Below are 57,671 nucleotides of genomic sequence, written 5' to 3'. Positions count from 1 at the left end.
CACCGACGCGGCCGCCATCGACCGCACCGCACAGCGAGTCGCCGACGCGCTCGCGGCCCGGGGCCGTCCCGCCACCGGCATCGACATCCCGCCCCCGGGGCGCCATCCGCATCAGGGGCAGATGGTGACCGTCGCCTCCGTGCTGCTGGCGTTCGGGATCGTGGCCCTGCTGCTGTCGTCGATCCTGGTGGCCACGATGCTTGGCGGCATGCTGACCGCGCAGACCGGGCAGATCGGAGCGATGAAGGCCATCGGTGCCCGCACGGGCCAGGTCCTGCGGATGTACCTGATCCAGGCCGCCGCGATCTCCGTGGCCGCCACCGCCATCGCGGTTCCGCCCGGACTCGCCCTCGGCCCGCTGCTCGCCGGGCAAGGCGCCGAGCTCCTCAATCTCGATGTCGCCGGCACGCCGGCACCGGGCGGGGTGTACGCCGCCGCCCTGACCGCCGGTATCGGCGTGCCCCTGCTGGTGGCGCTCGTGCCCCTGGTGCGGAGCAGCCGTATCACCGTCCGTCAGGCCATCGACGCCCAGGGCACCGGCACCGCTGTTCCCGGCGGGCGGGTCGAGCGCGTCGTGGCCCGGCTGCGCGGCCCCGGCCGCACGCAACTCATGGCCCTGCGCAACGTCTTCCGGCGACGCGGACGCCTGGTGCTCACCGCCGGGCTGCTCGCCGTGGCCGGGTCCATGTTCCTCACCGGCCTGAACACCGCGGGCGGCTGGAGCGCCCTGGTCTCCCGGAGCATCGAACAGCGCAGCTACGACGCCGAGATCCAGCTCGACCAGGGCTACGACGCCGTCCGGCTCACCGAGCTCGCCCTGGACACCCCCGGCGTCCGGGATGCCGAGGCCTGGGGGCGCACCGCCACGTCGGTGCACGACCCCGGACGTACCGACGTGGCTCACGTCTACCCCGACGAGGCCCACGCGAGCTTCACCGTCCTGGCCCCGCCCGCCGGCACCCGGCTGATGCGCCTGCCCCTGACCGCCGGGCGGTGGCTGCGGCCCGACGACACCGACGCCGTCGTGCTGAACCACCTCGTCCCGGCCCAGCAGGTCCCGGGCATCACGGTCGGCGACGACATCACCCTGACCGTCGCCGGCAGGCCCGTCACCCGCCGCGTCGTGGGCATCGTGTCCGACTTCGGCACGCTCGGCACCGCCTACCTCACCGACCGGGACTACGCCGCCCTCACCGACGTCCCCGGCCACACCGAGCTGCTCCGGGTGGTGACCGACCGCCACGACCCCGCGGGCCACCAGGCCGTCCTGGACCGGCTGGAACACACCCTGGCCGCGGCGGGCATCGGCATCCGGCAGTCCACCACGATCGACACGTTGCGCGTCGCTCTGGACGGGCACGTCCTCGTGCTGGCCGACGCCCTGATCGCGCTGGCCGTCGTCCTCGGCTTCGTCGGGCTGCTCTCGCTCGCGTCCGCCATGAGCACCAGCGTGCTCGAACGGACCAGGGAGTTCGGCGTCCTGCGCGCTCTCGGCGCCACCACGACCAGGATCCGCGGCCTGGTCATCACCGAGGGCGTGGCCATCGCCATCCTCGGGCTGCTGCTCGCGGCGGCCGCGGCGGTGCCCCTGACCCGGATGTTCGGCGACTTCCTCGGCACCCAGGCGTTCCGGCACACCCTGCCGTACGTCTACTCCCTGCCGGCGCTCGTGCTGTGGACGCTGCTCACGCTTGCCGGCGCCGCGGCGGCCAGCGCGGTCGCCGCCCGGCGGGCTTCCCGGATCACGGTTCGCGAAGCCCTCACCACCCTGTGAACCGCCACCCCTGAACCACCATCCCCTGAACCGCCGCCGATCACCACCGCCGAGAATCCACGGAAGAGGCCGAACATGAACCGAACCCGCACCGTCCTGCTGATCGTCCTGGGCGCAGCCGTCCTGATGGCGAGCATCCACTTCGCCGTCAACGGGCTGCCTGCCCTCGACGCCCTCAACCCGCACGCCGGCTGACCGCTGCCGCGGAGTCGGGGCGGCCCGGGTCGCGCGACCGCGCCCAGCCAGGGTCCGGTCGCACGACCCGGGCGTGCGACCGGCCGCGCGGCCCGCCGCCGGCGGTTCCTCCAGTTCTCGGGTAAGCGATTTCCGGAAATGCTGGACTTCGCCTCGCGATCCCGTGCATGATGTTCGCGACGGCGGTGAAACCTTTCAATCAGGAAGCCACGCCGCCCGGTCCAGGCACCACCCCAGAGCTCGACGACGAGACCCCGAGGTGAACCGAGAATGACCCGACCGACCCTCCGCAGATCGCCAGGACTCCGTGCCGCAGCACTGGCCGCGGCTCTGGCGCTTCCCGCCTCCGCCGTCACGGCGGCCCCGGCCGCGGCCGTGACCGCCCCGCCCGACTCGGTCCGTGTGGCGTACGCGGACCAGGACTCCCTGACCCTCCGCTGGAACGAGGTGGAGGGCGCGACCGGCTACGCACTGAGTCGCGCCGAGCAGCTCGACGGGCCGTGGACCGAGGTGGCGCGCACCGACGAGCGCACCGTGTTCGCCACCGACCCCGGGATCGACACCACCGCCGTCCACTACTACCGGGCCACGGCACTCGGCGCCGACGGCGAGAGCGCCCCCAGCGCCCCCGCCGTCGGCTCCCTGGTCGGCGTGCCCGACGTCGAGCTGCCGGGCGACGGCCTCGTCCTCGACCTCGGGCCCGGCGCCGTCGCCGACGGTGCTCGGGGCCTGGACGCCGCCACCGCCTACACCGCCGGGAACCGCCTCGGCTGGGTCGACCCGTCCGCGGTGGGCGGGACCGACCGCGGCACGCCGGACGCACTGCACACCGACTTCGTCACCGTCGGCGACACCGAACTCGTGGCCGACCTGCCGGGCGGCGACTACACGATCGACGTGGTCGCCGGCGACCCGGACGGCGCCACCGACATCGCGATCACCGCGGAACAGATCGAGAAGGTCGCACCCACGCAGGCGGACGCCGGCGAGTTCGTCACGACGTCGTTCGAGATCGCCCTGGTGGACGGTCAGCTCAACCTCGAGTTCGCGGGCAGCGCGGCGAACCTGGCGGGTCTGACCATCACCCGCAACGCCGAACGCGCCCCGGGCGCCCGGCCCACCGTGTGGGTCACGGGCGACTCCACGGTCCAGACCTACGACCCGTACTGGGTGCCGCAGGCCGGCTGGGGCCAGATGATCGACCGGTTCCTGTCGGACGAGGTCGTGGTCACGAACAAGGCGATCGGCGGGCGCTCGTCGAAGAACTTCATCAGCCAGGGCCGCCTGGACGAGGTGCTGACCCGGATCCGTCCCGGCGACACGCTCTACGTCCAGTTCGGGCACAACGACAACAGCTACGGCGTCGACGACCGCTATGCGGCTCCCGCCGACTACCGCAACTACCTGCGCACCTACGTCGACGGCGCACGGCAGCGCGGCGCGACGCCGATTCTCGTCACCCCGGTCTCCCGGCGCTCCTTCGACCCGGACACGGGCGAGTTCAACGTCTCCTTCCCCGACTACGTCCGCGAGGCGAGCGAACTGGCCGCCGAGCTCGACGTCCCTCTGGTCGACCTGTCGGCCGGCAGCCGGGCCTACCTGAACGAGATCGGGCCCGAGGCCGCCACCTCGGTGTTCCTGCACGTGCCCGCCGGCGTCTACCCGAACCGGCCCGACGGCACCACCGACGACACCCACTTCCAGGAGTACGGCGCCATCCAGATGGCACGCCTCGTGGCGCGGGACACCGCCGGGCTCGGCATCCCGCTGTCCGGCGAGGTGGTCGACGTCGAACCGCCCGCCGAGGTCCCGGCCACCCCGAGGGGGCTGGCCACGGAATCGGTGTCGAACTCCAGCGTCCGCCTGACCTGGGACGAGACGGAGAACACCGACATCTACCGGGTGTTCCGGCGCGAGGCCGGCGGCGCGTGGACGCTCGCCACGACGTCCACCATCCCGCTCGCCGACCTCACGGGGCTGACCGAGGGCACCAGCTACGACCTGCGCGTGGTGGCGACCAACGGCCGGGGCGACTCGGCGGCCTCCGACGCCGTCACGGTCACCACGAAGGCAGCGCTGTACAAGTTCGACCTCCAGCTCGCCGGGAACGAGACGCTCGACGGCTGGACGGCCGTCGACCCGACCACCCTCTACGACGAGGGCCTGGGGTACGGCTTCACCGGCGGCACCGGACCCGCCGGCCGCGACCGCGGCACCGACTGGGACTACGCCCCCGACGCCATGGAACGCGACTTCCTCCTGCCGTCCGCCGACACCCCGTTCGCCGTCGACCTGGTGCCCGGAAGCTACGCCGTCACCGCCTACTGGGGTGACATGCTCGGCACCGCGCGGCTCGGCCTCACCGTCGAGGGGCGGGACGTCGGCTCGTCGAACGCGGGCCGCGGGTCCGTGTCGAGCCGGGTGATCCAGCCGGTCGAGGTCACGGACGGGACCCTCGACATCGTCGCCCGCGGCTGGCTGAACGGCCTGACGGTCACGCCGCTCGAGACGGCCGTGTCGAACCTCGCCGCCGGCGAGGTGACGTTCGACGGCGTGACCAGCACCGTCCCCCTCACCTGGGACGAGACCGACGACGCCGCGGGCTACCGCGTGTACCGGACGGCCGAGGGCTCGCCGGGGCGTGAGGCCGTTGCCGACGTCACCGCGGGCGCGTACACCGACACGACCGCACTGCCCGGGCTCCGCTACACCTACACGGTGGTGACCCTGGACGAGTCCGGGACGGAGCGCCTCGCCGGCGCACCCCTGGAGGTCTCCACGATCGACCCGGACGTGGAGGTTCCGGCCACGCCGGCCGGCCTCGCCGTCGGCGAGGTGGGCAAGCACCTGGTGTCGCTGAGCTGGACCGCGACGGACGGGGCGCTCTACTACCGGGTGTTCCGTGCCGGGTCCGACGGCGAGGAACCGGTGGCCGTCGGCACGTCCGGCGGGACCACCTTCGCGGACACGGACGTGCTGACCACGGTGCCGTACCACTACACAGTGGTCGCGATGAACGCGGGCGGCGGGTCGGCACCGTCGGACGGTGTGACGTCACCGGACGACACCCTGCTGGCTCGCCAGGCCGAGCGGATCGACCGGTCGCCCGTCGCCGCCACGCTCCCGGACGGAGGCGTCTACCTGGGCTGGCGCATGCTCGGCAGCGACCCCGAGGCGATCGGGTTCCACGTCTACCGCGACGGCGAGCGGATCACGGACGCGCCGGTCACCGGCTCGACGAACCTGACCGACCCGCACGGTACGGCGGACTCGGTGTACCGCGTCAGCGAGGTGCGGGGCAGGGGCCACGGGCCCGAACGCTGGGCCACCGGCGAGTTCACGCCGTGGGACGGCCAGACCCGGGACATCCCGCTGGAGAAGCCGTCCGGCGGCGTGACGCCCGACGGTGAGGCCTACACCTACGGCGCGAACGACGCCTCGGTGGGCGACGTCGACGGCGACGGGCAGTACGAGATCGTCGTCAAGTGGTACCCGTCCAACGCCCACGACAACTCCCAGTCCGGCTACACCGGCAACGTCTACCTCGACGCGTACGAGTTCGACGGGACGCGGCTGTGGCGGATCGACCTGGGCGTGAACATCCGGGCCGGAGCGCACTACACGCAGTTCCAGGTGTTCGACTACGACGGCGACGGCCGGGCCGAGATGCTGACCAAGACGGCTGACGGCACCACCGACGCGGCCGGAACCGTCATCGGCAACCCGCACGCCGACCACCGCAACACCTCCGGGCGCGTCCTCGCGGGCCCGGAGTACCTGACGGTGTTCGACGGCGCCACGGGCGTCGCCCTCGACACGGTCGACTACGTCCCGCCGCGGGGCAGGGTCGCCGACTGGGGCGACGGGTACGGCAACCGCGTGGACCGTTTCCTCGCGGCGACGGCCTACCTCGACGGCGAGCACCCGTCCGCGGTCTTCTCCCGCGGCTACTACACGCGGACGGTCATCGCCGCCTTCGACTGGGACGGTGAACACCTGCGCGAGCGCTGGGTCTTCGACTCCGACGAGGCCGGTGCCGAGTGGGCGGGCCAGGGCAACCACTCCCTGCACGTGGCCGACGTCGACGGCGACCAGGTCGACGAGCTCGTCTTCGGCTCGATGACCGTGGACGACGACGGCACGGGGCTGTACAGCACCCGGCTGGGCCACGGCGACGCCATGCACGTGAGCGACCTGGACCCGTCGCGCGACGGCCTGGAGGTGTTCGCCGCGCACGAGGACATGGGCGCCTCGGGCGACGTGGGCGCCACGTTCCGTGACGCGGCCACGGGCGAGGTGCTGTGGTCGATCCCGGCCGACCAGGACACCGGACGCGCCGCGGCGGGCGACATCGACCCGCGGCACGACGGCGCCGAGGCGTGGGCCGTGGGCGGCGACTACGCCTGGAACTCGCGGGTCGGTGAGCTGCGCGCGGCGTCGGGCGAGCTGCTGTCCACCACCATCCCGGCGGCCAACTTCCTCACCTGGTGGGATGGTGACCTCCTGCGGGAGATCGGCGACCACGACTTCTCCCTCGACGCCGGGGCCGGGGTCCCCACCATCGCCAAGTGGGACTGGGAGAACGACCAGGAGGTGGAGCTCTACCGCGCGACCGGGACGCTCTCGGACAACTACACGAAGGGCAACGTGTCGCTCCAGGCGGACCTGTTCGGCGACTGGCGCGAGGAGATCCTCACCCGCACCGAGGACTCCACGGCGCTGCGGATCGCCACCACGGTGGACCCGACGGGATACCGGCTGCGCACCCTGATGTCGGACCCGATGTACCGCACGGCGGTGGCCTGGCAGAACACGGCGTACAACCAGCCGCCGCACGTGTCGTACTACCTGGGCGAGGGGATGGAGGAACCGCCCGCCCCACGGCTCGACTACACGAGGCGGGCCACCCGGGGCGACCGGGTGTCCTGACCGGGCGGGGCCCCGGCAGGGACCGCGCCGGGCCGGCCGCCGGGCAGGAGACGCGGCGGCCGCCCCGGTGCGGGTGACGTCACGGCGACGTGGTCAGGTAGACCTGAACGCTCAGGGCATCGAGCGTCGTCGTGGCCTCGCACCGTCGCTCTTCCTCGTCCGGCGGCTCCGGACGGTCCCAGGCCGAGTCCCAGACGCGGTCCCAGCGCTTCGCCGGGGCCCCGCGCTCCGCGGAGCCCGGCGGGGCAGGGAGGGTGACGACGACGTCGGACAGGCCGCCGTTGATCACGAGCAGGACGTCCGCGTCGTCGTCGCCCGGTCCCGTGCGCAGCATCTGCAGGACGTGACGGCCGGGTGCGTCCCACCCCGCGACGCTCATCGGCTCACCCGTCTCGGAGAACCACAGCAGGTCGGGGTGCGGCTCGTACGGCCGGGGTGTGCCGAGGAAGAACGAGTCGGCCCGCAGCGCCGGGTGGTCGTGCCGCAGCTTCGCCAGGAACCGGGTGGTGGCCAGCAGGTCCTCCCCCGCCGTGTCGAGCTTCCACGGCATCCAGGACACCTCGTTGTCCTGCACGTACGCGTTGTTGTTGCCGCCCTGCGAACGCCCTGACTCGTCCCCGGCCGTGATCATCGGGGTGCCCGCCGAGAGCAGGAGCATCGCGAGCAGGTTCCGCTGCGAGCGCCGCCGCAGGGGCACGATGGCCTCCCAGGGTTCCGTGGTGGCGTCGTCGCCTCCCGGGGTGTGTCCCTCCAGCCCGTGGTTCCAGGACAGGTTGTTGTCGGTGCCGTCGTGGTTGCCCTCGCCGTTGGCGTGGTTGCGCTTGTGCTCGTAGGCGACGAGGTCGGCGAGGGTGAATCCGTCGTGGGCGGTCACGTAGTTGACGGAGGCGACCGGCCCGCGCACGAGCGGCGGGTCGCCGGGTCCGAACAGGTCGGCCGAGCCGGCCAGCCGGGTCGCGAGCTCGGGCAGTCCGCGCATCGGTTCGCCGTGGGAGCCTCGTCGGGGCGATTCCAGCCAGAACCCGCGCATGGCGTCGCGGAACCTGTCGTTCCACTCGGCCAGCGGGGGTGGGAACCTGCCGGTCTGCCAGCCGCCGGGTCCGACGTCCCACGGTTCGGCCACGAGTTTCAGTCCGGACAGGACGGGGTCGGTCTGCAGCGCGACGAGGAAGGCGTGGTCCGGGTCGAACCCGAAGGATCCGCGGGCGAGGGTGACGGCGAGGTCGAACCGGAAGCCGTCGACGCCGACGTTCTGCGCCCAGTAGCGCAGCGAGTCCAGCGCCATCTGGATGACGCGCGGGCGGCGGTGGTCCAGCGAGTTCCCGGTGCCGGTGACGTCCGCGAGCGCGGCGGGTGAGGCGCCGTCGTGCAGGTAGTAGACGGGGTTGTCGAGGCCGCGCCAGGAGATGTGGAGGCCGTCCTGGCCGCCTTCGCAGGTGTGGTTGTGCACGACGTCGAGCAGGACCTCGATGCCCGCCTCGTGCAGGAGGTGGACCATGCCACGGACCTCGTCGAGGACCGCCCCGGCGCCTTTCTCCCGGGCGGCCCGGGTGGCGTAGGCGCTGTTGGGGGCGAAGAAGCCGAGGGTGTTGTAGCCCCAGTAGTTCGTCAGCCCCTGGGTGGCGAGCCGCGTCTCGGTGGCGGAGGCGTGGATCGGGAGGAGTTCGAGGGTGGTGACCCCGAGCGAGGTGAGGTGCTCGATCGTGGCGGGGTGGGCGACGCCGGCGTAGGTGCCGCGCAGCTCCTCGGGGATGTTCTCGTTCAGGAGGGTCAGTCCGCGCACGTGCGCCTCGTAGATGACGGTGTCCGCCCAGGGCACGCGCGGCCGGTTCACCCGCGGCAGGGGCGGCAGGCCGACGACGACCCCGTGGGGCACGTGCGCGATCGAGTCGCGGTTGTCGCGGGGGCCGTAGGGGTCGGCCAACAGGGTTCCGTCGTCGTCGACGGGTGGTGAGCCGAGCACCTCGGGTCCGTACCGCAGTTCACCGACCAGTCCGCGGGCGTAGGGGTCTACCAGCAGCTTGGCGGGGTTGTGGCGGAGTCCGGCCTTCGGGTCCCACGGGCCGTAGGCGCGGAACCCGTAGCGCTGGCCGGGTGCGATGTCGGGCACGTAGATGTGCCAGACGCCGTAGACCGGGCCCTCGAGCGCGATGCGGCGCTCCTGGAAGCCCCCGGACTCGTCGACGTCGATGAGGCACAGGTCCATGGCCGTGGCATGGGAGGCGAGGACGGCGACGTCGATGCCGCCGTCCGAGGACGGGTGGACGCCGAGCGCCGGTACGTGGCTGCGGTGCCGGGCGGGTCGCTTCAGGGGCCGCACGACGGGCCGCGGTGCGGGGGCTCCGGGCGCGCGCTGCGGGGTCGCCCTGACGCCGCGCCTGGTCTCGCTCGGCGCGGTGTCCGTGGCGCTCCACGATGTCTCGTTGTCGCTCCGCGACGTGTCCGTGGTGCTCTGCGGTGTGTCCTGCCGTTCCGACGACGCTGACATGCCACCCATCGTGGCATGCGCGGCCCGCGGCGCGTCGTGCCGGTCCTCCTGTTGTGCGGATCCTCCGGCCGTGCCGCCCCTCCCGCCGTGCCGGCCCTCCCGCCGTGCCGCCCTTCCCGCTACGCTGCGGTCATGCCTGACGCTGACTCCAACAACGGTCCCGCGGTCGGCGAGGATGCCGTCACCGCCGACGTCATCGTCGTGGGGGCCGGCCTGTCCGGCCTGGTCACAGCCACCCAGCTGACCGCGGCGGGCAAGCGGGTGATCGTCGTCGACCAGGAGCCGGCCCGCTCGCTGGGCGGGCAGGCGTGGTGGTCGTTCGGCGGGCTGTTCCTCGTCGGGTCTCCGGAGCAGCGCCGCGTCGGCGTGCACGACGACGCCGACCTCGCCCTCTCGGACTGGCTCGGCTCGGCGAGGTTCGCCGCCGGCGCGGACCGTGGCGAGGGCCCCGACAGGCACGGCTACGCGTGGGCCGAGGGCTTCGTCGACTTCGCCGCGGGCGAGCTGCGCCCGTGGCTGCACGCCATGGGCGTGCGCTGGTTCCCGCTGGTGCAGTGGGCCGAACGCGGCGGCTACCCGGTGACGGGCCTCCCGTCGGCCAGCCCGGACACGGAGCACGGCAACTCTGTGCCCCGCTTCCACGTCACCTGGGGCACCGGCCCGGGCCTCCTGGAGCCGTTCGTCCGCGCGGCCCGTGAGGCCGCGCGAGCCGGCCTGCTCCACCTCCGGTTCCGCCACCGCGTGGTCGAGGTGCTCCGGTCCGGGGACGCCGTCACGGGTGTGCGCGCCGAGATCCTGACCGACGACGACGCTCCCGCCGCGGCGCCCTTCTCCGGACGCGGCACGCCGTCGTCCCGCGAGGTCACGGGCGAGGTCGAGCTGCGCGCGCAGGCGGTCGTCGTCGCCTCGGGCGGCATCGGGGCGAACCACGACCTCGCCCGCGCCCGCTGGCCCCGCGAGGCGGGCAGGCTCCCGGACCGCATGCTCTCGGGCGTGCCGGACTCCACCGACGGGCTCATGCTCGGGGTCGCCGGCGAGGCCGGTGCCGCCCTGGTCCACGAGGACCGCATGTGGCACTACCCCGAGGGCATCGCGAACCACTCGCCCGTGTGGACCGACCACGGCATCCGGATCCTGCCCGGACCGTCGTCGCTGTGGCTCGACGCCGACGGCGGCCGGCTCCCCGCCCCGCTGTACCCGGGGTTCGACGCGCTGGGCGCACTACGGCACATCACCAGCCGCGGCGACGACCACTCCTGGTTCGTGCTGAACAAGACGATCATGGAGAAGGAGTTCGCCCTCTCGGGCTCCGAGCAGAACCCGGACCTGACCGGCAAGTCCGTGCCGCAGCTGATCGAGCGCGTCCGCGGAAGGTCGGTCCCGGTACGGACCTTCGCCCGCCGGTCCCCCGAGTTCGTCTGGGGCACGACGCCCGCCGAGCTCGCCGCGGGCATGAACGCCCTCGTCGACGGGACGCCGGGCTCCAAGGGACACATCGACGCCGACGCGCTCGCGGCGATGGTCGCCGCCCGCGACGCGCAGGTCCTCTCCGGGCTGGGCAAGGACCCTCAGGTCGTGGCGACCCGGGCCGCACGCTCCTTCTGGGTGGACCGGCGCATCCGGGTCGCGCCGCCGCGAGCGCTCACCGACCCGGCCGACGGCCCGATGCTCGCCGTGCGGCTGAGCGTGCTGACCCGCAAGACGCTGGGCGGGCTGTGGTGCGACGCGTCCGGACGGGTGCTGGACGCGTCGGGCGAGGTGATCGAGGGATTGTGGGCGGTCGGTGAGGCAGCGGGCTTCGGTGGTGGTGGGGTGCACGGCCACCGCGCGCTGGAGGGCACGTTCCTGGGCGGCTGCCTCTTCACCGGCAGGACCACGGGCCGGGCAGTGGCGGGGCAGCTCACGTGAGTGGGGGACGGCGGGCTCAGTCCGGCGCCTGGGCTCAGGCGAGGACGGCCGTGGCTTCCTCCATCAGGACGACGACGGCGCCCGCCGAGCACCGTTCGAGCAGCGCCGCCGGCCAGTCGCCCTCCAGCGGGACGCGGTGTTCGGGTGGCGGGTTCGTCTCGCGGACCGGGATCTCCCGCACCCCGTTCACACCGGTGCCGTTCACACCGGTGCCGTTCGCGTGTCCTGGGCGCCGGCCGCGCAGCGGTTCCGGCCGGTCGAAGAACCAGCCGGTGGGCGCGTTCGAGTCGAGCGAGTCGGCCAGCATCTCCAGGTCCCGTGCCGCGAGGCGCAGGGCGGGGGCGACCCAGTTCGCGTTCTGCGTGACCATCGCCTCCGTGCGGCGCGGATCGCCGTGGGCCACGCGCGTCCCGTCGCGGAACGACCCCGCCGCCAGGCCGACCGCCACCTCGCGCACCGGGGCGCCCGCGACCAGGCCGAGCAGCTCGCCCGCCAGCACGTGCGGAACGTGCGAGACCAGCGCCACCGCCTCGTCGTGGGCGTCGTCGGTCAGAACGGCGGCCGTGCCGCCGAGCCGCGCGGTGATCAGGCGCAGCACCGCCGCCAGGCGCTCCGGGTCGGTGCCCGTGCCCGACGCCGGCCCGCCGTCCGTGCCCCGTGCACCACGCGGTCCGGCGGAACCGTCACCGCCCGGCCGGGCAGACGGGTCACCGCCCGGCCGGGCAGACAGATCACCGCGCGGCCGGGCAGACGGGTCACCGCGCCGGCCGGGGGACGTCTCGACGGTCACCGCCCACCGGATCCCGCGCAGCAGGTCCGGGAACGAGGCGTCGAACCCGCTGTTCTCGGTCCCCGCCATGGGATGGGCCCCGACGTAGCGCCCGGCCAGGCCGGCGTCGCGGATCGCGTCCCGCACCGGGCCCTTCACCGAACCGACGTCGGTCACGGTCGGGTCCCAGCCCGGTTCGGCGTCGAGGCCGGCCGACAGCTCGCCGGCCACCGCGCCCATGGCTCGCAGGGGCACCGCCAGCACCACCAGCTCCGGACGGTTGGCACACAGCCCCGCGACGTCCTCGACGATCTGCATGCCCGCCGACCGCGCCGCGGTGCGGGCCTCCTCCCACGGGTCGGTCGCGACGACGGGGACGCCGGCACCGACGAGCGCCCGGGCGAGCGATCCGCCGATCAGCCCGAGGCCGATGACACCCACCGAGGTCACCACAGCAGCCCCCGCGTGACGTCCTCCGCGGCGGAGTCCGTGGTCACCGAGCCGACGGGGACGTGGTCGGGATCGAGCGTGCCGTCGACGTCCAGGTCGGGCGCCGGGAACACGCCGAGGGTCTTGAGCGAGTCACCCGCCGTCAGCAGCTCCGCCAGGACGGCGCGCGCGCCGGGTTCCCAGGCCGCCTCGTCGAGCGTGATGACGAAGACGTACTGGCCCTGCCGCGCCTTCAGCGGTCGCGTGATGAGGCTGGACATGTTCACTCCCGCGCGGGCGAAGGTGTCCGTGATCCGCGCCAGGACACCCGGGCCCACGCGAAGGGGCGTGACAGCCAGCATCGTGCGCCAGGCCCGGACCCCCCGGGCACGCGCGGCGGCCAGGTGCTCGGGCGCGGTGTCACGCGGCGCCAGCACGAGGAAGCGCGTGCGTCCGCCGTGGAAGTCCTCCACGGCCCGGGCATGGGTCTCCAGCCCGTACAGCTCGCCGCAGAGGGAGGGCCCGAGCGCGACGGTGTGGGGCCCGGCATCGCGGCAGGCGGCCGCGTTGGACGACGACGGCACCGGGTGCAGGCCGCTCCGGGCGACGAACCCGGTGCACTGCGCCAGACCGTGCGGGTGCGCGCTCACCTCACGCAGCTCGCCGTGATCCGGGCGGACGAACGCGTCGAACGACACGTCCAGCACCACCTCGTCCACGGCCACCACGTCGGGGCTGCCGACGAGCGCGTCCAGGGACGGCACCACGTAGCCCTCGACGGAGCTCTCGATCGCGACCACGCCGACATCGGCGGTGCGGGCCGCCACCGCGTCGTGCACCGCGGCGACCGTTCCGAACGGTTCCGCGGCGTCGTCCCCGAACGGTTCCGAGACGGGCGTCACGCCCGTCGTGACGGCACCCGGGACGCCGGACTCCCCCTTGGCGCGCAGAGCCAGCCACTCGCGGACCGCCTGATGGGTGAACGTGCCCTCGGGCCCGAGATACGCGGCTCGCAGGACCCCGCTCACAGCTCGCCCGCCCACCTCGGCCGCGCCTGGTCCGGGCCCGGCTCGAAGGACGCGCCCGGCAGCACGGCAAGCGTGCGGTGCGCGATCCCGCGGGTGTCGAGCTCGTCGACGAGGACGGAAAGCACCGCCGACGACGGGCAGGAGAACGACGTGAAGAACACGTGCGGCCCGGTGACGGACGCCTGACTGCGCAGATGCTGCAGGTCGATCCCGGCGTCCGCGATCACTGCGAGCGTGGGCTGGAGCGAACCCCGGTGGTCGTCGTACGGACCGAACGCCAGCCACACCTGCGCGGGCCGGTCGAACTCCGGCGCCCGGGTCCGCGACTGCAGCAGGCCGTACCAGACCGGTCCCCGCTCGGCGAGAGCGTCACTGTCCGGGAGCTCGGCGAACCCGGCGGGCACGCGGGACCGTTCCACGACGAGCGACCCGTCCGGCCCGGCCAGCGCCACCCGTTCCGCGACCGGCGTGCGGGTCGGGACCAGGCGCGGGTGCACACCGAGGCCACGCAGTACCGTCGCGCAGTCACGCAGCCCCGCCTCGTCGACCACCACCTGGCCTCCGGAGCCGGCGCCCGTGGCCACCCAGACCCACTGCGGTTCCACGGGTACGGCCTCGGTCACGATGAGCGACGCCGCGCCCTCCAGCAGGGCGCGCTCCAGGCCGGGCGACGGCTGCTCCGGATGCCCGAGGTGTACGACGGCCGAAAGATCGTCGATGCTCGCGACGGTGGCCAGCGTGTCGGCCGTGGTGCCCAGGTCCAGCAGCTCGACCGGCTCGGTGGACCAGCCCTGCGCCCGCGCCGCGAGCAGCGCGTGCGCAGATGACTCTCGTTCGTCGCGTCCCAGCATGGATCCGAACCTACTGCCCCCGGCGGGGTCGCGCGTCATCTGTCCGCCCGTCGGCGGCGGGAGCCTCCGGGGCGCTCAGTCCCCTTTTCCCCCTTTTCCGCACTCGACCGGGTTGTCGGGCTTGTATGTCCAGGTATAGGTCTCGTCCTTCACCACCTCGCCGTTGCGCAGAACCTTGCGGAAGTTGGAGATGGTGAACCCGTTCTCGCCCCCGGGATACGGCTCGCACGCGGAATCGGTGCTCTTCACGGTGGACTTCTCCACGACGTTCTGGTGACCGCTGTCGCTGGTCTGAACGTCGTAGTACTTGGTGCTCCAGATCCTCACGGTGAGTCGGCCGTTGCTCACGAACGACTGCAGCACCGCCCCGTACGGGGTGTCGTTCTTGAACTTCATGTCGAGCGCGCCGACGTAGATCGTCGCCTCGCGCCCGGCCGGGTAGCGCGGGAACCAGTAGCTGTGCTGACGGTGCTCGACATCGTCGAACCCAGCGAAGTAGCCCGCGTTGTAGCTGGTCGTAGCCATCTGGGAGAGACCACCGCCCACGCCCTCGACGTGCCGCCCGTTGCTGACGATGCCGGAGGCCACGTACCCGTTGGCCAGCGTGATCGGTGAGAGCGCGTCGATCAGCGAGAACGTCTCGCCGGGCTTGACCAGGTCACCGGTGACCATCTCCGCGCCGCGGACGAGGTTCTGCGTGCGCACGGTGTCTGCGGTCAGAGGCGTCGAGAACTCCGAGACGATCTCCTTCACGCCCAGCTGCTGGAGCGCCTCCTTGGTGTCCTCCGGATCCTGCTCGTGCAGTCCCACCGAGGCCACCCGGTCGTCACCGCGCGCGGCCTCGTCGACCGCCGTGCCGACCTCCTTCGGGTCGAGCGTGGTGCCCGGGCCCCCGCCGACCACCGTCGGCGTGCCGTTCTGGAACACGAAGTGCGCATCCTCGGGGATGGTCAGGAGGTCCGCGGTGCGCTCGACGATGGTGTCCACGAGCCCGGCGCGGTCGAAGCTGAGCGGGAGACTGCCGTCGTCGGGCGTGAAGCTCGCAAGGTTCGCCAGGTCGGTCGGCGTGAGTTCCATCTCCTGGCCGCCGACCTCGACCGTCACGGGAGCCGAGACGACCTTGCGCGCCAGGCCCATCGCGGTCTCGACCTCGCTCTGGGTGATGTCGGGCGCCACCTCCTGGGTCGGCAGCGTGAACGGCGGCTCCGACCGCAGCCAGCTCGACGTGATCACCGCCTGCGCCCCCGCGGTGTCGACCCGGGAGCCCTTCTCGGCATCCGTGGCCTGCGGGACGCCGTCCTTGAACACCACCGCCCCGTCGGACGGCTGGACCGTCATCGACTCCTGGAGGCTGTCGACGGCGCTGCCGAGCTTCGCCTCGTCGACGGCGAGTACCAACTCCGCGTCACCGGCGCCGAAGAGGTTCTCCCACATCCGCGCCGGGTTGAGGGAGAAGCCGGTGAGGCGGTCGACCGTCGCCTCGCTGTCGTAGGCCAGCCCGGCCTTGTCCGGCTTCAGCGTGGACTGCGCCTCGCCGGCGACGAGCGCGATCGGCTCCTCGGCGCGGGGCGCGAGCGCCGCATCGAGAGTGTCCACCGCCTCCTGGCGCGACTGGCCGCCGATGTCCACACCGGCGACCCGCACACCGTTGGGCACGGAGCCCGCCTGCACCCCCGCGATGATCGCGAACAGCCCGAACAGCGCCACCAGGCCCAGGCCGACCCCGAGCACGATCCTGGGCGCGCGGTTCGGTGCGCCGCCGCCCTGGCTGCCGGAGGCCTGTGAGCCTCCGGGCGGCGAGGGCGGGAACTGGGCGGACCAGTCGGGCGCGGCGGGACCGCCCGCGGGAGCGGGTCCGACAGGCATCCCGACGTTGCCGACCGGCACGGAAGGCGGTGGGGTGCCGCCTCCGGGCCGGTCCGGGGAAACCTGCGGGGCGTCGCCCGCTCCGCCGGCCGGGGTCGCCCCGGCGAGGGGGACACCGCCCCCGGGCGGGACCGGTCCCGCAGGAGGAACCCTGCCCCCGGGCGGGACCGCTCCACCGGGAGGCACCGGTCCCGTGGGGGACCCCGCTGCCGCGGGCGGAACCGCGGTGGGCGGCGGAGTCGCGGGTCCCTGCGGGTTGCGCGCGGCGTGCGGGTTCACCACGCGCGCGATCGCCCCCGTCAGAGGCTTGAGCTTGGGGATCATGCCGGTGATCGGCCGCACGAACGGGTTCTCGCTGCGTCCGGCGGGTGCGTCCGACGGCGTCCCCCCGGGGGCATCCGACGTTGCCGCGGAACCCCGCCCCTTCTTGGCCGGTCGTTCGAACGCGAACACGCGCGGGGTGTACCCGCCAGGCTTCGCAGGGCCGGCCGGAGGCTCCGGAGTCAGGTTGTCGACCACGGACTGCAGCACGGATGCCTGGTTGCCGTCCGACGCCGCCTCCTCGGACGGCGGGGCGGTGGAAGGCGATCCGGGCGACGACGGTGCCGTGGGCCGCTTCTTCCCGGGCGAAGCTCCCGGCGCCGCGGGGGCGGACGCCGCCTGCGCCGCGGGAGCAGGTGCTGCCGGCGCCGGGGGCTTTCCCTGGCCGGCGTTCGCCGGCCCGGCCGGTGGCGTCGCGGAAGCCGATGGTGACGCCTGGCCCGGCGTCGCGGACGGCTTCCCCTGACCAGGAGGGGTCGCGGCCGGTGCGGCGGGAGCCTCGGGCGCGGCGGAGGTGGGTGGCACCGCCAGCACGGGCGGACCGGCAGAGACCGCCGGCTTTCCCGGGGCCGCCGGCTTCCCCGGGGCGACAGGTGGCGTCTGTGCCGCGCCTGCCGGTTCGCCCCCGGCCGGCTTCCCCTTGCCGGGCCGCGCAGGAGCCCCGCCCTCGGGAGCGGCGGCCTCGTCCCCTGCTCCTGCGGCAGGTGGCCGCGCGGCAGGGCGCGCCGGCGGACCGCCCGAACCCGGCCTGCTGGAGGAGAGTGGCGGCATCGCGGGCCGGGAACCGTTCAGGTCACTCTGACCGGTCGGCTCTGACGGCTTGTCGTTGTCGGTCGGCTGGCCCATTCACCTTGCTCCGTGCAACCTGTCACGGCACGGGCTCTCCGCACCGCCAGACACCGTCGCGAACGCACGCGCGGCCGTCCCGAAGCGCATCCTACTGTCCATCCGGTGCGCCCCAGGCTGATCTTCACTTGGCTCCGAGTGGAGGTTCTGTGCTGGTCACGGACCCGCTCGCGGGATCGGACGACGTCGCCGCCGCTTTCCGCACCGGCTCCTCACGGAACCACGACGCCGGGAGGAACGCCGTCACCCCCAGGAGCACGACGCCCGCGTAGGTCCAGACGAGGCCGAGCGTTCCCGCGGGGACCAGCACGTCCCCGCCCGAACCGCGCAGCGACATCAGCTGCACCGCCACGACCCAGCCGCCCGCGAACGCGAGGAGGGCCGAGTATCCGGACCACGCCCGGGTCATGATCGCCGCGGATGCGGTGAGGACCAGAGCGAGCACCAGCCCGAGGTACCAGGACTCGTCGCCGTAGCGGTGGACCGCGGTACCGAGCGCGCCGATGACGAGCCCGAGGGCCACGGCGAGCAGCACCCGGACGATCACCGATCCCAGGTTCGGACGGTCCTCGTTCCGTTCGGGCTGTTCTGTCACGGGCCCATCATCGCGCACTTTGCTGGGTGGTTCCTCGAAGGTGTGCGAGACTCCGCACGCGTACGGCGTCGACCCCCACAGACGCATGCCCGGAACGGAAGGCCACAATGAACGCCCAGACCCTTCAGTCGCAGACCACGCTGTACATCCGGCAGCGGGTGCGGCTCATGGTCAACCAGTACGCCGTGCACCTCGCACGGCCCGACGGCTCCGAGGGCGAACTGGTCGCCTTCGCCCAGCAGAAGCGGCTGGCGATGCGTGAGCAGGTCACGCTGTACACGGACGACACGAAGTCCGTTCCCGTGCTCGGCTTCAAGGCCCGCCAGGTCATGGACCTGGGCGCGACCTACGACGTCACCGACGAGTCCGGGTCCCCGATCGGGCTGTTCCGCAAGGACTTCGGCAAGTCGCTCCTGCGCAGCACCTGGCACCTGGAGCAGCCCGGGCTCGGGGAGGCGACGGGCCAGGAGCGCAGCATGTGGCTGGCAGTGGTCCGGCGGCTCTCGGAGAGCCTGGACTTCCTGCCGTACCACTTCGACTTCACGATCGGCGGGCAGCCGGCGTTCTCCGTCGAGAAGCAGTGGGCGCTGCGCGACAAGTACACGGTGCAGATCCACCACCCGGATCTTGACCGGCGCCTGGTGATCGCGATGGCGGTCGCGCTGGACGCGTTGCAGGGCCGCTGACCCGGGAGCGCCGCGGGGCGTCGTCCCTGCGGCCGCCCCCGTCGTGCCGTCAGGAGTGCCGTCAGGACGTGGAGACCAGGTACGTCTCGTGCTCCGTGACCGGCGCGAGCACGTCGTTGCTCAGGGCGTAGAACCCCAGGATGCCGGGCGCTGGCGCGCTCGTGACGTGCTGGACCTGGGTCGCGTGCGCGCGCATCGCGGTGAGGACCGGGCCGAGCACGGGCCGGGCGTGGACCCGCTCCACCCGTCCGGGCAGCTGCTCCCTGGCGAACGGGGGCAGCGGCCCGTCGGGGGCGGGGAGGGTCAGCCCGTGCTCGCCGACGACGCGGCGCGCCGCCTCGCTCCCGGCGAGCGACCTGCGGGCGGCACGGACCTCCGCGGCGGGCGCGACGGCCTGCCACAGCTCGGGGACGGCCGAGCCGGCGTCCGCGAGGAGCTCCAGGGCCCGGATCGTCACGTCGTGCGCGCGGACGTGGTCGGGGTGGCCGTAGCCGCCGCCGGCCTCGTAGGTCGCGACCACCGCGGGACGGCGCTGCATGATCGTCGCGGCGAGGCGCCGGGCGGGCTCGTCGAGCGGCACCCGGGCAAACGCCGTCGCGGGCGAGTCCGCCGCAGGCCCGGCCACGCCCGGAGCGACCCACTCCATGCCGGAGTCCTCGTATCGCGGCACGGGACCGCGATGGTGGGCCGCTGCGCGGGCGATCGGCGCGCCGGACTGCGGATCACCCGGGTCAGTACCGGCCGCTCGGGTCGAGGCGTCGTCCGGCGCACGCCACCCGTCCAGGAACAGCTGTTCCACACCCAGTGCCGCCGTCGCGCGGGCCAGCTCCGCCTCGCGATGGGCCGCCAGAGCCAGGGCATCGCCCTCGAGCGAGCCCAGGCCCTCCGACGTCGTGCCGGGGAGCGCGAGGACCTCGCCGCGCTCCCCGCGCGTACAGGTCACGACCGTGACCGGCCGTCCGGCGGCTGCCCAGGTGGCCAGCAGGGCACCGGTCGACAACGTCTCGTCGTCCGGGTGAGCATGAACGGCCAACAACCCGCCACCCTGCGATCGCGCACCGTCAGCAGGGCTCTCGCGACCAGAACTCACAGGGTTCCGGTCGCCGTGGGCCTGCTGACGGCGCATCACCCCTCAGGCGCGCTTGGCGCGGGCCGTGGCGCGGGCGCGCTCGGTCTGGTTGAGGACGACCTTGCGGATGCGGACGAACTCCGGCGTCACCTCGACGCACTCGTCCTCCTGGGCGAACTCCAGGGACTCCTCCAGCGTCAGCTTGCGCGGCGGCACCAGGTTCTCGAAGCTGTCCGCGGCGGCCGACCGCATGTTCGTCAGCTTCTTCTCCTTGGTGATGTTGACGTCCATGTCCTCGTTGCGGGAGTTCTCGCCGACGATCATGCCCTCGTAGACCTCCTGCGTCGGGTCCACGAAGAAGGAGCCGCGCTCTTGCAGGTTGATCATGGCGAACGGCGTCACCTTGCCGGCGCGGTCGGCCACGAGGGACCCGGTGGCGCGCGACTCGATGGGCCCGTGCCACGGCTCGTAGCCCTCGGAGATGGAGGCGGCGATACCGGTGCCCCGCGTCTCGGTGAGGAACCGGGTGCGGAAGCCGATCAGACCACGGGCGGGGACCATGAACTCCATGCGCACCCAGCCGGTGCCGTGGTTGGTCATCGTGTCCATGCGGCCCTTGCGCACCGCGAGCAGCTGCGTGACCGCGCCGAGGTACTCCTCGGGCACGTCGATGGTCATGCGCTCCATCGGCTCGTGTCGCTTGCCGTCGATCTCCTTCGTGACGACCTGCGGCTTGCCGACCGTCAGCTCGAAGCCCTCGCGGCGCATCTGCTCGACCAGGATGGCCAGCGCCAGCTCGCCGCGGCCCTGCACCTCCCACGCGTCGGGACGCTCGGTGGGCAGGACCCGGAGCGAGACGTTGCCGACCAGCTCGGCGTCGAGGCGGTCCTTGACCTGACGTGCGGTGACCTTGTGTCCCTTGCCGCCCTTGCCTGCCACGGGCGAGGTGTTGATCCCGATGGTCATGGAGATCGCCGGGTCGTCGACGGTGATGACCGGGAGCGGACGCGGGTCCTCGACGTCGGTCAGCGTCTCGCCGATCATGATGTCCGCGATGCCCGCCACCGCGACGATGTCACCGGGGCCCGCCTTCTCGGCGGGAACGCGATCCAGCGCCTTGGTCTCCAGCAGCTCGGTGATCTTCACCGTCTGGACGGTGCCGTCGTGACGAGCCCAGGCCACCTGCTCGCCCTTGCGCAGCTCGCCGTTGTGGACGCGCAGCAGCGCGAGACGGCCGAGGAACGGGGACGCGTCGAGGTTGGTGACGTGTGCCTGGAGCGGCATGTCCTCCGAGTAGGTGGGCGCCGGGATCTTGTCCAGGATGGTGGCGAACAACGGCTCGAGGTCCTCGTTCGCGGGGAGGCCGCCGTCGGCCGGCTGCTCGGTGTCGGCGCGGCCCGCCTTCGCGGACGCGTAGACGACCGGCACGTCGAGGATCGCGTCCAGGTCGAGGTCCGGGACCTCGTCCGACAGGTCGCTCGCCAGGCCGAGCAGCAGGTCGGTGGTCTCCCCCACGACCTCCTCGATCCGGGAGTCGGGACGGTCCACCTTGTTCACGACGACGATCACCGGCAGCTTCGCGGCCAGCGCCTTGCGCAGCACGAACCGGGTCTGCGGGAGCGGGCCCTCGGAGGCGTCCACGAGCAGCACGACGCCGTCGACCATCGACAGCCCGCGCTCGACCTCTCCGCCGAAGTCGGCGTGGCCCGGGGTGTCGATGACGTTGATGGTGATGCCGCCGGGCTCACCGGACGCGGCGGCGGCCGGGCCCGCGTAGCGGATCGCCGTGTTCTTCGCGAGGATCGTGATGCCCTTCTCGCGTTCCAGGTCGCCCGAGTCCATGACCCGGTCGTCGACGTGCTGGTGCGAGGAGAACGCGCCCGCCTGCTTGAGCATGGCGTCCACGAGCGTGGTCTTGCCATGGTCGACGTGGGCGACGATCGCCACGTTGCGCAGGTCGGAGCGGACGGCGAGGGACGTCGCGGCGGCGTTGGGCACGGCTGAACTCATTTCCAAAAAGTCGAGGGAGGGGCGCGGACGCAACTTCGTCGACGCGCCGACCCCCATTCTACCCGGGCATCTCCCCGAAAAGCTGTGATCCAGCCCGCCCACTGCCATGCCGATCAAGGACGACGGCGACGGCCGCCGGATGTCCGTTCTGGGATGGTGCCCCCGAAGCGAGGAACGAACGCAGGGGGTATCTCTTCCCAGAACGGACATCCGGCGGCCGTCGCCGTCGTCGATCACAACACCTACACGCCGCCGATCTCCAGGCTCCCGCCGGGAATCGCCGCGAGCAGATCCTTGGTGTAGTCCTGCTGCGGGTCGTCGAACACCTCGTCCGTGGTGGCGTGCTCCACGATCCGGCCGTCCTTCATGACGGCGACCAGGTCGGCGATCTGCCGCACGACGGCGAGGTCGTGCGTGATGAACAGGTACGACAGCCCCAGCTCACCCTGCAGGTCGCCGAGGAGCTGCAGGATCTGAGCCTGCACCAGCACGTCGAGCGCGGAGACGGCCTCGTCCAGGACGATGACCTCCGGGTTGAGCGCCAGCGCACGCGCCACGGCGATGCGCTGCCGCTGCCCGCCGGACAGCTCGTTCGGGAAGCGCTGCATGGTCGACGCAGGCAGCGCCACCATCTCCAGCAGGTCACGCACACGCTGCTCGCGAGCCTTGCGGTCGCCCACCCTGTGCAGCCGCAGGGGCTCCTCGATGGAGTTGAACACCGAGTACATCGGGTCCAGCGACCCGTACGGGTTCTGGAACACCGGCTGGACGCGCCGGCGCATCTGGAACTGCTCCTTGCCCGACAGGGAGGCGGTGTCCTTGCCATCGAACACGACACTGCCCGACGTCGGCTCCAGGAGCCCGAGCACCATGTTCGCGGCGGTCGACTTCCCGGAACCGGACTCGCCCACCAGGGCGAGCGTCTTGCCGCGTGGCAGGACGAAGTCGATACCGTCGACGGCGGTGAAGTCCGTGTGCGTACCCGGACGGGAGCCGCGGATCTTGAACACCTTGGTCAGGTCCTTGGCCACGACGACGTCCTTCGGCGCCTTCGTGTCGACCTCGACCTCGTGCCCCGAGATCTGCTCGGCGGCCTCCTTGCCCGCCTCGTGGGCGGACTGGATGCGGCGCGAGGCCAGCGACGGCGCCGAGGCCACCAGTCGCCTGGTGTACTCGTGCTGCGGGTTCTTGAGGATCTCCAGCGCCGGTCCGGACTCCACGACCTTGCCCTTGTACATCACCACGAGGTGCTCGGCGCGCTCGGCGGCCAGGCCCAGGTCGTGGGTGATGAACAGGACCGCGGTACCCAGCTCGCTGGTGAGCTCCTCGAGGTGGTCGAGGATCTTCTTCTGCACGGTGACGTCCAGGGCCGACGTCGGCTCGTCCGCGATCAGCAGCTTCGGACGCGACGCGAGGCCGATGGCGATCAGGGCGCGCTGGCGCATGCCGCCGGAGAACTCGTGCGGGTACTGGCGGGCCCGGCGGTCGCCGTCGGGCAGGCCGGCCTCGCCGAGCAGCTCGGTGACCCGGGCCTCCCGCTCGGCCTTGGTGCCCTGGAAGCCGTTGGCGACCAGCGCCTCGGAGATCTGCGTGCCGATCCGCCACACCGGGTTGAGGTTCGACATCGGGTCCTGCGGGACCAGGCCGATCTCGCGGCCGCGCATGTGCTCGGTCGCCTTGCGGTTCAGGCCGACGAGGCTCTTCCCGTCGAACTCGATGGAGCCGCCGGCGACCTTGCCCGTGCCGGGCAGCAGGTCGATGATCGCGTGCGCCGTGGTGGACTTGCCGGATCCCGACTCGCCCACGATCGCCACGGACTGCCCCGGGTACACGGTCAGGTCGACGCCACGCACCGCGTTCACCACGCCGGTGGCGGTGGTGAACGAGATCTCCAGATCCTTGATCTCGAGCAGCGGCGCGCTGTCGTCGCGCCTCGAGGCGCCCGCGGGCGCCTCGTCGGTCACGCTGTCGGTGAGGTTGATCGTCGTCATCGCTTACGAGCCTTCGGGTCGAGGGCGTCGCGCACGACGTCGCCCATCATGATGAAGCCGAGCACGGTGATACCGAGCGCCGCGGCCGGGTAGAGCAGGATCTCCGGGGCCTGCCGGATGATCAGGCGGCCGTTCGCGAGGTCACCGCCCCACGAGACCGTTGACGGCGGCATGCCGATACCGAGGAACGTCAGGGTCGCCTCGGCGACGATGAACGTGCCCAGCGCGACGGTGGCATAGACGATGATCGGCGCCGCCGCGTTGGGCAGCGCGTGCTTGAGCAGGATGCCCATCCTGCTCATGCCGAGCGCCTTGGCCGCGGTGACGAACTCGTTGTTCTTCACGCTCAGCACCGACCCACGGGTGATACGGGCGATCGAGGTCCAGCCGAAGCTGGCGATCACGAGCGCCACCGCCAGCGCGTTGCGCTCCGGCAGCAGGCTCAGGATCACAATCGCGGCCAGGAAGAACGGCACCGCGAAGAAGATGTCGGTGAGCCGCGAGAGCAGCGTGTCCATCAGGCCGCCGAAGTACCCGCCGAGGGCACCGACGGCGCCACCGAGTACCACCACGAACGAGGTGGCGAGCACGCCGACCGTGACCGACGGCCGTGCGCCGTAGATCACCCGGGAATAGATGTCGCACCCGTCCTTGGTGGTGCCGAAGAAGTGCTCGGTGGACGGCGGGAGCAGGGACTCGGCCAGATCACACGACCGGGGGGCCTGCGTGGCGACCAGCCCCGGGAACAGGGCGATGAAGACGGCCACGGTGATGATCGCCAGCGCCGCCCAGAACATCGGGCGGTGCCGCATCTCGCGCCACGCGTCCTGCCACATGTTCGACGGCGTCTGGTCCTCGGCGATCGCGTCGACCGCGCCCACCGTGACCTCTTCGGCGGGCGCCACGTACCGATCCTGCCCCGGCCGCGGGGTGTTCTCGTAGCGGTTCTCAGGCATAGCGGATCCTCGGGTCCAGGACCGCGTAGAGCAGGTCCACGATCAGGTTGGCGGCGATGTAGACCAGCACGAGGATGGTCGTGATCGTGACCACCGTGACGTTCTCACCGCGGACGATCGACTGGAAGAGCGTTCCGCCGACCCCGTTGATGTTGAAGATGCCCTCGGTGACGATCGAGCCGGCCATCAGGTTGCCCAGGTCGGCGCCGATGAAGGTCACCACGGGAATGAGGGAGTTGCGCAGCACGTGGCGCTGGGTCACCTGGCCGCGTGAGAGCCCCTTGGCCCGTGCCGTGCGGACGTGATCGGCAGTGATCGTCTCCGCCACCGACGTCCGCGTCAGCCGCAGGATGTAGGCGAGCGAGGTCCCGGCCAGCACCATCGCCGGCATCAGCAGGCTCTCGAAGTTCGGATCACGCCCTGCCGTGACAGGCAGCCAGCCGAGCTTCACGCCGAGGAAGATCTGCGCCACGAAGCCCAGGACGAACGTCGGCAGCGCGATGAGCAGCAGGCTCCACACGAGCACGGTGGAGTCGAAGACCTTGCCCTTGCGCAGGCCGGCGATCAGCCCGAACCCGATCCCGAAGACGGTCTCGATGACGATCGCCATGACCGCCAGCTCGAACGTCACCGGGAAGGCGTTCGCGATGGTCTCCGTCACCGGCTGTCCCGTGAAGTCCGGACCCAGGTCCCAGGTGAAGATCCCCTTGAGGAAATACAGGTATTGGACGAAGAACGGCTCGTTCAGGTGGAATTGTGCCCGAATCGCTTCCTGGACGGCCTCCGGCAGCCCGCGCTCTCCGCCGAGCGCTGCCACCGGATCTCCAGGGCGCAGGAACACCATCCCGTACACAAGCAGTGTGGCACCGATGAATACAGGGATCACCTGCAACAACCGGCGACCGATGTACCAGAGCATTGTGGTCTCCTTGTCAGTTTCCGCCGCTCATTCTCCAGGACTCCGCCTGTGTTCATGTCGCGGCACAGGGGGAGGCGGGGCACGCAGGTTTGCGTGCCCCGCCTCTCACCTGGGGTGACGTGAGACGTCCGGCGAACCGGACGTGATCACGATCACTCCGCCTTGGTCACCGGGTACAGGATCGGGTCGCTGTCCCAGCCGAACGACACGTTCTCGACCGTGTCCGCGTAGCCGGCCGTGGTGTTGTAGTACCACAGCGGGATACCCGGCATGTCCTGGAACAGGATCTCCTGGGCCTGCTGGTAGAGAACGTTGGCCTCGTCGATCGTCGGCGCGGCGTTACCTTCCTTGAGCTTCTCGTCGAACGCCTTGGAGGAGTAGTCCATGTCGTTCGAGCCGGCGCCCGTGCCGTAGATCGGCCCGAGGAAGTTGCTCAGGGCCGGGTAGTCGGCCTGCCAGCCGCCGCGGAACAGACCCTTGATCTTGCGGCTGTCACGGTCGTCGAGGAACTCGGCGAACGTCGGGTAGGCGTCGAACTCGCACTCGATGCCCAGCGCCTGCCGGATGGTGTTGCACGCCGGGTCGATCCACGACTGGTGGTCGGAGTCGGCGTTGGAGGCGATGTACAGCGTGAAGTCGTCGCCGACCGGGTCCATGTCCTCGGCCTCGTCCCAGAGCTTCTTCGCCTCGTCCGGGTTGTACTCGAGCACCTCGTTGCCGGGGATCGAGTCGCTCCAGCCGTTGATGACCGGGTTGGTGAAGTCCTTGGCCGGCGTCCGGGCGCCGTTGTACACGGTCTCGGTGATGCCGTCGCGGTCGATCGCCATCGAGATGGCCTTGCGGCGCATCAGACCGGCCTCGCCCTGGAAGTCCTCGACGTACTCCGGAACGTTGATGACCTGCGTCACCGCCGCGGGCTGGTTGACCGCGCGGTCGCCCAGGTCATCCTCGAACGTCGCGAAGGCCGAGGCCGGGACGTTCTTGATGATGTCCAGGTTGCCCGCGAGGAGGTCGTTGTACTGCGAGTCCTCGTCGGTGTAGATGACGAAGTCGACGCCGCTGTTCTGCACCTCGCGCTTGCCGATGTACTCCTCGTTCGGCACGACCGACACGACGGTGTCGTGGTCCCACTCCGAGAGCTTGTACATGCCGTTGCCGACCGGCGACTCGCCGAAGGCGTCGGGGTCGTCGAAGAAGACCTCGGGCAGCGGGAAGAACGCGGCGTAGCCCAGGCGGATCGGGAAGTCCGACTCGGCCTGCTTCAGGTGCACCGTGAACTCGGTGTCGCTGACGACCTCGATGCCGCCCTCGTCGATGATCGAGGTGTTCTCGTCGTAGGAGAAGCCCTCGATCGGCTCGTAGAAGTAGGAGAGGTTGGTCGCGTTGTCGAGCTGAGCGCCCCAGTCCCACGCCTTCGCGAAGCTCTCGGCCGTGACCGGGGTCCCGTCGCTGAACTTCCAGCCGTCCTGGAGGGTGATGTCCCACGTCACGTTGTCGTCGGACTCGATGGACTCCGCGACCTCGTTCTGGACCGCGCCGTTCTCGTCGTAGTAGACGAGGCCGGCGAACAGGTTGGTGACGATGATGCCACCACCGGTCTCGTTCGTCATGGCCGGAATGAGCGGGTTCTGGGGTTCGGTGTTGCCCACAGTGATCGGGGCCCCAGCGTCGCTGGAGCCACCGTCGTCGCCGGTGCCGCCGCCGCACGCCGAGAGCACTAGGGAGGCGGCGAGCGCAGCGGCTCCCACTCCCATCAGACGCTTACGAGGTGTCACGTGTCCTCCTGGTTCGATGGTCACGCCGCTTCGCGGTTCGCTGGCGACGCTGTGTCGGACGCAACGCTGCGCCCGGTTGTGGGGCGCCACATTACCTGTCCTCGACACCCCGCCGAGAGACCCTCACACGAACATGCCTGCAGTCGTGACCGTTTCGGTATGCCTTCGTAACACCATGTAACACGTTCGTTCAGGGATTCTCCCGCCAAGGGCTGGTTCGTCATCCGACCGTGACCAGCAACGGCGCAAATCCGCCACTGACGGTGGCGGCTATCCGCCAGCCGGGACCCTTCCGTCGTGCAGCTCGACCACCCTGTCGGCGCGCTCCATGAGGATCGGGTCGTGCGTCGAGACGACGGCGGCAACACCCCGCGTGTGGACGACGTCGCGGATCAGGTCCATGACGACGGCCGCCGTCGCGGAGTCGAGCTGTCCGGTGGGCTCGTCGGCGATGAGCACCTCCGGCTCGGCCACGAGGGCGCGTGCGATCCCGACGCGTTGCTGCTGCCCGCCGGACAGCTCGTACGGGCGCTGCTTCGCGTGCCCGTCCAGGCCGACGGCCGCCAGCGCCGCCCGTACCCGTTCGGCACGCTCGGCGGGCGCCACCCTGCGCAGCCGCAGCGGGACCTCCACGTTCTCGGCGGCGGACAGCACCGGCACGAGCCCGAAGGACTGGAAGACGTAGCCGATCCGCCGCCGGCGGGCCGCGAGGATCTCGCGCTCGCGCATCGCGGTCATCTCGTCCTCGCGCAGCCAGACGCGGCCCGAGGTGGGCCGGTCCAGCCCGCCGAGCAGGTTCAGGAGCGTGGTCTTGCCGGACCCGGACGGCCCTCGCACGACCAGGAGCTCCCCGGCCGTCACGGTGAGGTCGACATCGCGCAGCGCGCGCACCTCCCCCGCACCGGCCCCGAACGTCCTGCTCAGCCCCTCGGCCCGCAGCACCGGCCTCATCGGTCCTCCTTCGGCTCGTGGGGCCACACGCCCACGTGGTCGGGCTCCAGCGCCAGCCGCACCCGGTCCTTGAGGTCCAGCGACGTCAGGAATTCCTCGGGGAGCTGCAACCGCCCCACCCGGTCCAGCACCGCGAACTCCTCGGAGACGTGCCGTGCCCGCCCGTGCTCGTCGGTCTCGGTGCGCCGCAGCGTCTCCGTCGAGGTACGGCCGTCCCGGATCTGCACCGTACGCGCCACGTGCTCCGACACCGTCGGGTCGTGCGTGACGACGAGCGTCGTCACGCCGGTCTCTCGGTTCACCCCGCGCATCGCCTCCAGCACCTCGACGCTGGTGGCCTCGTCGAGCTCGCCCGTGGGCTCGTCGGCCAGCAGCACGCGCGGCGAGTTCGCCATCGCGACGGCGATCGCCACCCGCTGCTGCTGGCCGCCGGACATCTCGGCCGGCCGGCGGCCGGCCACGTGACCGACCTCCAGCAGGTCCAGGAGGTCGTCGACCCGGCGGGCGCGGTCGCTCCGCGTCGCGAGGGCCGGACGCATCGGGGCCACGCCGGGCCGCCGCGCACGGGTACGCCGCGAGCCGGCCGCGAGCTCCAGCGGCAGCAGGACGTTCTCCCGGGCGGTCAGGTAGGGCAGCAGGTTGCGCGAGGTCTGCTGCCAGACGAACCCGACCGTGTGCCGCTGGTAGGCGACGCGTTCCTTCGGTCCCATCGCCAGCAGGTCGGTTCCGGCGACCGTCGCGGTCCCGCCGGTGGGCGTGTCCAGCCCGGACAGGATCGTCAGCAGGGTCGACTTGCCGGACCCGGACGCGCCCACCACCGCGACGATCTCGCCCGGTTCCACGCGCAGGTTGAGCCCCTGCAGCGCCTGCACCTCGACGCCGTCGGTGGCGAAGATCCGCACCAGGTCGCGGCACAGGATCTCGCCGCCGTCCTGCCCGGGGCCTCCCGGCGCACCGCGGCGCGAGGCGTCCGTCGCCCCGTCGTCGTCCAGATCGAGCACCGTCATGTCATCGCTCCTCACCGATTCGAAGCTCCGCCGCGATCTCGTGCCGCCGTCCCAGGGTGGCCGCGAGCCCTGCGGACGCCGCGGACACCACCACGAGTCCGGCCGCGACGGCGGCGGTCAGCACCGGGTCCCAGCGCACGTCCGGCTGCTCGGAACCGCCCGTGAGCGCGGTGACGTCCACCGCCGCGAGCAGCACCGCGGGCACGACGCCGCCCAGCACCACGCCCGCGGCCACCGCCATCGCGAGCCAGGGACCGATCTCCCAGCCCACGAGCAGGCGTCCCTGCCGTGCCGAGAGCCCCAGCGTCCGCAGCACCGCCAGCAGCCTCGCCCGTGCCGGTGCCGCGAGCATGAGGGTCATCACCAGGACCGCCCCGACCAGCAGGGCGGCGAGCACGACGGCCGCCACGAAGGCGGCCACGAGTCCCGTGGAAGCGGGTGACCGCAGGATCTCGCGGGCCTGGGCCGCGGGGTCGTCCACGACGGAGTGCGGCAGCACGGCCCCCACACCCTGGACGACGGCGGTGGCCGGCGCGCCACCACCGCCCGGGCGGGATCCGGCGCCGTCGTCCAGCGCCAGGAGCGCGACCCGTGCGGGCGGGCCGGGCATCGCGGGCGTCCCAGGCTCCTCGTCCTGGTCCGGTTCCGGTGTGCCGTCCTGGACCGCCTGCGCCCTCAGCGCCGCGGCCAGCCGGGCGTCGTCGGCCAGGACCAGCACCTCGCCGGACGGGAGGCCGGCGACCTGGTCGACGGCCTCGACCACCTGGGCGGCCACCACCCCTTCACGCAGCCGCAGCTCGACCTCCCGGCCGGCGTCGTAGCCCGTGGACCGGGTGACGATCAGAGGGACAGGGCCTGTCTCCGGCTCGCCTGGGCCCCCGAGGCTCCCGGTCAGGGACGGCGCGTCCGCGACGCCTTCCTGCGCCCGTGCCATCGCGGACGCGTCGGTGGTGAACAGGGTGGCCCGCACGCCGCCGCCGGCTGTACCGACGACGATCCGGTCGTGGTCCGCGACGGGCGCGACGGCGGCGACCCCGTCGATCGCCGCCAGTTCCGCGGCCACGTCGGCCGAGATCTCCGGCCCCGACACCCGCAGGTCCGCTCCGACGTCACGCCACGCCTCGCGGGTCACACCGCCGCTCACCGTCGAGTACAGCACCACCGAGGTGGCGGCCACGGCCACGCACAGCACCAGGGCGATCGCGGGGACGACACCGCCTGCCGGATCGCGGGTGGCCCGGGCCGCGCCGAGGAAGGGCACCAGGTCCCGCCGACGCGCGAGGACCCGCTCAACGACGAGCGTGACCAGGGGAAACAGTCGGACGGCGAGCACGGTCGCGGCGAGCGAGAGCAGCAGTGGCGAGGCGGCGAGCAGCGGGTCCACCCCGGCCGCGGGCACAGCGCCGGCCTCCGGCCCGCCGCCCGCTGCGACGACGCCCCGCTGCAGCAGCAGAGCCGTGCTCACCGCGGCACCGGCCAGGACGAGCACCTCCAGGATCCAGCGCACGCGGCCGTGCGCGCGGCCCAGGTCGGAGCGCCCCTCCCGCAGCCCCCGCGGCCCGGCGGCCAGGGCGAGCGCCGCCCCCGGACCGAGCCCGGCCGCCAGGGCGAGCGCCACCTGGGCGGCGGTGACCTGCCCGGGAGCCACCCACAGCCCGATCGCGAACCCCGCGGCGGCGGCCGGCAGGCCGACGACGACTCCCTCGAGGCCGACGAGGGCACGGAGCTGCGACCCGCTCGCGCCGCGAGCATGCAGGAGGGTGAGCGCTCCGCGGCGACGGTCGACGACCAGGCGCGCGCCGAGCGCCAGGACCGCGAGTGCCGCCCCGAGGGGGCCGGTGGCGAGCACGGCGACGACGGCGTCCACCCCGGCCCGCTGGGCGAGGAGGGTGACGAGCACGTCGGTGAGGCCGCTGTCGAGGTCGAGGGTGAAGCCCGTGGAGCTGCCGTCGTCCACGGTGAACTGCTGGGCGTCGATGCCGCGCAGCCGGGTGAGCACGGCAGCCACCTCGTCGCCGCGCAGGCCTTCGCCGTTCACGGGGATCCACGTGGTGGTTCTCGCGCCGTCCCAGGACAGCGGCCCGATCATGGCCGGGTCGACGTAGGCGGCGGCCATGGCGTTGAGTCCGGTGTTGGGGTCCTGGACCACGTTCGGCACGCCGCCCAGGGGGTTCTGCCGCCACCAGGAGCCCTGCGGGTCGCCGTCCTGCTCGTAGATGCCGGTGACGACGAGCGGGCCCCAGCCGTCGCGCGCACGCGAGCTGAGAGGCACCATGCTGGATCCCGAGGACCGCAACGGGTACTCGTGCCCGGCCTCCCAGCCGAAACGCTCCGCGGCCTGCCGGGAGACCGCCACCTCGTAGGAGTACCGGCCTGTGCTCGGCTTCTCCCCGAGGGCGGGTCGTTCCGCGGGGCTCGCGGTGGCGCCGGGCCACCGGCCCTCGACGAGCGTGGCGTGCTCGTCCAGGTGCGGCGTGGCGCGCAGGACGAGCGCGATGCTGAACAGGTCGCTGCCCGGCGGCGGCGTGACCGACTCGGGGGCCGCGGCGGAGACCTGGAGGTCGGGCGCGCCGAGCAGGCCACGCAGGGGCTCGGACCGGTCGTCGCGCAGGGCGGTGAGTCCGGTCAGGTAGGCGTCCTGGTCCGCGGGGGTCTGCTGCCCGTCGACGGAGATGAGGTCCCGGGTGAGTGGCGTCGTCTCGCTCACCGTCCATGCGGCCTGTGCGCCGTGCATCGCCGCGACCGCGCGCGGGGTGGCGGACAGAGCGAGCGCGGCGACCAGGGCGACGGCACCGAGCGTGAGCGTCGCTCCCCAGGAGGCGGCCAGCTGGCGTCGTGCGTACCGGAGCATCAGCGCACCTCCTCGCGGTAGGTGGTGTCGCGGGCCTGGGCCGCGACCCGCGCCCCGACGAGCACGGCCACGACGGCGAGCCCGGCGAGCGCGGCGCCCAGGACGGCGGCCGCGCCGGGGACGTCCACGACGAAGCGCGTGGGGATGTCCGCGTCGATGCCGGTCAGCGTTGCCTGGGCGAGCCCGCCGACGGCGAACCGGGCGACCGCCCAGCCTGCCACGGCCCCGAGCGCGACGGCGGAGGTTCCGACGGCGAGCAGCTCCGTCGCGCGGGCGCGGGCCTGTGCCGGGGGCCCGAGCCCGACCGCACGGAGCACGATCACCTCCCCGCGTCGCTGCCGGAGGGTCGCGACGGCGGCGACCAGCACGCCGACCAGGGCGAGTGTCGTGGCTCCGGCGGCCGTCAGCCAGTAGGCCGCTCGGACCGGCGCCGCGGCGTCGACGGTCACGGAGTAGCCGGGGGTGCTCACGACGGGGTCGTCGCCGCCATGGCCGGCGGCGACGGCGCGCACCGCGGCGGCGGCGGCGTCGATGCGGTCCGGCGAGGCGGCCGCTCCGGGCGCGGTCTGCCCGTCGACGGCGAGCCAGATCTCGTCGGCCGGTTCCGCCGCGGCGCCGCCGCCGATGCGCCAGGCGGCGAGCGCCGCCGTGTCGCCGAGCACCACGTCCCGTTCGAGCACGCCGGGAACGACATCGGTGACGGCCGTGATCTCGGCGTCGGCCTCCACCCCGCGGTAGGACAGGTCGAGCACGTCACCGGTGCCCAGGCTCAGGGCCTGGGCGAGATGGGCGGTGACCACCACGGGCAGCGGGTTGGTGGCCTCTGCGGGGACGAGCCGGAAGAGGGCGTAGCGGTTTCCGCCCCACAGGTCCGCCTCCACGGCCGGTCCCGCGCTCCCCGGAGCGTCTCCGGGCGCAACGGAGGAGACCAGCGCCTCGTTCCGGGGAGCGACGAGGTGCCAGTCGTCCGGCAGGTTCAGGGATGTGTCGGCGGCGGCCAGGTCCTCGAGCGTGACCGCGTTGTGGGTCGGCACGTTCCAGTTCGTGGGCATCACCACGTCGAGGGCGGTCACCGACCAGGGCCCGGCCTCCGGCGGGGCGGGAACCGGGGCCTCGAGCTCGTACCGGACGGCATCGCCGCCCACGGGGCGGGTGCCGTCACCGTCGCCGTCCAGGTCGAGGTCCAGCGGCGGGAGGTCCACCTGCGCGGTGGTCCCGTCGGGCGCGACGAGCTGGAGGGCGAGATGGTAGGTCATCCCCTCCTCGAAGGCGTCGAGAGCGTCGAGGGCGTCGGTGCCGAGCGCGGCGATCCGGGAGGTGTCGATGACCCGCACGGATGCCGTCACGGAGGCGCGCACCGTCCGGGCTCCGGCGGGGAGTGCCGCGACGGCGGGTTCCGGGGTGATGGCGTCGGTGAGGCCGCCGACGTCCGTCACGCCGTCGGGCGCCCGCATCGTGCGTGCCAGGTCTGCGGCGGGTGCGGCGACCAGTGCGAGCGGGATCTCGCCCGCTCGTGCCTCGTCGGTGAGCACCGGCGTCGCGGTGGCCACGCCGTCGGCCCGCGCGTAGGCGGCTCGGGTCGCGGCGTCGGCGTCCTGGCCGTGGGGAAGCACCACGCGCACGTCGGTTCCGTTGCGCAGCACGGCGACGTCGGCGGACAGTGCGCCGGCCGTGCCCGCATACGCGCCGGCGAGCGTCGCGGCCCCGCCCGACAGGGCCAGCAGCACGACGGGCACCACGTACACGACGAGGCGCCGCGCGACCTGGCGCGCGGCCAGCACGGCGCCGGCGCCCCGGCTGCCGGCGACCAGTCCCGCCCAGGCCCGGGTGGCCGGTCCGAGCACCGCCGTCACGGCCACGGCGAGTGCGGCCAGGAGCAGGGCGGGTGCGGCTGCGGCCAGCGGGTCGACGCGCGTGCCGGACGGGGTGGCGACCAGAGGTGAGCCGTAGCGGGCGAGCGCCTGGGCGCACAGCGCCGCGGCGGCCAGGGTGAGGGTGATGGTGCCGGCCGCGGCGGCCTGCCGCAGGCGCCCCGAGCGGTCGGTGACGCGGCGCCGGACGGCGGCACGGGCCGCCATCCCCGCGACGACGGCGGGCACCACCGTGGCGGCGAGTGCCACCGCGGCCGCGGTCGTGGCCGGTACCGGCCACTGCCAGGCGCCCGGTTCGAGGAGCTGGAGCGCGAACGCGGCGACGACGGCGCCGGCGGCCGCCGCGGTCACCGCCAGAAGGGCGCTCTCCACGGTGGCGGCGGCCCGCACGGTCGCGGGGTCGGCGCCCCGGGAGACGAGGAGCGTCACCTCGCCGTCGCGCACGGCGGCGAGCAGCCGCGCGACCTGGACCAGTGCCACCAGGCCGGTCAGGGCGAGCAGGATGAGCGCCGCGAGCGCGACGGCGTCTGCCGCGCGGATGGCCCGCAGCGTGCTGCTCGCCGTGTCGCCGAGCGTGCCGAGCGCCTGGAAGCCGCGGAACGCCACGGCGTCGTCGTCGGCCAGGGCCTTGTCGAGGTCGGTGGCGAGCGTGACCGAGCGCTCCAGGTCGGCGGGAGTGGCCCTGCCGGCGTCGGGCACCACGAGCCAGCGGGCGAACGGGGTGGTGTCGAGTTCCGACAGCGCGCTGCCCGCCAGGAGGATGGGGCCGGCGACGGTCCCGTCGCCGCCGCTGGTGACGACCGGGTCGCCGAACCAGCGGGAGGCGCCGACGTCTGTCGTGACCTGCCACAGTCCCGCGACGACCACCGGCAGGCCCGTGTCGCGGGGATGTTCGTCGTCGGCGCCGAGCCGGAGGACGTCACCCACCTCGATGCCGGCGGACTCCGCGGCGGCCGCCTGGACCGCGACCTGCGGTGGTTCGCCCGGGGGTGTGTCCACGGGCCAGGAGCCGGCGACGGTGTCGGCGACACCGCGGTCGATCGTGGTCCATTCGCCGGGCCCGGCCGGCGTCGCACCGCCTCTGCCGGAGGCGGCGGAGGCGACGAGGCCGGGGGTGGAGACGATCCAGCGCTGCTCCAGCAGTGCGCCACCCGTGGCGACCGGCAGCCCTTCGGTACGGACCTCGCGGTGCAGCGCGTACGGGGTGCCGTGGAGGCGCTCGGCGACGGCGTCGGTGACGTGGGCGTCCTGTGTGGTCGCGGCCGCGTCGTCGCCGGCCAGCCGGGTCACCAGCAGCAGGCCCCGGCCGGCGGGGGGCGCGGCGCGCAGCCCGGTACGGGCGTCGTCGACCCCCGCGGCGCGGACGTACCCGACCGTCACGCCGAGGCTTGCCGCGAGGCCGGCCACCAGCAGCCACACCAGCAGGAGCAGGCCGCGATGGGCGACTGACCGGCGGGCGAGGAGGGCGGTGCGACTCACGCCCGTGAGGCTATCCGATCATTCCGGTGGGCCGGATAGATGTCGTTGAGCACGAATGCCACGAACCACCTGACTGTTCCGCCCCGCGATGTGCGGGAGCTCGCGGGGAACAGTCAGGTGGTGCGGTGTGCCGGGTGGTTCCGGGGACGAGGTCAGCGCTGGGAGACCGGCACGAAGGAGCGCTCGGTGGCACCGGTGTAGACCTGGCGCGGCCGGCCGATCTTCGTGGCCGGGTCGTTCACCATCTCCTGCCACTGGGCGATCCAGCCGGGCATCCGCCCCAGGGCGAACAGCGGCGTGAACATGGCGGGCTCGAAGCCCATCGCCTTGTAGATGAGGCCGGTGTAGAAGTCGACGTTCGGGTAGAGCTTGCGCTCCACGAAGTAGTCGCCGCTGAGTGCGATCTGCTCCAGGCCCTGGGCGATCTCCAGCAGCTCGTCCTTGGCGCCGAGCTTCTCCAGCACCTCGTCGGCGGACTTCTTCACGATCGCCGCGCGCGGGTCGTAGGACTTGTACACGCGGTGGCCGAAGCCCATCAGGCGTACGCCGTCCTGCTTGTTCTTGACCTTGTTCATGAAGGTCTCGACCGTCTCGCCGCCCGAGCGGATCTTCTCCAGCATCACCAGGACGGCCTCGTTGGCGCCGCCGTGCGCCGGGCCTGAGAGCGCGTTCACCCCCGCGGCGACGGAGGCGAAGAGCGTCGCGTTCGAGGAACCCACCACCCGGACCGTCGAGGTCGAGCAGTTCTGCTCGTGGTCCGCGTGCAGGATGAGCAGCTTCTCCAGCGCGTCGACGATCACCGGCTCGGCGGCGTACTCGCCGCCGGCCGAGCCGAACGTCCGGCGCAGGAAGTCCGCCACGTAGCCGTTGGACGCGTCGGGCGCGACCAGCGGCAGGCCGGTGCGACGGCGGTGCAGGGCCGAGGTGATCGTGCTGGTCTTGGCCAGCAGCATCGCGGTGGCCGAGGCGACCTGCGCCTCGTCGCGCGGGTCCAGCACGTCCGGGTACCAGGCCGCGAGCGCGTTGAGGGCCGCGGCGAGGGTCGCCATCGGGTGCCCGGTGGCCGGGAGGGCCTCCAGGAAGGCGGCGAACCCATCGGGCAGGGCGGCGTTCTGGCCGACGCGCTGCTCGAACGCGGCCAGCGCGGCGGCGTCGGGCAGTTCTCCGTCGATGAGCAGGGCGGCGACCTCGAGGAACGACGCCCCCTCGGCGACCTGGTCGATCGGGTAGCCGCGGTAGCGCAGGATTCCCTGGTCACCGTCGATGTAGGTGATCGCGGACTCGCACGACGCCGTGTTCGTGAACCCGGGGTCGAGCGTGACCAGACCGGTATCCCTGAGCAGCGTGTTGACCTTGAATCCGCTGGCACCCTCGCTGGCGCCGACGACGGACAGAGGTCGAGCAGTGCCGTCGACGACGAGTTCGACGGTGGACGTGGCGTTCGCCGGCGTGGTGGACGTCATGACTTCCTTCCTCGAAGCACGCGGTTGAGCTACCCCTGGGTCAGGGGAACAGGGCAGCGTCGACCTGGAGCAAAACCGTACCGTGTCAAGGCTTTGCGATTCCAACCGATCGGTCAAGAATTTGTGAGTCGCAACACAACATCCGCGATCTGCTCGTCCGTCGCGGTGAGCGCTGTCCGCACGTGATCGTCACCGGCCGGACCGTAGAGTCCGCCCGGCGCCACGAGGACGCCCCGCTCGGCGAACCACTCGGCGCTGGTGGGCACCCACAGGTAAAGACCCGCTTCGGAGTGGTCCACGGTGAGCCCCGCGGCGTCCAGCGCCCCCGCGAGCGCCCGCCGACGGGCCCCGTAGATCCGCCGTTGCGCGGCGACGTGCCCGTCGTCGCCGAGGGCCGCGACCATCGCGGCCTGCACCGGCGCGGGGACGATCAGTCCCAGGTGCTTGCGGCGTGCCAGCAGCTGCGCGACGAGTTCGCGGTCGCCCGCGACGAAGGCCGCGCGGTACCCGGCCAGGTTCGACTGCTTGGACAGGGAGTACGCCGCCAGCAGGCCGTCGTGGGAATTGTCACAGACGCGTGGATCGAGGATGCTGGGCACCCCCCGGAGGCCCTCGCCGGGCGTGTCCCCCGCGGGCGTGTCCCCCGCACGAGCCTGGCCGGGCACCTCTTCTCCGGGCTCTTCCCCGGCGGGCGCCCAGCGACCCCACCCGAGCTCGGCGTAGCACTCGTCGGAGGCGACGACGGCGCCGATCTCCCGCGCCGCCGCCACCACCCGGCGAAGCTCGCCGACGTCCAGCACCCGTCCGTGCGGGTTGGCGGGGCTGTTCACCCAGACGAGACGCACGTCGTCGCGCCCTGCCCACTCGTCGACGTCGTCGGTGGCGAGCGCCGTCGCCCCTGCGGCGGCCGCGCCCACGGCGTAGGTCGGGTACGCGATCTGCGGGTGGACGACGACGTCGCCCGGGCCCACTCCCAGCAACGACGGCAGGAGCGCCACCAGCTCCTTGGAGCCCACCGTGGGCAGCACCTGGTCCGGGGCGAGACCGGGGACACCGCGGCGCCGGGCGAACCACTCCGCGACGGACTCGCGCAGCCGTGGCGTACCGGCCGTCGTGGGATACCCGGGCGCGTCGGAGGCCGCCGCGAGCGCGTCACGGACGAGCGAGGACGTCGGGTCGACGGGGGTGCCCATCGACAGGTCGACCATCCCGCCGGGATGAGCACGCGCGGTGGCCTTGAGCTCCGCGAGGGTGTCCCAGGGAAAGGTGATTCCGGAGAGGTCGGCGAGCCCCATGCGGCGATGTCCCGGCGCGGGCCGGGTCAGGCCTGCGGCGGGAGGGCCGCGATCATCGGGTCGTCCTTGTCGATCTCACCCATCTTCGCGGCACCGCCGGGCGAGCCGATCTCGTCGAAGAACTCCACGTTGGCGCGGTAGTAGTCCTTCCACTCCTCGGGGACGTCGTCCTCGTAGTAGATGGCCTCGACGGGGCAGACCGGCTCGCACGCACCACAGTCGACGCACTCGTCCGGGTGGATGTAGAGGGAGCGGCTGCCCTCGTAGATGCAGTCCACGGGACACTCCTCGATGCACGCCTTGTCCTTGACGTCGACGCACGGCTGAGCGATCACGTAGGTCACTGCGGGAGCCTTCCTCGTGGAATGTACTCGGGATGTACTCGAGTCGTACTCGGTTCGACCTGTCCGCGTGGATCGCGGCCGGTCGGACCCTAGTATTCCAGGAGCGACGAGCTCGTCGCGTCCACCGTCTCACTCCTCGGCGAAGGCAGCACGTGAACTCGGACACATCCCGTCCCGTCCCGCCCGGCCGTCCACGCCGGCCGTGGCCCGCCCCGGGGACGCGCGTCGTCGTCCGGCGCCGGCTCACCGAGGCCGAGGCCGCGACGGCGCGATCGGAACGCCGGGGCGCGATCTGGACCGACGTCATCGGGTTCGTGCTCGAGGCGTCCGACGACGGCGTGGCCGTGCGCACGGACCCGCGCCCGGGGCGTGGCCGCCCGGAGGAGATCTGGATCGCCGCGGACCTGGTCGAATCGGTGAAGCCGGTGCCGCCCCGACCGCGGCGCCGCACCTGACGGCGTTCCGGCACGCGGCCGGACGCCGGCCCGCGGCCCCCGAACCGCGGCCGCGCCCGGCCCGGTGTTCGCGCGCGCAGGCCGGAGCCGTTGACGTGGTCGGCTTCTAGGCGTTCACCACCAGGCCCAGGTCGGCGGCGTTCGGCTGGCCGGGGTGCCGGGGGACGATGCGGACCGTGTACCCGAACGGACCCGAAGCCGCGAGGCCGACCTCTCCGGCGAACGCATGCCGGCCGGCCTCGTAGGACTCGGCGAGGTTCAGCGGCTCGGTGTCGAAGTCCTCGATGAGATCGGCCTCGGAGACACGGCCGTGCACGATCTGCACCTCGACGTCCTCGGGCGTGAGGGACCCCAGCGAGACGTAGGCCCGCACCGTGAGGCGGTCACCCACCTGCGCGGCGTCCGCGACGCCCGCCGACTCCACGTGATCGACGCGGACGTGCGACCAGCCCGCGCGCACCCGGGCCTTCCAGGCCGCGAGGTCCCGCGCGCCGGTGAGGCCGTCGGCGCCGAGCATCCGCCCGGACTCGGCGGCGGGGGCGTACAGGCCGTGGACGTACTCCGCCACCATGCGAGTGGCCTGCACCTTCGGGCCGAGCGTCGCGAACGTGTGTCGCACCATCTCCAGCCAGCGGGCCGGAACACCGTCCGCGGTGCGGTCGTAGAACAGCGGCGCGACCTGCGACTCGATGAGGTCGTACAGCGCGGCCGCCTCGAGGTCGTCGCGGCGCTCGGCGTCCTCGACCCCGTCGGCGGTCGGGATGGCCCAGCCGTTCTCGCCGTCGAACCACTCGGCCCACCAGCCGTCCTCGATGGACAGGTTCAGACCCCCGTTGAGCGCGGACTTCATGCCGGACGTCCCGGACGCCTCCAGGGGACGCAGCGGGTTGTTGAGCCAGACGTCGCAACCCGGGTAGAGGGCCTGGGCCATCGCGATGTCGTAGTTCGGCAGGAACACGATGCGGTGCCGCACGGCCGGGTCGTCGGCGAACCTCACGAGCTGCTGGATCAGCCGCTTGCCCTGCTCGTCGGCGGGATGGGACTTGCCCGCGACCACGAGCTGGACGGGGCGCTCCGGGTGCAGGAGCAGCGACCGCAGGCGCGCCGGGTCGCGCAGCATGAGGGTCAGCCGCTTGTACGTGGGCACCCGGCGGGCGAAACCGATGGTCAGGACGTCGGGTGAGAACACGTCGTCGACCCAGCCGAGCTCGGCCGGAGATGCCCCGCGCTCGCGCCAGGACTTGCGCACGCGCCGGCGGACCTCGTCCACGAGTTCGCCGCGCATCTCCCCGCGCACGGTCCACAGGCTGGCGTCGGACACCTTTCCGGGGTCGAGCCAGCTCCCGGAGACCTCCGCGGCGGTCAGCTCGTCCAGGCCGAGCTGCTCGGACTCCAGCCGTGCCAGCCGGGGCGAGACCCACGTGGGCGAGTGCACGCCGTTGGTGACCGACGTGATGGGAACCTCCCGCGCGTCGAACCCCGGCCACAGCCCCTCGAACATCTCGCGCGAGACCTGGCCGTGCAGGAGCGAGACGCCGTTCGCCCGCCCACCCAGGCGCAGGCCCATCACGGCCATGTTGAAGACGGTGGGATCACCGCCCTCGTAGTCCTCGGCGCCGAGCGCGAGGACCCGCTCGACCGGGATGCCCTCCATCTGGTTGTCCCCGCCGAAATAGGCGCTGACCAGTTCCCTCCCGAAGCGGTCGATCCCGGCCGGGACGGGGGTGTGGGTGGTGAACACCGTCGCCGCACGGACGGCCTCGAGCGCTTCCTCCACACCGAGGCCCCGGGCGACCAGCTCCCGGATGCGCTCGACGCCGAGGAAGCCCGCGTGGCCCTCGTTGGTGTGGTAGACCTCCGGCTCCGGCGAGCCGGTCAGCCGCGCCCACACGCGCAGGGCACGGACGCCGCCCACGCCGAGCAGCAGCTCCTGCTGCAGTCGGTGCTCGCCGGTGCCGCCGTACAGCCTGTCGGTGACGGTCCGGGCCGCGTCGTCGTTCTCGGGCACGTTGGAGTTCAGCAGCAACAACGGGACGCGGCCCACCGCGGCCACCCAGATCTGCGCGTGCAGCCGGCGTCCGCCCGGAAGATCCAGCGTCACCTGGGCAGGTGTGCCGTCCTCCTCCCGCAGGATCGTCAGGGGCAGCCCGTCCGGATCCAGCAGCGGGTACGTCTCGAGCTGCCAGCCGTCACGGGTGAGGGACTGCCTGAAGTAGCCCGCACCGTACAGCAGGCCGACCCCGACGATCGGTACGCCGAGGTCGGACGCCGACTTCAGGTGGTCCCCCGCCAGGATGCCCAGGCCACCGGAGTACTGGGGCAGCACCGACGTGATGCCGAACTCCGGCGAGAAGTAGGCGATGCCGTGCGGGAGATCCGCACCGGAGGCGGACCGCTGTGCCTGGTACCAGCGTGGATCGTGCAGGTAGTGGTGCAGCTCGCGCGCGGCCGCCCGGGTTCTGCCCACGAAGCCCTCGTCCGCCGCCAGAGCGGTCAGGCGCTCGGAACCGAGGGCCGCCAGGAAGGCGACGGGATCTCCCTTCACGTCCGCCCACAGCTCGGGGTCGACGCCCGCGAAGAGGTCGCGTGCCGGGGCGTGCCAGGACCAGCGCAGGTTGTGGGACAGTTCGTCGAGTGCCGCGAGGGGCTCCGGAAGGACCGTACGGACCGTGAATCGGCGGATCGCTCTCACGCCTCGCACCCTACGCACTCGCGGGCGGCGACACACCTGGTGACCGGCGTTTCGTCACCCGTCGAGCATGGACGACGAGTGAACCTTGCGCAAGCCGTTGGCGTGCCCTGGTGCACGCCGGGACCCGGGGTGGATAGCGTTGCGGTGTGAGCAGCGCGAGCAACTCGGCCCGCGGCATCGGCCGCATCCCCGTCATCCAGGTCTCCCCGGTGGTCGAGGGCGGGCGCTGGCCCGCCAAGGCCGCCGTCGGCGAGGTCGTACCGGTCACGGCGACCGTGTTCCGTGAGGGACACGACGCGGTGGCCGCCACCGCGGTGCTCGTCGCGCCGGACGGCACGGACCACTCCTGGGCGCCGATGACCGACATCGCCCCCGGCCTGGACCACTTCCGCGGCTTCCTGCAGCCCGACGCCCGCGGCGAGTGGGCGTTCCGCGTGGAGGCGTGGAGCGACCCGTACGCCACCTGGACGCACGATGCCACCATCAAGATCAACGCAGGCATCGACGTCGACCTCATGCTCGCCGAGGGTGCGCGGTTGTTCCGCCGCATCCTGCGCCCGGCGCGCCGGGACGCGCTGATCGTGCCCCACCGCACCACGGCCGACACGACGCTGCTGCGCGAGACCCTCACGGCCCTGGAGGACGACTCCCGCCCCGCCGCGGTCCGCCTGGCGGTGGCCACCTCTCCCGAGGTGCGCGACGCACTGGCCCGGGCGCCGCACCGGGAGCTGGTCTCGGCGTCGGACACGTATCCGCTGCGCGTCGCTCGGCCGCTCGCGCTGGCCGGGGCCTGGTACGAGATGTTCCCGCGGTCGGAGGGCGCGCAGCGGAAGCCGGACGGCACGTGGGTCTCGGGCACGTTCCGGAGCGCGGCCAAACGCCTGCCCGCGATCGCGGCCATGGGGTTCGACGTCGTCTACCTCACCCCGGTCTCCCCGATCGGCACCACGTTCCGCAAGGGGCGCAACAACACGCTCGTCGCCGAACCGGGAGACCCGGGCAGCCCGTACGCGATCGGCTCGCCCGACGGCGGCCACGACGCGATCCACCCCGACCTGGGCACCGAGGAGGACTTCGTGGCGTTCGTCCAGGAGGCCCGGGACACCGGGCTGGAGGTCGCGCTGGACATCGCCCTGCAGTGCTCCCCGGACCACCCGTGGGTGAAGGAGCATCCCGAGTGGTTCGTGGTCCGCGCCGACGGGTCGATCGCGTACGCGGAGAACCCGCCCAAGAAGTACCAGGACATCTACCCGCTCAGCTTCGACACGGATCCGGACGGCCTGTCCGCGGCCGTGCTGGAGATGATCCGTACCTGGATCGACCGCGGCGTGACCCTGTTCCGCGTCGACAACCCGCACACCAAGCCGCTGGACTTCTGGGAGTGGCTGCTCGCCGAGGTGCACGCGAGCAACCCGGAGGTGATCTTCCTCAGCGAGGCGTTCACCCGGCCGGCCATGATGCAGACGCTGGCGCGGATCGGGTTCCACCAGTCGTACACGTACTTCACCTGGCGCAACACCAAGGAGGAGATCGAGGAGTACCTGGCGGAGACCTCGGGGCCGCTCGGCTCCGTCATGCGGCCCAACTTCTGGCCCACCACCCACGACATCCTCACCCCCTACGTCCAGCACGGTGGCGTCGCCGGGCACGCCGTCCGCGCGGTCCTGGCCGCGACGGGCTCGCCGTCGTGGGGGATGTACTCGGGCTACGAACTCGTGGAGAACACCCCGCGCCCGGGCGTCGAGGAGCACATCGACAACGAGAAGTACGAATACCGTCCGCGCACGTGGGAGCGCGCCGACGAGTACGGGATCGCCTCGCTCGTCGCCCGCCTCAACATGATTCGCCGGGAACATCCGGCACTCCGCCAGCTCCGGAACCTGACGGTCCATCCCACGACGAACAGCCAGGTAGTTGCCTTCTCACGACGAATCGGCGCAGAGTACGTCCCCGGCGCGCGAAGCAGTTCGAAGAGCAGCACCATGGTGCCAGGGGGCAGCACGGTCGCTCGACGCGGCGCCGACGTGGGCGTCACACCCGTCACCACCCCCGGACACGACGACGTGATCGTGGTCGTGGTGAATCTTGATCCCTGGAACTCGCAGGAGTCGCTGGTGCACCTGGACACGAAATCCCTCGGCCTCACACCGCCCGAGGGCGACCCCGACGCCCCGTTCTACGTGGCGCACGACCTCCTCTCCAACGAGACCTACGGCTGGGGCGCGACGCCCTACGTACGGCTCGACCCCGCCCACCGGGTGGCGCACGTCCTGCACGTGACCGCCGCGGGCGTGGATCCCGGTGGCACCGGAGCCATCTCATGACGACGTTCGGGCCGGGCGGCCCCGCGGAACAGCCCGGCCACGAGACCGGACAGCCGGTCCCGGTCACGCCGCCGGGCCCCGACGGGGCCCGCGACGTCCCTCGGCCCGTGTCCGCCCCGATCCCCGTCCAGGCCCTGCCGCCCCGGCGCCAGCCCCAGATCGAGACCCGTCGCCCCGGACTGTCCGACGATCCCGAGTGGTACCGCAAGGCGGTCTTCTACGAGGTGCTCGTGAGGGCGTTCTCCGACCCGGGTGACGCCGGGATCGGCGACCTGCGAGGTCTCATCGACCGGCTGGACTACATCCAGTGGCTCGGCGTGGACGCGCTGTGGATCCCCCCGATCTACCCGTCCCCGCTGCGCGACGGCGGGTACGACGTCGCCGACTTCACGGCGATCGCCCCCCAGTACGGCACCACGACCGACTTCCGCGACCTCGTCTCGGCGGCTCACGAGCGCGGCATCCGCGTGGTCATCGACCTGGTGATGAACCACACGAGCGACCAGCACCCGTGGTTCCAGGCGTCGCGGAGCGACCCGAACGGGCCGTACGGCGACTTCTACGTGTGGAGCGACGATCCGGACCGGTACGGGCACGCCCGGATCATCTTCGTCGACACCGAGACGTCGAACTGGACCTTCGACCCGGTTCGCCGGCAGTACTTCTGGCACCGGTTCTTCAGCCATCAGCCCGACCTGAACTTCGACAACCCGCTGGTCGGGGAGGCCATGCTGGACGTCGCCCGGTTCTGGCTCCGGCTCGGGGTGGACGGCTTCCGGCTCGACGCCGTCCCGTACCTGTTCGAGGCGGACGGGACCAACTGCGAGAACCTGCCCGAGACGCACCGCTTCCTGCGCCGGGTACGCAAGATGGTCGACGAGGAGTTTCCCGGCCGCATCCTCCTCGCGGAGGCCAACCAGTGGCCGCAGGACGTGGTCGAGTACTTCGGCACCGAGGACGAGCCCGAGTGCCACATGTGCTTCCACTTCCCGGTGATGCCGCGCATCTTCTACGCCATCCGGGACCAGCGGGCCAACCACCTCAAGGAGATCCTGGCGGACACCCCGGCCATCCCGGCGGGCGCGCAGTGGTCCACCTTCCTGCGCAACCACGACGAGCTCACGCTCGAGATGGTGTCCACCGAGGAACGCGCGGCGATGTACGGGTGGTACGCGCCCGACCCCCGGATGCGCGCGAACGTGGGGATCCGCCGCCGCCTCGCGCCACTGCTGGACAACTCCCGCAAGGAGATCGAGCTCGCGCACGCGCTGCTGCTGGCCATCCCCGGTTCACCGTGCCTGTACTACGGCGACGAGATCGGCATGGGCGACAACATCTGGCTGCCCGACCGCGACTCCTCACGCACCCCGATGCAATGGACCCCGGACCGGAACGCCGGGTTCTCCCACGCCGACCCGGGCAAGCTGTACCTGCCGCTCGTGCAGTCGCTGGTGCACCACTACCAGCACGTCAACGTCGAGGCGCAGCTCGCCCAGCCCACGTCGCTGCTGCACTGGGTGCACGGGATGCTCGCGGTGCGCCGTCTGCACCCGGCGTTCGGCACGGGCGCCTACCAGTCCGTCGACTGCGACGACGAGGCGATCGTCGCCTTCACGCTCACCAGCGAGTCCGAGACGATCCTGGTGGCGGCCAACCTGTCCGCGACCGCACGCTCCGCGATGCTGAAGCTGCCCCGGTACACGGGCTGGACGATGACCGACGTCTTCGGAGGCGCCGGGTTCCCCGACGTGACCGACGGCGGCACCGTCACCATGACCTGGGGCGCGCGCGACTTCTACTGGCTGGTGCTCGCCCAGGGGAGCGCGACGCCGCGGACCGCGGGAGGAGCGTGACGATCATCGACGAGGCGCGGACCGTCATCGTGCACAAGGGGGCCGGCCCCCTGCCCGACGGCGTGCTGCGTCTGCTGGACACCTGGCTCCCCGGCCGGCGGTGGTACCCGGTGCCCGGTGACGGCGTGCGGCACGTGCCCTGGCTGACCATGGAGCTCCCCGGGCCGGCAGAGAGCCCGGGCGCCGACGGACCGGAAGGCGGCCCCGCCGTCGTCGTCCCCCTGCTGCACCTGGCCGGCCCCGGGCTGGCCGGGGACGAGGGGGCGCTGGTGATCCAGGTGCCCCTCGTCCTGGAGCGGGTCGGTGCGGTCGACCGGCCGGGAGGTGCGCCGGCGAGCACCGCGGGTCCGGCCGGCGAGGAACCGGCCGGCGACGGACCGATCGGCGTCGGACCGGCCGGCGACGGACCGATCGGCGTCGTCCCCACGGACGACGGGTACATCGCGGTGTACGACGGCGGGACCCACCCCGCGGCCTGGCTGGCCTACCTGCGGGCCGCCCTCCCCGAGTACTTCCTGCACTCCGCCACGCCGACCGCGCCGTCGGCTCGCTCCGTCCCGGCCGCCCACTCCCTCCCGGTCACTCGGTCAGCTCGCGGGGACGGCACACACCAGCCGCCTGTTCCGCGGGGGCCTGGTCCGGAGGCGCGCGCCGGGGCATCCGGTGAGGAGTGGCTCGGGGGCGCGCGGGCTCTCGGAGGGGAGCAGTCCAACTCCTCCGTGCTGGTACCCGGCCTGCGGGTGCCCGTGCCGGGCTGCCCCGGCGAACACGCCGACGGTGTCATGCTGAAGATCCTGCGCACGGTGCCGGCCGGGCCACACCCGGACGTCGTCATCCCGGAGGCCCTGACACGCGCCGGGTGGGACGGCGTCCCGCGCTACCTCGGGGCGGTCGAGCTCTCCGTCCCGCCCTCGGAGGGCGAGCCGGGCAGTTCCTCGCCGGGCCCGGACCTGCTCGGTGCCGACGGAACGCACGCGCACCTCGCCGTCGTCTCCGAGCTGATCACGGACGCCGACGACGGCTTCGAGCTGGCCTGCGCCTACGCCCAGGAGGGGCTCGCCTTCGACGAGCGTGCCGCCGAGCTGGGCTCCGTCGTCGCGCACATGCACACCGCCCTTCAGGCCGCCCGCCCGACGGACGCGACGCTGGACGCGAGCAGCTTCATGGGCGTGCTGCGGCGCCGTGCCGCCGAGGCGATCTCCGACGTCGCGGCACTCGCGCCCTACCGCGCGGGGATCACCGCGTTCTATGACGAGGTCAGCCGGCACCTAGCCCACGTGACCACCGAGTACCCGGTACCGCTCCAGGCGATCCACGGCGACCTCCACCTCGGGCAGGTCCTGCACGCCGTCTCGGGGTGGAAGGTCCTCGACTTCGAGGGCGAACCGCAACGGCCGGTCGCCGAGCGCACCGCCCCCGACCTGCCCCTGCGGGACGTCGCCGGCCTGCTGCGGTCCTTCGACTACGCGGCCGCCGTCGGCGAGGCCGCCGACCCGGAGTGGTCGGAGCGGGCGCAGGTCTCCTTCCTGGAGGGATACCGCCAGGCGCTGGGCGAGGCCGCCGGGGCGGCCGGGGACGGGTCGCCGCAGGTCCACGGTGACGCCGTTCCCGGCGCCGCCGTTCCCGGCGCCGCGGTACCCGGCGGCGCGCTCGACGTCACGACGGCGTCGCTGCTGCTGCGGGCCCTCACCCTGGACAAGGCCCTCTACGAGGTGGTGTACGAGGCACGCCACCGCCCCGGATGGCTGCACATCCCGCTGAACGCGGTGGCCCGCGTCCTGGACCGGTAGCGCCGGAGTCCGGGAGCCCACTGCGGGCTCCCGGACCCGCCTCAGCGGAACGTCCCCTGGGCCACCGAACCCTGGAGCCGGCGCTGGAAGAACACGTAGACCACCAGGACGGGGAGCACGGTCATGACCACGCCCGCGTACAGCGCCCCGAAGTCCACCGCGTACCCCGCCTGCGAGGCGAACTGCGCCATCCCCTGGGTGAGCACGTAGTTGTCGGTGTCCGTGTTCAGGGCGACCGGCAGCAGGAACTGGTTCCACAGCCCCAGGAAGTTGAAGATCGCCACGGACGCCATGCCCGGCCGCGCCATGGGCAGCATGATCTGGAAGAACGTGCGCCACTCCCCCGCGCCGTCCACCTGCGCCGCCTCCGCCACCTCGTGCGGCAGGCCGCGGAAGAACGAGTACAGGAAGAAGACCGTGAACGGGAACGCGAACGCCACGTAGGTGACGATCAGGCCCGGCAGGGTGTTCAGCAGGCCCGCGTTCCGCAGTACGAAGAACAACGGCACGATGGCGAGGAAGACGGGAAAGGTGAGCCCCGCCAGCATGAGGTTGTAGATCACCTTGTTGCCCGGGAACCGGAACCGTGCCAGCACGTAGGCCGTCAGCGCACCGAGCATCATGACGAAGAACAGCGCACACCCCACCACGACGATCGTGTTGAGGAAGTACCGGCCGATGCCCGCGTCCGTCCACGCCGTGGCGTAGTTGGCCAGGCTCGGGTCTGCGGGCAGGGAGAACGGCGAGGCCAGGATCTCCTTGGTCGTCTTGAACGACGACACGAACACCCACAGGAACGGCACGACGACCAGCACCGCACCGAACGTGAGCAGGACGTGGCTCGTGGCCGCGGCCGTCCGGTCGGCCGGGCCGGCCGGCGGCGTGCGCCGCGCGGCCTCGAACGGCGCGCCGACGGTGGGCCGTTCCGTGCTCTGGTCGCGCTCCACCGGAGTAGTCATGCGTGCCCCCTCACGTCGTCGCCGCCGCCGGTTACCCGGTCCACGAGGAACACCACCGCGGCGAAGAGCAGCGTCACGAGCGCGAGCACCACGCCCATCGCGGTGGCGTAGCCGAACTGGCCCTTGCTGAACGCCGTCTGGTAGAGGTCCTGGCTGATCACGAACGTCGAGTACCCGGGCCCGCCCCCGGGGTTCATCGCCTGCATGTAGACGAACGAGTCGATCGCGGCGATGCCCAGGTAGATCCACGCCGTGCGGACGTTGTCGCGGATCAGGGGCACCGTGATCGAGACGGCGGTGCGGAACCGGCTCGCGCCGTCGAGCCGTGCGGCCTCGTAGATCTCGCCGGGCACGCCCTTGATGGCGGCCACGAAGAGCACGGTGTAGAACCCGATGAAGCTCCAGACGATCACGAACATCGAGGCGGCCATGGCGGTCCGGGTGTCACCGAGCCAGGGGAAGTCGGCCATGCCGTCGAGGCCGATGCCGGTCAGGACGCCGTTCAGCAACCCGCGTGAGGGGTCGTACACCTGCGCCCACACGAGGCCGATGACGATGGCCGGCACGCAGTACGGGAAGAAGGAGATCACGCGGTAGAAGCCCGCGCCGCGAACTCCGCGCACCCCGCCCGTGGTGGAGCCGCCGACGGTGACCATGGTGGCCACGGCGATCGCGATCGCGATCGTCACGGTCGGCACGACGACGGCGAGCAGGGCGCTGTTCAGCATCGCGCGAAGGAACTTCTCGTCGCCGAGGAGGCGGGCGAAGTTGTCGAGCCCGACGAACGCCATGTCGGCGGTGAATCCGCTCCAGTCGGTCATCGAGAAGTAGACGGCCTGCACGAACGGTGAGATCACGAAGACCACGTACACCGCGAGCGGCAGGAGCAGGGCGACCGCGAAGAAGCTCGCCTTGTCGAAGGAGATCCGGCGCCGGCGCCGGCGGCCCTGCCCGGGGGTGTTCCCGGGCGGGACCGCCGTGGCCGACGGCGTGGCGTCGCTGTGCGCCGCCAGGTGAGACGTGCCGGACATCGGTTCAGCTGACCTCGATCTTCTCGACCGAGTCGTCCGCGGCGACGTCGTCGCTGATCTTCTGCAGCTTGTCGGTGACGCCCTTGACGTCCAGGTCGCCCGACAGGAAGGCGTTCCACACCACGAGCTGGTCGGCGTTCAGGCCGTAGTAGTCGACGAACTGGTAGTTGAAGATGTTGTCGCCGGCGGCGTCGAGCATGCCGGTCTGGGAGACGAGAGCGGTGGACCCGAAGCCGTCGTCGGGCACGATTCCCTTGACGATGGTGGGCGCGAGGCGCGACTGGGAGAAGTTGGTGGCCGCTTCCGCGGACAGCATGGCCCGCAGGATCTCCTTGCCGCCCGCCGGGTTGGCCGCCTGGCTGGGCACGATGAACGGCTCACCGGCACCCGCACGGATCGCCTCGTACGGCATGGCGGGGCTGTCGGAGACGGTCGGCGTCGGGAACCCGGTCATGCGGAAGTCGTCGGCGGTGGCGTCCTTCATCTCGTTCTCGATCCAGCCGCCCGACGGGTACAGCAGGGCGTCCTGGTCGTTGCTCCACCGCGCCTGCGCGGCGGTGAACTGCGTGCCCGCACCGCCGGGGACGAAGTAGCCCTTCTGCACGATCTCGTGCAGGGCCTCCAGCACTCCCTGCATCGCGTCGAGCGACCAGGCGTTCGGCTCCAGGTTCTCCAGCGAGAGGCGTACCTCGTCGCCGCCCTCCTTGATGGCGGAGTTCAGGGCCATGGTCTGGTAGTAGGTCGCCGCCTCCTTGCCCCAGACGAAGAGCTTCTTGTCCGCCTTCTTCGCCTCGGCGCCCAGGTCGATGGCCTCCTGCCAGGTGGCCGGCGCCGTCCAGCCGTTGTCCTCGAAGAGCGAGGCCGAGTACCACACGGCGTACACGGTCATCACGTAGTTCAGCGCGACGAAGCGGCCGTTGTAGGTGCCCGGGGCCTTGACCGCGGGGTACAGGGTGTCGGCGATCGTGGTGCCCTCGTAGTTGGGCGCCTCGAACACGTCGTCGAGCTCTTCGAGCTGGTCGGAGATCGTGTTGAAGCCGATCAGGCCCGCACCCGAGTTGTCGATGAGGTCCGGGGGGTTTCCGGCGACGAAGCGCGGCTGGAGCTCCTGCGCGATCTGCGTGGAGGGCGAGACCTCGAAGGTGACGTCCGCGAACTGCTTGTTCGCCTCGTCGGCGGCGAACTGGACGTAGTCGAAGCCGTAGCCGCCGTTGAAGATGACCGCCTCGACGTCGGCATCCTGGGCCAGACCGAACGGGTTGTCGGCGGTCATCTCGCCACCGGCGGTCTCCTCCCCGCCACTGCCGCCGCTCGGGACGGCGCACCCGGCGAGTGCACCACCCAGCGGCGCGAGCAGAGCGGTGGCGACGGCGCCGCGCACGAAGGTACGGCGATCCAAGGCGGCTTGCGCCAGCCGACCGTCGGTGAGCTTGTTCGTGGACATGCAAGTCTCCTCTTGTCGATCCCCGGTCGCACGGCGCTGTGCAAGGTGCGTGACGGCCGTGTCACCCCGGCAGAACGAATATGTTAGCCGTCCTACCACTTAGGGTGAACCTAGTCACAGAGCCTGTCGGATGGCAAGCGTGTCACCGTCACGTCTGTGTAACGCCACGCCCGGCACCGCCTCACGCGGAACGACACCGGCGTCGGCGAAAACGTGTTCGCCGACGCCGGTGTCGTCCGGGTCCGAGCAGGATCCGAGCAGGGTCCGAGCAGGGTCCGAGCAGAGTCCGAGCAGGTCAGATCAGCTGATTGAGGGAGCGCAGGACCTGCGGGGCCAGCAGGTCCTGCGGGTCGAAGCTCTCGGGGTCCCGCGACCGGCCGGTCGCGGCCGTGACCGCGCGGTCGTGCTCCTCGCTGCCGGGCAGGGGAACCGACACCTCGAACGTCGCGGCCTCGCCGGGCAGCAGGGTCACCAGCGCCGTGTCGGCGACCGCTCCCGGATGCGCCTTGTCCGCGAGCAGCGTCAGGTCGCGCACCAGGTTCCGGGCGGTGACCCGGACCTCGACCCGCCCGGCCTCGAGCGGCCGTGCCGTCGCCGACAGGTCCGGGGCGGACAGTGCTGAGTCGCGCGGCTCCCCGAAGAACCACACCGCCCGCAGGCCACCGGAGGTCACCACGACGAGTTCGGCCGCCGCATCGCCGGGCGTCGCGACGTCGGCCGGGACCACGACCGCCGCGGTGCCCCGTTCCGCCGCCACGAACGGCACCGTCGCCGCGGCGAGCTCCGCCCCGGCGTAGTTCAGACGCCGCACCAGCAGATCGCCCGTCCAGGACTCGTCGGTGTCGTTGACCACCACGACGGCCAGGGCGGACGCACCGGGCGCCGCGTCCGCGCCCCGCGGCCCCGGGCCGGAGGCCTGCCCGCCGGGCAGCACGAACGCCCCGCCCGGCTCCACCACTCGCGGCTGCACGGTCAGCAGCCGGTCCGCGTGCGCCTGCGCCAGCGCGTACAGCAGAGGCTTGGGCCGCTCGTCCCCGTCGACCGCGGCCCACGACGTCACCGGCCAGCAGTCGTTGAACTGCCACACCACCGAACCCATGCAGCGCGGCGCCCAGGAACGCAGGTGCTCGACGGCGGTCCGCACCGCCACGGCCTGGTTCCACTGCATGGCCCAGTGCCAGTCGTCCATGTCGTCGGGCAGCGGAACATGCGGCACCAGGCCTGCCGTGAGCTTCTTGTTGCCCTCCATCGCCTTCTGGTGCACCTGCATCCCCGGCGACTCCGGCGTCAGCGGGACGTCCCCGACCGACCGCCGCAGGGTGCTCCAGGCCGGGGGCGCCTGCCACCCGAACTCGGCCATGAACCGGGGCACGGTGTCGCGGTAGTGCGGCCAGTCGAGCTGGTTCCACAGCTCCCACGAGTGCATGGACCCGTGGTCCGGGTCGTTCGGATGGACCCCGAGGCTGCCCGACCACGGGCTCGACGGCGTGTACGGCCGGGTCCCGTCCAGCTCCGCGACGACACGGGGCAGCAGGTCCGTGTAGTACCCGAGCCCCCAGGTCCGGCCGTCGAGGCGCAGCTTCCAGCCCCAGTCGTGGTAGCCCCAGATGTTCTCGTTGCTGCCGTTCCACAGCACCAGGCTCGGGTGCGGGGCCAGCCGTGTGACGGCATCGCGGGCCTCGGCCTCGACCTCCCCGCGCAGCGGCTCGGCCTCGCTGTAGGCCGCGCACGCGAAGGCGAAGTCCTGCCACACCAGGATGCCGCGCTCGTCGCACTCGGCGTAGAAGTCGCCGGACTCGTAGAGCCCTCCGCCCCACACCCGCAGGAGGTTGAGGTTCGCCAGCTCGGCCTGCCCGAGCCGGCGCGCGTACCGGGCGCGGTCCACCCGGTGGAAGAAGGTGTCGTCCGGGATCCAGTTGGCACCCTTGACCCAGATCGGCCGGTCGTTGACGAGGACCGTGAACGACGTGCCGTCGTCGTCCGGCGTCATGTCGAGCGCGACGTTCCGGAAGCCGGTGCGGCCGTTCCACCGGTCCAGCGCCGCCGGAACCCGGGCCGCGTGCGCCGGCAGGTCTGCCGGCACGGGGTCCGGCGACCCGGCAGGGCCGGCACCGGCCCCACCCGCCGTGCCCGACGGCTTCCGGGCCACCCCGAGCACGACCTCGACGTCGTACAACGGCTGGTCACCGTACCCGCGCGGCCACCACAGCTCGGCGTCGGGCACGCGCAGACGCACGACGGCGGACCTCTGGCCGGGTTCGACCGTCACGGCGGAGCCGCAGGACGCGGCCCCGCGCCGGCCGTCCGGCCCGCGGACGGTCACCCCGACCTCCAGCCCCTGCTCGGCCGTGGGGCCGTCAGCTCGTTCGACGTCGACATGCACGTCGAGCAGGCCGATGGGCCCGGCGCCCGACAGGTCCGCGCCCGGGAGCGCGCGCACGGCCGCGAGCCGTGCCGTCGACCACGACTCCAGACGGACCGGGCGCCAGATGCCCGCCGTGGCCGCGTCGATGCCCCAGTCCCAGCCGAAGTTGCAGGCAGCCTTACGGATCGCGTTGAACGGATGATGGTTCACCTGGGGCCGCTGCCCGAGTTCCAGCGCCTGCGCGTCCGCGTGGCGCACCGGCGAGGCGAACCGGACCGTCAGCTCGTTGTCGCCGTCACGCAGGAGCTCGGTCACGTCGAAGCGGTAGGACCGGTGCTGGTTCGCCGTGCGGCCCACCTCGACGCCGTTCAGCGCGACCGCGGCAACGGTGTCCAGCCCGTCGAAGGCGAGCTCGTGCCGGTCGTGCCCCGCCGCTCCGGCCGGCCGCGCGAACGTCGTGCGGTACTCCCAGTCGCACCGCCCGATCCAGGCCAGGAGGCGCTCGTTGTCGTCCAGGTAGGGGTCGTCGATCAGCCCGGCCGCGAGCAGGTCGGTGTGGACCGTGCCGGGCACGGTGGCGGCCACGCCCGGGCCGCCGGCCGCGAGCGCCTCGGCGAGGTGGCCGGGCAGCGGCCCGTCGACGCAGCGCACCGTCCAGCCGTTGTCCAGGCGGGCGGCGTTGCGCGAGGGTGCGGGGGTGGGGTGATCGTTCGGGGTGTGCGTCACTTGGTGGCTCCGGAGGTCAGTCCGCTGTAGATCTGGCGCTGCAGCAGGAGGAACGCGATGAGGGTCGGGATGATGACCAGAACCGTTCCGGCGCAGATGATCTCCCACTGTGCGCCGAACGGCCCCATGAAGCGGAACAGCGACGTGGAGACCACGCCGAGGTCGCGCGAGGGCATGTAGAGGAACGGGATGTAGTACTCGTTGTAGATGGCGATGCCCTTGATGATCACCACGGTGGCGATCGCCGGGCGCAGCAGCGGGACGATGATGCGGGCGTAGATCGTCAGCCGGCTCGCGCCGTCGAGCATCGCGGCCTCGTCGAGGGATCGCGGGATGGAGCGCATGAACTGCAGGAAGATGTAGATGGAGACGATATCGGTCCCCATGAACAGCACGATCGCGGCCCAGCGGGTGTTGAACAGGCCCAGGCCGTTGACGACCTGGAAGGTGGCCACCTGGGTGGTGACGGCGGGCACCAGGGTGGCGAGCAGGAAGGCTCCCATGACCAGGCGGCGGCCGCGGAACTCGAACCGGTCGACGGCGTAGGCCGTCATGGTCCCGATCAGGATGGTCCCCACCAGTGAGACGGCCAGGATGATCGTGGTGTTGACGAACCCTTGCAGCATCCCGCCCCGGGTGAAGGCGACGACGAAGTTCTCGAGGTTGAACCAGTTGCCGGGCGGAGCGAGCGGGTCCGACGTCGCGAATTCCTCGTGGGACTTGAACGCCGCCAGGAACACGGAGACCAGAGGGATCAGTGCGCAGGCGACGGCGATCAGGAGGCTGGTGTACTTGACCGCGATGCCGAGGGGCGTGGTCAGGGGACGCAGTGCCTGCCAGGCCCGGGTGAGGCGCCGCGGGCCGGCGTCCCGTGGAGCTGGGTCGTGGCGGGCGGGGTCGTGGCCGGCGGCAGGGCGCGGTCGGCGGTTCTCCAGGCTCACCGGCTGCTCGGTGGTGTGGTCGGTCATGTCAGGTCCACCCTCTCGTCGGGGAAGAGCCGGCGCTGGATCCAGGTGATGAGCAGGACGATCAGCAGCAGCACCACGGCCATGGCCGATGCCAGCCCGAACTTGTTGAACTGGAAGGCCTGCTGCACGGTCTGGATGACGAACGTGGTGGTGCCGTTGGCCCCGCCTGTCATGATCCAGGGGATCTCGAACACGGACAGCGACCCGGAGATCGCCAGGATCGTGGTCAGGCCGATGATGGGCCGGATCGCGGGGGCGATGATGTAGCGGAACTTCTGCCAGCTCGTGGCGCCGTCGAGGTCGGCCGCCTCGTAGAGCTCGCCGGGGATCGACTGGATGGCCCCGAGGAACAGCACGAAGTTCAGCCCCATGAACCGCCAGACGCTCGTCGCGGCCAGCGACACGTTCACGAGCGACGGGTCGCCGAGCCACTGCGGCGGCTCGGCGACGCCGACCAGTGCGAGGATCGCGTCGAGGGTGCCGCCGGGGCGCAGCAGGAAGAGGAACACCAGGCCGATCGCGACCCCGTTGATGAGGTACGGGAAGAAGATCACGCCCTTGAAGAAGTTCCGGAACCTCACGTCGAAGCTGAGGATCGTCGCGAAGTACAGGGCCAGGACGAGCTGCACGGCGGCGCCCGCCAGGTAGTACAGGCTGACGAGGAAGACCTCGAACATCTGCGGGTCCGTGAAGATCCGCACGTAGTTGTCGAGGCCCACCGGGTCCTTGACCGGGTCGAGCCCGTCCCAGGACGTGAAGCTGTACCAGACCATGTTGGCGACGGGTACGTAGGTGAACAGCACCAGCAGACCGAGCGGCGCGATCAGGAAGAGCCACGGCGTGACGGGCAGGCCGCGGCCCGGGCCGCGGCCGGACCCGGAGGCCCGGCCGCGGACGAGGGCGTCGGTGAGAGCGCTCATCGCCGCCGGGTCACTCCCCGACCGACGCTCGGGCATCGGCCCAGCGCTGGTTCAGGTCGGCGAAGAACGACTCCTTGTCCCCGTCCCCGGCACCGCGCGCGATGTCGACCAGCTTCTGCCGGTAGATGTTCCCGTAGAGGTCGATCTCGGAGGCTGCGACGACGTCGGCCTCCTGCGACTCCTTGCCCTGCGGGGCGGGGTCCATCTCGACGTACTCGACACCGGCGTCCTCGAAGTCGCCCAGGGTGTCCGGCGCCGGGCCGTCCACGAGGGGTGAGATGCCGCCCTCGTGGTGCGCGTAGCCGGACTCCTTCGCGAACCACTCGATCCAGGCGCGCGCGGCGGCCTTGTGCTCGCTGTGCACGTTGATGGCGTTCTTGTAGTCTCCGGCGATCTGCGCGTGGAACGTGCCGTCGACCTGGTACGGGAAGGGCATGTAGCCGATGTCGTCGGCCGAGCCTCCGGCGTCCTCGGCGGCCTGCTGCATCTGGGTGATCGCCCAGGAACCGAGCAGCATCGTGGCGACCTGTCCGGTGCCGAGCAGCGTCTTGGACTCCTCCCAGTTCGTCGTGGTCGGGTCGTCCTCGGTCAGCCCTTCGGCGACGACGTCGTACAGCAGGCCGTCGGAGATGCCGTGCCACTCGTCGGGTGCCCACGGGGTGTCGCTGTAGGCGATGTGCGTGTTCTGGTACCCGGGGTCGCCCATCACGCCGCGGTTGCCGTCCCACTGGCTGAGCGGCCAGCCGTCCGCGTAGTTGGTGTAGTAGGGGACCGCGTCGGTGTTCTGCCTGATGGCACGCAGGTCGTCGAGGAACTCGTCGGGCGTGGTGGGCAGGTCGGTGACCCCGGCCGCCTCCCAGACCTTCTTGTTGTAGACGAGGCCCTGGGTGTTCACGGTGATGGAGACGCCGTAGACCTGGCCGTCGTAGGCCTTCTCCTCCACGAGCCGGTACTCCTTGCCCATGTCCGCCACGGAGCCGAGCGGCTCGAAGAACGTGGCGAACTGGTCCGGCTTGACGCTGTTCGGGATGAGCAGCACGTCGCCGTAGTCGTCGGTGTTCATCCGCACGGCGATCTCGCCCTCGTAGTCGGTGATCGCCTCGAAGTTGACCGTGACGTCGGGGTACTTCTTCTCGAACTCGGCCTTGTAGTCGGCGAAGACCGTATCGACGATGTCGGTGCGCTGGGTGATCACGGTGATCTCGCCGGCGATCTCGCCGGCGGACCCCCCGCCCGCCTGTGCCGAGCACGCCGACAGCGTCAGTGCCGCGGCGGCCAGCAGAGCCACGCCCCGCACCTGGTTCCTGAACCTCATGGTTGTCTCGATCCGTCGTCGTTGACTGTTGGACGGCGGGACATTAAGCGGTTAAGTAATCGTAAGTCAACACCCTTCCCCGCTGCCGACCACGGCGGCGGGAGGCGGCGGGAGGCGGGATGAGGCTGTCTCTTATACACATCTGACGCTGCCGACGATAAGG

36 protein-coding genes (1 of these 36 running past the window's edge) are annotated in these 57,671 nt (G+C 72.0%); 9 read left to right on the top strand and 27 right to left on the bottom strand.

Translation table 11 applies throughout. The features are described from left to right. On the top strand, positions 1 to 1,774 hold the 3' portion of the coding sequence (locus HGK34_RS10275) for an FtsX-like permease family protein (protein ID WP_201846837.1). Its footprint begins 650 nt before the window's first position; 1,774 of the gene's 2,424 nt are visible here — the last part of the coding sequence; its start codon lies off the left edge, out of view; it ends in the stop codon at positions 1,772 to 1,774. A gap of 465 nt (positions 1,775 to 2,239) precedes the next feature. Beyond that, the gene (locus HGK34_RS23530) at positions 2,240 to 6,898 is read left to right on the top strand and encodes a rhamnogalacturonan lyase family protein (RefSeq protein ID WP_201846835.1); all 4,659 of its coding nucleotides are present in this window, start codon (positions 2,240 to 2,242) and stop codon (positions 6,896 to 6,898) included. Between the two features lie 79 nt (positions 6,899 to 6,977). On the opposite strand, the gene glgX is transcribed toward HGK34_RS23530, so the two are convergent. Then, the gene (glgX, locus tag HGK34_RS10265; protein ID WP_201846833.1) at positions 6,978 to 9,386 is read right to left on the bottom strand and encodes a glycogen debranching protein GlgX; all 2,409 of its coding nucleotides are present in this window, start codon (positions 9,384 to 9,386) and stop codon (positions 6,978 to 6,980) included. Positions 9,387 to 9,518: 132 nt separating this feature from the next. Between glgX and HGK34_RS10260 the strand changes: the two genes are divergently transcribed. Continuing rightward, complete coding sequence (locus tag HGK34_RS10260) at positions 9,519 to 11,294, top strand: FAD-binding dehydrogenase (protein ID WP_201846831.1); 1,776 nt, start codon at positions 9,519 to 9,521, stop codon at positions 11,292 to 11,294. A gap of 34 nt (positions 11,295 to 11,328) precedes the next feature. Here HGK34_RS10260 and HGK34_RS23525 read toward each other — a convergent pair whose 3' ends face one another. The 4 genes from HGK34_RS23525 to HGK34_RS10240 form a co-directional block, all read right to left on the bottom strand. Next, positions 11,329 to 12,504, bottom strand: a complete 1,176-nt coding sequence (locus tag HGK34_RS23525) for a prephenate dehydrogenase (protein ID WP_307815891.1) — start codon at positions 12,502 to 12,504, stop codon at positions 11,329 to 11,331. Positions 12,505 to 12,509: 5 nt separating this feature from the next. Beyond that, positions 12,510 to 13,520: a prephenate dehydratase gene (locus HGK34_RS10250; protein WP_201846827.1), complete on the bottom strand. Its 1,011-nt coding sequence runs from the start codon at positions 13,518 to 13,520 to the stop codon at positions 12,510 to 12,512. Further along, positions 13,517 to 14,371, bottom strand: coding sequence for a hypothetical protein (locus tag HGK34_RS10245; RefSeq protein WP_201846826.1), 855 nt, complete (start codon positions 14,369 to 14,371; stop codon positions 13,517 to 13,519). The genes HGK34_RS10250 and HGK34_RS10245 overlap by 4 nt, the downstream gene beginning before the upstream one ends. 75 nt (positions 14,372 to 14,446) lie before the next feature. After that, complete coding sequence (locus HGK34_RS10240) at positions 14,447 to 16,690, bottom strand: VanW family protein (RefSeq protein WP_307815890.1); 2,244 nt, start codon at positions 16,688 to 16,690, stop codon at positions 14,447 to 14,449. 55 nt (positions 16,691 to 16,745) lie between these two features. On the opposite strand from HGK34_RS10240, the gene HGK34_RS22635 reads away from it, so the two are divergent. After that, positions 16,746 to 17,024 carry a hypothetical protein gene (locus HGK34_RS22635; RefSeq protein WP_244666614.1) on the top strand — a complete coding sequence of 93 codons (279 nt, stop codon included), beginning with the start codon at positions 16,746 to 16,748 and terminating at the stop codon, positions 17,022 to 17,024. 504 nt (positions 17,025 to 17,528) lie between these two features. Here the strand turns inward: HGK34_RS22635 and HGK34_RS10235 are convergent. Continuing rightward, on the bottom strand, positions 17,529 to 17,999 hold the full coding sequence (locus HGK34_RS10235) for a DUF6113 family protein (RefSeq protein WP_201846824.1): 471 nt from the start codon (positions 17,997 to 17,999) through the stop codon (positions 17,529 to 17,531). 107 nt (positions 18,000 to 18,106) lie between these two features. On the opposite strand from HGK34_RS10235, the gene HGK34_RS10230 reads away from it, so the two are divergent. Beyond that, on the top strand, positions 18,107 to 18,685 hold the full coding sequence (locus HGK34_RS10230; protein ID WP_201846822.1) for an LURP-one-related/scramblase family protein: 579 nt from the start codon (positions 18,107 to 18,109) through the stop codon (positions 18,683 to 18,685). Between the two features lie 61 nt (positions 18,686 to 18,746). On the opposite strand, the gene HGK34_RS10225 is transcribed toward HGK34_RS10230, so the two are convergent. The 13 genes from HGK34_RS10225 to fdxA all read right to left on the bottom strand — a co-directional run bounded on the left by HGK34_RS10225 (position 18,747) and on the right by fdxA (position 38,666). Continuing rightward, on the bottom strand, positions 18,747 to 19,718 hold the full coding sequence (locus HGK34_RS10225; protein WP_244666604.1) for a PIG-L family deacetylase: 972 nt from the start codon (positions 19,716 to 19,718) through the stop codon (positions 18,747 to 18,749). Positions 19,719 to 19,817: 99 nt separating this feature from the next. Next, entirely contained in the window at positions 19,818 to 21,764 is a 1,947-nt protein-coding gene (typA, locus tag HGK34_RS10220) for a translational GTPase TypA (RefSeq protein WP_201846818.1), read from the bottom strand. 242 nt (positions 21,765 to 22,006) lie between these two features. Then, entirely contained in the window at positions 22,007 to 23,755 is a 1,749-nt protein-coding gene (locus HGK34_RS10215; RefSeq protein WP_201846816.1) for a dipeptide ABC transporter ATP-binding protein, read from the bottom strand. Then, entirely contained in the window at positions 23,752 to 24,711 is a 960-nt protein-coding gene (locus HGK34_RS10210) for an ABC transporter permease (RefSeq protein ID WP_201846814.1), read from the bottom strand. The genes HGK34_RS10215 and HGK34_RS10210 overlap by 4 nt, the downstream gene beginning before the upstream one ends. Next, positions 24,704 to 25,630: an ABC transporter permease gene (locus tag HGK34_RS10205; RefSeq protein ID WP_201846812.1), complete on the bottom strand. Its 927-nt coding sequence runs from the start codon at positions 25,628 to 25,630 to the stop codon at positions 24,704 to 24,706. The genes HGK34_RS10210 and HGK34_RS10205 overlap by 8 nt, the downstream gene beginning before the upstream one ends. A gap of 152 nt (positions 25,631 to 25,782) precedes the next feature. Beyond that, positions 25,783 to 27,405, bottom strand: a complete 1,623-nt coding sequence (locus HGK34_RS10200; RefSeq protein WP_307815889.1) for a peptide ABC transporter substrate-binding protein — start codon at positions 27,403 to 27,405, stop codon at positions 25,783 to 25,785. Positions 27,406 to 27,675: 270 nt separating this feature from the next. Further along, positions 27,676 to 28,356 (bottom strand): ABC transporter ATP-binding protein, encoded by a 681-nt coding sequence (locus HGK34_RS10195; RefSeq protein ID WP_201846810.1) that lies wholly within the window; start codon positions 28,354 to 28,356, stop codon positions 27,676 to 27,678. Further along, positions 28,353 to 29,363: an ABC transporter ATP-binding protein gene (locus HGK34_RS10190; protein WP_201846808.1), complete on the bottom strand. Its 1,011-nt coding sequence runs from the start codon at positions 29,361 to 29,363 to the stop codon at positions 28,353 to 28,355. The genes HGK34_RS10195 and HGK34_RS10190 overlap by 4 nt, the downstream gene beginning before the upstream one ends. A 1-nt stretch (position 29,364) precedes the next feature. Further along, positions 29,365 to 32,214, bottom strand: a complete 2,850-nt coding sequence (locus HGK34_RS10185; protein WP_201846806.1) for a hypothetical protein — start codon at positions 32,212 to 32,214, stop codon at positions 29,365 to 29,367. After that, on the bottom strand, positions 32,214 to 35,564 hold the full coding sequence (locus tag HGK34_RS10180; protein ID WP_201846803.1) for an FtsX-like permease family protein: 3,351 nt from the start codon (positions 35,562 to 35,564) through the stop codon (positions 32,214 to 32,216). The genes HGK34_RS10185 and HGK34_RS10180 overlap by 1 nt, the downstream gene beginning before the upstream one ends. 152 nt (positions 35,565 to 35,716) lie before the next feature. Next, positions 35,717 to 37,027, bottom strand: a complete 1,311-nt coding sequence (locus HGK34_RS10175; RefSeq protein WP_201846801.1) for a citrate synthase — start codon at positions 37,025 to 37,027, stop codon at positions 35,717 to 35,719. Between the two features lie 113 nt (positions 37,028 to 37,140). After that, a complete protein-coding gene (gene dapC / locus HGK34_RS10170) occupies positions 37,141 to 38,322 on the bottom strand; it encodes a succinyldiaminopimelate transaminase (RefSeq protein ID WP_201846794.1) in 1,182 nt (393 codons plus the stop codon). Positions 38,323 to 38,348: 26 nt separating this feature from the next. Further along, complete coding sequence (gene fdxA / locus HGK34_RS10165; RefSeq protein ID WP_201846792.1) at positions 38,349 to 38,666, bottom strand: ferredoxin; 318 nt, start codon at positions 38,664 to 38,666, stop codon at positions 38,349 to 38,351. A gap of 152 nt (positions 38,667 to 38,818) precedes the next feature. Here fdxA and HGK34_RS10160 point away from each other — a divergent pair, with 152 nt between their 5' ends. Beyond that, the gene (locus HGK34_RS10160) at positions 38,819 to 39,121 is read left to right on the top strand and encodes a hypothetical protein (RefSeq protein ID WP_201846790.1); all 303 of its coding nucleotides are present in this window, start codon (positions 38,819 to 38,821) and stop codon (positions 39,119 to 39,121) included. Between the two features lie 106 nt (positions 39,122 to 39,227). Here HGK34_RS10160 and glgP read toward each other — a convergent pair whose 3' ends face one another. Next, positions 39,228 to 41,813 (bottom strand): alpha-glucan family phosphorylase, encoded by a 2,586-nt coding sequence (gene glgP / locus HGK34_RS10155; RefSeq protein ID WP_201846788.1) that lies wholly within the window; start codon positions 41,811 to 41,813, stop codon positions 39,228 to 39,230. A gap of 146 nt (positions 41,814 to 41,959) precedes the next feature. On the opposite strand from glgP, the gene HGK34_RS10150 reads away from it, so the two are divergent. From HGK34_RS10150 to HGK34_RS10140, 3 genes are read left to right on the top strand one after another with little or no spacing between them, the layout of a single operon-like run. Further along, positions 41,960 to 44,137 carry an alpha-1,4-glucan--maltose-1-phosphate maltosyltransferase gene (locus HGK34_RS10150; protein WP_201846787.1) on the top strand — a complete coding sequence of 726 codons (2,178 nt, stop codon included), beginning with the start codon at positions 41,960 to 41,962 and terminating at the stop codon, positions 44,135 to 44,137. Continuing rightward, the gene (gene treS, locus HGK34_RS10145) at positions 44,134 to 45,990 is read left to right on the top strand and encodes a maltose alpha-D-glucosyltransferase (protein WP_201846785.1); all 1,857 of its coding nucleotides are present in this window, start codon (positions 44,134 to 44,136) and stop codon (positions 45,988 to 45,990) included. The genes HGK34_RS10150 and treS overlap by 4 nt, the downstream gene beginning before the upstream one ends. Next, the gene (locus HGK34_RS10140) at positions 45,987 to 47,780 is read left to right on the top strand and encodes an aminoglycoside phosphotransferase (RefSeq protein ID WP_201846783.1); all 1,794 of its coding nucleotides are present in this window, start codon (positions 45,987 to 45,989) and stop codon (positions 47,778 to 47,780) included. The genes treS and HGK34_RS10140 overlap by 4 nt, the downstream gene beginning before the upstream one ends. A gap of 41 nt (positions 47,781 to 47,821) precedes the next feature. Here HGK34_RS10140 and HGK34_RS10135 read toward each other — a convergent pair whose 3' ends face one another. From HGK34_RS10135 to HGK34_RS10105, 7 genes are all read right to left on the bottom strand, one after another. Further along, the gene (locus tag HGK34_RS10135; protein ID WP_201846781.1) at positions 47,822 to 48,739 is read right to left on the bottom strand and encodes a carbohydrate ABC transporter permease; all 918 of its coding nucleotides are present in this window, start codon (positions 48,737 to 48,739) and stop codon (positions 47,822 to 47,824) included. Then, a complete protein-coding gene (locus HGK34_RS10130) occupies positions 48,736 to 49,770 on the bottom strand; it encodes a carbohydrate ABC transporter permease (RefSeq protein WP_201846779.1) in 1,035 nt (344 codons plus the stop codon). Before HGK34_RS10130 ends, HGK34_RS10135 begins: the two co-directional genes overlap by 4 nt. A gap of 4 nt (positions 49,771 to 49,774) precedes the next feature. Continuing rightward, the gene (ngcE, locus tag HGK34_RS10125; RefSeq protein WP_201846777.1) at positions 49,775 to 51,214 is read right to left on the bottom strand and encodes an N-acetylglucosamine/diacetylchitobiose ABC transporter substrate-binding protein; all 1,440 of its coding nucleotides are present in this window, start codon (positions 51,212 to 51,214) and stop codon (positions 49,775 to 49,777) included. A gap of 295 nt (positions 51,215 to 51,509) precedes the next feature. Next, positions 51,510 to 54,305 carry a glycoside hydrolase family 2 protein gene (locus tag HGK34_RS10120; protein WP_307815888.1) on the bottom strand — a complete coding sequence of 932 codons (2,796 nt, stop codon included), beginning with the start codon at positions 54,303 to 54,305 and terminating at the stop codon, positions 51,510 to 51,512. Next, positions 54,302 to 55,273 carry a carbohydrate ABC transporter permease gene (locus tag HGK34_RS10115; protein WP_201846775.1) on the bottom strand — a complete coding sequence of 324 codons (972 nt, stop codon included), beginning with the start codon at positions 55,271 to 55,273 and terminating at the stop codon, positions 54,302 to 54,304. The genes HGK34_RS10120 and HGK34_RS10115 overlap by 4 nt, the downstream gene beginning before the upstream one ends. Continuing rightward, the gene (locus HGK34_RS10110; protein WP_244666603.1) at positions 55,270 to 56,193 is read right to left on the bottom strand and encodes a carbohydrate ABC transporter permease; all 924 of its coding nucleotides are present in this window, start codon (positions 56,191 to 56,193) and stop codon (positions 55,270 to 55,272) included. The genes HGK34_RS10115 and HGK34_RS10110 overlap by 4 nt, the downstream gene beginning before the upstream one ends. A 10-nt stretch (positions 56,194 to 56,203) precedes the next feature. Beyond that, positions 56,204 to 57,508 (bottom strand): ABC transporter substrate-binding protein, encoded by a 1,305-nt coding sequence (locus HGK34_RS10105; RefSeq protein ID WP_201846772.1) that lies wholly within the window; start codon positions 57,506 to 57,508, stop codon positions 56,204 to 56,206. Positions 57,509 to 57,671 lie beyond the last annotated feature (163 nt).

It is taken from the genome of Myceligenerans indicum (assembly GCF_016742955.1).
In the GTDB taxonomy this organism is placed as follows: Bacteria; Actinomycetota; Actinomycetes; order Actinomycetales; family Cellulomonadaceae; genus Myceligenerans; species Myceligenerans indicum.
The sequence above is the reverse complement of the archived record's forward strand: the minus strand, read 5'-3'. Positions and strand labels throughout refer to the sequence as shown.

Excerpts from the sequence above, each read along its gene's own strand:
- HGK34_RS23530 (WP_201846835.1), top strand. The coding sequence starts at position 2,240 with ATGACCCGACCGACCCTCCGCAGATCGCCAGGACTCCGTGCCGCAGCA.
- glgX (WP_201846833.1), bottom strand. The coding sequence starts at position 9,386 with ATGTCAGCGTCGTCGGAACGGCAGGACACACCGCAGAGCACCACGGAC.
- HGK34_RS10260 (WP_201846831.1), top strand. The coding sequence starts at position 9,519 with ATGCCTGACGCTGACTCCAACAACGGTCCCGCGGTCGGCGAGGATGCC.
- HGK34_RS10245 (WP_201846826.1), bottom strand. The coding sequence starts at position 14,371 with ATGCTGGGACGCGACGAACGAGAGTCATCTGCGCACGCGCTGCTCGCG.
- HGK34_RS10230 (WP_201846822.1), top strand. The coding sequence starts at position 18,107 with ATGAACGCCCAGACCCTTCAGTCGCAGACCACGCTGTACATCCGGCAG.
- typA (WP_201846818.1), bottom strand. The coding sequence starts at position 21,764 with ATGAGTTCAGCCGTGCCCAACGCCGCCGCGACGTCCCTCGCCGTCCGC.
- HGK34_RS10215 (WP_201846816.1), bottom strand. The coding sequence starts at position 23,755 with ATGACGACGATCAACCTCACCGACAGCGTGACCGACGAGGCGCCCGCG.
- HGK34_RS10210 (WP_201846814.1), bottom strand. The coding sequence starts at position 24,711 with ATGCCTGAGAACCGCTACGAGAACACCCCGCGGCCGGGGCAGGATCGG.
- HGK34_RS10205 (WP_201846812.1), bottom strand. The coding sequence starts at position 25,630 with ATGCTCTGGTACATCGGTCGCCGGTTGTTGCAGGTGATCCCTGTATTC.
- HGK34_RS10195 (WP_201846810.1), bottom strand. The coding sequence starts at position 28,356 with ATGAGGCCGGTGCTGCGGGCCGAGGGGCTGAGCAGGACGTTCGGGGCC.
- HGK34_RS10190 (WP_201846808.1), bottom strand. The coding sequence starts at position 29,363 with ATGACGGTGCTCGATCTGGACGACGACGGGGCGACGGACGCCTCGCGC.
- HGK34_RS10185 (WP_201846806.1), bottom strand. The coding sequence starts at position 32,214 with ATGCTCCGGTACGCACGACGCCAGCTGGCCGCCTCCTGGGGAGCGACG.
- HGK34_RS10175 (WP_201846801.1), bottom strand. The coding sequence starts at position 37,027 with ATGACGTCCACCACGCCGGCGAACGCCACGTCCACCGTCGAACTCGTC.
- dapC (WP_201846794.1), bottom strand. The coding sequence starts at position 38,322 with ATGGGGCTCGCCGACCTCTCCGGAATCACCTTTCCCTGGGACACCCTC.
- treS (WP_201846785.1), top strand. The coding sequence starts at position 44,134 with ATGACGACGTTCGGGCCGGGCGGCCCCGCGGAACAGCCCGGCCACGAG.
- HGK34_RS10135 (WP_201846781.1), bottom strand. The coding sequence starts at position 48,739 with ATGACTACTCCGGTGGAGCGCGACCAGAGCACGGAACGGCCCACCGTC.
- HGK34_RS10130 (WP_201846779.1), bottom strand. The coding sequence starts at position 49,770 with ATGTCCGGCACGTCTCACCTGGCGGCGCACAGCGACGCCACGCCGTCG.
- ngcE (WP_201846777.1), bottom strand. The coding sequence starts at position 51,214 with ATGTCCACGAACAAGCTCACCGACGGTCGGCTGGCGCAAGCCGCCTTG.
- HGK34_RS10115 (WP_201846775.1), bottom strand. The coding sequence starts at position 55,273 with ATGACCGACCACACCACCGAGCAGCCGGTGAGCCTGGAGAACCGCCGA.
- HGK34_RS10110 (WP_244666603.1), bottom strand. The coding sequence starts at position 56,193 with ATGAGCGCTCTCACCGACGCCCTCGTCCGCGGCCGGGCCTCCGGGTCC.
- HGK34_RS10105 (WP_201846772.1), bottom strand. The coding sequence starts at position 57,508 with ATGAGGTTCAGGAACCAGGTGCGGGGCGTGGCTCTGCTGGCCGCCGCG.